Source organism: Paenibacillus sp. GYB004 (assembly GCF_036577605.1).
In the GTDB taxonomy this organism is placed as follows: Bacteria; Bacillota; Bacilli; order Paenibacillales; family NBRC-103111; genus Paenibacillus_AB; species Paenibacillus_AB oceani.
This window is the reverse complement of record NZ_JARBDB010000034.1, coordinates 1-57,671: the sequence shown is the minus strand read 5'-3', so window position 1 is coordinate 57,671 and position 57,671 is coordinate 1. Positions and strand designations below refer to the sequence as shown.

The window sequence follows — 57,671 nt, the reverse complement described above, 5'->3', positions numbered from 1 at the left end:
CCCGGTGCGATTCGAACGTATCGGCAAACTCGCCTTGGACATACCCCGCCATCGCGTCTTCCACCGTCGGGATCAGCAGCCGGTCGAACAGCTGGGTCGTTGTCTTGCATTCGTCGAAGAAACTTTCCACGCCGCCCTCCGAGCCGTTGATCTTGGCGATCCGCTCCCATTCCGTGGCGATAATGTGGTAGTCGTTCTCCAGCACCTGCTTGTATTCCTTAATCGTGGACGGCAGCTTGGCATTCATTCGTTTGGACGCCATCCCCTGGTAGTAGTCGTACATCTCGCCTTTATCCGCGGCCCTCATCTTGCCTGCGCTTTCCCTCACGAACGGAATCCGGTCGATCGCATCGGGGTCCAATGTCGGATAATCGTACACATACCGGTACGAGTCGAGCCCGGTCGCCGTCAAAAACAAACTGACGCACGTGACGGCATACCGGCGCGGCCTGTCGCTTAAAATCCACTCGATCGCCACATGGGCGGGGCCGTTCTCTAGACTTAACGTATCCTTCATCTTCCGTCCGGCGAGGTCGGTATGCGGGAGCACCGCCTGGATCGCCGTCTGGATAAACACCGTTTTGCCCCCGCCGTTCTCCAGCAAAATCGCTCCGTTATGGCCGTCGAAATGAAACAGCTCGTCGTTGTAACGTTTGTTGCCGTCCTCATAGACGACATTCGTAAACCGGATTTTAGAGATCGCCGGCATGCGTGCTCCCCTCCCCCTCGTTCGCGCCGAATTGGTACAGAAATTCCAAAATACCGCGGTTGTACTCCAGTTCCATAAAATAACGCTGGACGATAACCTTCGTTTTCTCGGTCAAGGCGATTTCCTGATTGCCGATATCCGCGGCGAGCTCTTGAGCGATCAAAAATTTGCGCACCGTGTCCATGAAGCTGACCCGGCTGATCGTATTGCCGCTTTGCCGGGAGGCCGTTTCTTTAATGTCGTCCATCGCGCTCCATTTCTCGATCAAAGCCGTCCAGTTGTAGGAAAATTCCTTTTCCATCTCCTTCAACTCGGCCTCGGGATGCGTCTTCAGCAGCGTGATGCGTTCATTCACGAGCTCCGTCCATTCGTCAAGCCCCAGAAAGCTGCGGGTCGGCTCCATCGTCTGATAGCTGTCGTAAAAAGCGCCGATCAGCACAATGATGCTGACATACATCAAATACAAATCGGCGTTAACGGCATTCGCCCGCAAATAAGTCCGTTTAAGCGTCTCATTGCTTATATGAAAAGGCGATAACCTTGTCTCCGGAATCATATACAGCTGTTCACCGGCGATCAGCACCGCGCAATCGACCTCGCGGGCGAATTGATCGACCAGGCCGCGCACCGCATCGTCCGACATGTATTGCTGCAGCCATTCTTTCCCCGCCGTGCTGTCGCGGGCCAGCAGCGTATACAGGCGAAATGCTTTCATTACCGTTTCGTTCTCAAGCCCCATCTGGATCCGTATCTCCCCATACTATCTGCATATTCTGAATCGTAAACCTCTCGTTGACGCGAATCGAATCCGGCAGCTCCGTAACGATCAGACAGCGATTTCCGAGGAGCGCGTACATGGCGTCCAGCCATGCGCCTTGCGTTTCGCCCTGCCCTCCCTCGCTGTCGTCCGCCCGGAGCGGACTGCGCTGATGCAAATAAATCCAGAAGTCGTAAAACGACCGTTCGCGGAGCAGCCTCGAATATTCGGAGGTTTCCAACCGGCCGATAAAGGGCTTCAGCTCGGCCCTCCCGCTCTCTTCCATCGTCAGGAGCAGCTGCTCCATCAGCAGCTTGTACAGCTTCTGCTGAACCGTCTGGTACCGCAGCTCGTCGCTGTCGCCGCCGATCTCCAGAAACTTGTCGTCCCGCTCCTCTCCGGTGCCGTCCTCCATTATATTTTGTTCGGCCCATACCGTCAGCAGCGACCACGTTTTCGTCTCCTCCACGGGAAGGAACGGCGCAAGCACCCCTTTCATCGCTTCCGGCGGCAGCGGCGTACTGAAGAGGAGGGAGCCGATGTCCTGATCGAAATTAAACGAATCAAGCCCCGTGTAATACAGCGATTCTTGAGCGGCGCTTAAGGCGTGGGATTTGAGCACCATGCTTTGGTGGAACAGGATCGAATGATCCCCGTGCACTTTCTCCAGCTCGCCCGAGATGCGCAGAATCAGCTCGTAAGGCCGCTGATCCGCCTGCCGGATCGTCTCGGCGTGCACGCGGTCCTTCGTCTCCTTCACGAACTGCCGCAATTCCTCGAACTCCTCGTTTTCCATCTGCAGCCGCATATAAATATCCTCAAGCAGCTCCTTGTACCGTCCGAACGTTTCTTCCGATACGATGTTTCGCTTCAGCTCGTGCTCCAGCTTGACCATCCGCTCCTGCAGCGCTTCTACGTCGATGCGCATTTCGTTGATCTGCCGCAGCGCGCCTTCGAACTCGCCCTTCTCCAGCTGCTTGCGCAGCACCAGCTGATGGATCGACAGCTGAAATTCCGAATAAAATTCCTTGGTCGCAAAAACAAGCTCGAGCCCGTCTTCGTCGAGCGTGTAGTATTGCGTATTGGTCTTCAGATCGAAGGCGTTGGCTTTCAAAATCGATATGTAAATCCGGTCCGGCTGTCCGCTCTCCCAGTTCATAAAGGCAAAGTCCCGCTTCTTCCCGGTCGTCGGCCGGAACGTCTGGATGATCTGCCGCGCCAAGTCCTCGTAGCCCGCTTCGTCCAGGTCGATGAAGATACCGGTAACTTTCCACAAAAACTGGGCCAAATCTTTGACGCCGGCCTTGTGGTTGCGCATCAGCTTTTGCTCGAAGAAAAACAGCAGCGTCAGCAGGCCGAGCTCCATCAAGTCGATCGGCTTGTTTTGCCGGTCCGTCTGCCGTTTCCGCTGCAGCTCGTATAGCGGATCGAACAACGCCAGCTTGGCCATCCGTTCCCTGAATCCGGATACGATCTGACCGATTTCTACGTATTCCATGAAGCGTTCCTCCATATGGCGCCAAGCTCTTCCGTCCGCACGATTTCTTGGGGGTAGTAGCCGCCTTCCGCAAGCAGAGCTTCGATTCTTGCCTGTTCCTCTGACGTGAAATAATCCCCGAACCGCCGGATGGACTCCTCTTTGCTCCGCTGATTGTCTTTGCCGTACACGAAGCTCTTATCCAGACATGCCCGGTAAAAAGGGAGCGCCGGAACCGCCGGGCAGCCGAACTTCGCCAGCACGCGTTCATTCAGCGTATGCCAGATCGTGATCCCTTCCGGATCGATATCGCCGAAATAGTAAAACCGGTGAGCGACGTCGCCAAGCGGCAGTTGCAGCGGAAGCAGTTCGATGCTTTTGGCGATCCGTTTGCCGCCGCCGAAAATCAGCGTCGTAAACGGGACGTCCGGCAAAGCTTGCAGCAGCGCCTGGTACGTCGTTTTATTTTCAACAATAAGGTGTCTGTGAACGGGACTTGCCGAGCATAAACAGCGGGGATTCACCGCCATCATTAGAGGGTCCTCCACGGGAATAATCCGCAGCCGCTCCCATAACCCGATCCGGGCGAGCAGCTCTTTCCCGCGTTTCTCGGTGATCCATTTCTCGTCGCCGACCAGCTCGAAGCTTCGCTCCGGCGCAGGGACGTCGGTGTCCGGCAAAGCGTTCCGCCTCAGATAACCGTCGATCCGTTCGAGATACGGCCAGTCCCGCTGCCAATCGTCAAGCTCCAGCGCATAGTAGGCATCCAGGCCGATTAAGGGGTGCAGCTTCAGTCTCGCTTGATGAATCTCTTGATGCAGCTCTTCCTTCAGCCGGCTTTTATGTACTTTATATTGATAGGCGAGAGACGGCAGCTTGCCGGTTCTCCCCTGGCGTTGAACCATCTGCAGCATCCCTGCGGCTTCGAGCTCCAGCACCGCACCCGAAAATTGCTCGTACGTGCAGGGCTGTCCCACAAACAACTGTTCCAGTTCCGGAAGGGAAGCATGCTGTTTCTTTAAGGTTTGCAAATATCGCATGATCTGCGTCTTGGGGTCCATGAACATAAGCTCCTGTTAGTAGAAGGATGTGTCTATTATAGCAGAAAACTGCTAAACGAAGCCCGCAACATGGTCGAGAGTATGTCGGCGAGGCGGAGCGGGTTCGCGAAAATGAGACGATTCACGGGACAGAGGCGGTTGAGACGTTCCTCGACTCGGTCCCGGCGATTCAGGTACATGTCGATCCGACGCTTAAGGTGTACTATTTGGAGTAGAAAAAAACCGATTCCCGCGGGAATCGGCTTTATCGTATTAGGCTTCCAAGTTAAACAGCTTGCCCAGCGATATTTGAAAATCCTTGAACACGTTCGACCGCACATTATCTTGCTCCATATATAAGTCGCGTACCTGATACGCGCCATCCTGCAGTGCATATACATGAACCGTGCGATTGCCGGGATCGACGATCCAATATTCCAAAACGCCATATTTCTGATAAAGATTGAACTTCTCATTGAAGTCTTTCAGCGCCGTAGAAGGCGACAATACCTCGATAATCATAGTTGGCGCGCCTTGACAACCGTTCTTGGAGATCTGTTTCTTGGAGCACACCACCGACAGATCCGGTTGTGTCACATGATCAGGCGTATCGTATCGATCGCTTTCGCTAAAGAATACGTCGAACGGAGCGACAAACACAAAACAGCTCTTATTCTGGAAGTGCGTTCGCAGCGCAAAATGTAACTCTCCTACAACAAACTGGTGAAGAGCAGTCGGTGCCGGTGACATGGTATATGCCTTGCCGTTAATTAATTCCCATGCTCCATCCCAAGACAACCAATCTTGATACGTGTGCTGCCGCTTCTCATCCGGATTGGACAATGTGGATCTGCCTCCTTCGGATTTTTTTACTGTTACTGCTTATCTATAACTTACCTTGCTTAATCTGTTCAATGATTTCACCTGTCGTATAGATCTTGCCTTGCTTAAGATCCTCTTCGGATTGTTCGATCATTTGATGAAAGTCCGGGTCAGAATCGAGTACAAAAATGATCCGTCCTAACACGCTCGGTTTATCATCCAATGTCGCAACCTCCTTCGATATACTTGTGAAAATCTGGCTGCGTGTACCAAAATTATAACACATACCGCTAGGATTTCTTAGCGAGAGGGATTTACAATATTTGAGGACATCGAGAAGCGTTGGGATAATCCGTTATCGGTTTTGTTGGTACAATTAGTTATCTTTAAATAGCATATCATTAAATAGAGCCACAATACTTTCTTCGGTTGGATCATTCGTACCTAACTCCCCGCGAAAAGCTCCGGCTATGACAGAACGAGTTAGAGAAATTAAAATATCCTCTTCTTACACAATAAATCGTTTGTATTCATTTGTCTGTATCCCGTCACGGAACATATGTTCGAAAAGTCATAGTCCGTTAGCCTTAGATCAAGATAATGATTCGGCATAAAGCTCTAAAAAACCTTTTTCCCCAACAATTACAACTTTGGCTCAAAGCAAAATAAGCCAATGCCTTGCCACTACACCGTAGGAGCTTTTCGCTGCGATAAGCTCCGCATCTTGTTGGGCTTGCGAAATCATGCTCATACGAGCTGCATCTTCTTCCGACAACACGCCAAGGTTTTGATCAGACGATGCTTGGGTTTACCGTCTTTACCCCTATACGAAGCAACGATTTTATAATAGCTACAGGTTCTTCTGAAGCCTTCTCCACGTTGAGAGCCCCTACGCAAGAAGGCCTCTTTCCGGTTCGGAGTACCGCAGGTCGACGGCTTGAAGGACGAACATGCCGTGTCCGCTTTTCTCTTCCCCGTCCCCGAATCCGAAAAAACAGTCCTCGTCCCATTCACATATCCCCCCGGTCCGTGAATATATTGATAACAAGCTATCTTTTCCAAAGGCAAGCCGCCGTACTGCACTCCATCCATGCGCGAGGAAGCGCGGGAGCGAAACAACCCAACAGGAGGTGCCGCAACATGACCAATCCGCTGTTTATCGTTTCCCGGGAAGACTGGTCACTCCACCGCAAAGGCTACCAGGACCAAACCCGCCACCAGCAAAAAGTACGCGAAGCGATCAAGCAAAATTTGCCCGACCTCGTCACCGAAGAAAATATCGTCACCTCGCACAATAAGCAAATTATTAAAGTGCCGATCCGCAGTCTCGACGAGTATCGGTTCCGCTATAACTACAACAAGAGCAAGCACGTCGGACAGGGCGACGGTGACAGCCAGGTCGGCGATGTGCTCGGCGTCGATCCGTCCGCAGCGAATCCTGGGAAAGGCGAGGGGGCCGGCGACCAGCCGGGCGAAGACTACTTCGAGGCGGAGATCAGCATGGAAGAACTCCAGTCGATGCTATTCGAGGAGCTGGAGCTGCCCTACATGGAACAGAAGCAAAAAGACAATTTGCAGACGCAGGAGATTCAATTTAACGATATCCGCAAAAAGGGGATCATGTCCAACATCGACAAAAAGCGGACCATCCTAGAAAATTTGCGCCGCAACGCAGGCTCCGGCTCGCCGGGCATCCACCACATCTCCCCCGACGACCTGCGGTTTAAAACCTGGGACGAAGTCGTCGTCCCTCACTCGAACGCACTCATTCTCGCGATGATGGACACGTCCGGCTCGATGGGCAGCTTCGAGAAATATATCGCGCGCAGCTTCTTTTTCTGGATGACGCGGTTTTTGCGGACGAAATACGAGAAGGTCGAGATCGTCTTTATCGCCCATCATACCGAAGCGAAGGAAGTCAGCGAGGAAGAGTTTTTCACCAAAGGCGAAAGCGGCGGGACGATCTGCTCGTCCGCTTATCAGAAAGCGCTTGAGATTATCGACCGCCGCTATCCGTCGTCCCACTATAACATTTACCCGTTCCATTTCTCCGACGGAGACAATTTGACGAGCGACAACGAGCGGTGCGTCAAGCTGATCGAGAAGCTGCTCGAGCGGAGCAACATGTTCGGCTACGGGGAGGTCAACCAGTACAACCGGAGCAGCACGCTGATGTCCGCGTACCGGCACATTCAATATCCCCGCTTCCAGCACTGCGTCATTCGCGAGAAGGGCGAAGTGTACAAGGCGCTGAAGACGTTTTTCACGAAAGGCAAAGAGGGGTGAGCGAAAGCGATGCATCCGGACGAAATCAAACAGCTGGAGCGGGCGATCGACGAAATTACTGAAATCGCGCAAGGATTCGGGCTCGACTTTTACCCAATGCGGTACGAAATATGCCCATCCGATATCATTTATACGTTTGGCGCCTACGGCATGCCGACCCGCTTTAGCCACTGGAGTTTTGGAAAAACGTTCAATAAAATGAAGATGCAGTACGACTTCGGGCTTAGTAAAATCTACGAGCTCGTCATCAACTCGAATCCGTGTTACGCCTTTCTGCTCGACGGCAACTCCTTGATCCAGAACAAGCTGATCGTAGCGCACGTCCTCGCCCACTGCGACTTTTTCAAAAATAACGCCCGGTTCTCGAAGACGAACCGCAACATGGTCGAGAGCATGTCGGCGACGGCCGAACGGGTTCGCGAATATGAGATGATTCACGGGACGGAAGCGGTCGAGACGTTCCTCGACTCGGTACTGGCGATCCAGGAGCACGTCGATCCGACGCTCGTCAAGCCGTACTATGGCGACAAAGAGCGGCGCGATGCGGAAGCGAAAGCGAAGCTGAAGCCCCATCAGCCCCGAGGCAAGACGGGCTACGAGGATTTGTGGGAACTGACCGACGATCCCGAGGAGAAAGCGAAGGCGGAGCGCGAACGCCAGGAGCAGCCCAAGAGATTTCCGTCCAAGCCGGAAAAAGATCTGCTTTATTTCCTCGAGGAGCATTCCCCCATCCTGGAAGATTGGCAGCGGGATATCGTGACGATGCTGCGCGATGAGATGTTGTACTTCTGGCCGCAGATGGAGACCAAAATTATGAACGAAGGCTGGGCGTCTTACTGGCACCAGCGCATCGTCCGGGAGCTCGATCTGACGAGCGAGGAGACGATCGAATACGCCAAGCTGAACAGCGGGGTCGTGCAGCCGTCTCGGCACAGCTTGAACCCGTATTATTTGGGACTGAAAATATTCGAGGATATCGAGAAGCGCTGGGAATCCCCCTCCGAGGAAGCACGGGATCGTTACGGCTACAAGCCCGGACGCGGTCGCGAAAAAATATTCGAAGTGCGCGAATTTGACTCCGACACGTCGTTCGTCCGCAACTATTTGACCAAAGAGCTGGTCGACGAGCTGGATCTGTACGTGTTCGAGAAAAAAGGACCGGAGTGGAAAATTACTGAGAAAACGTGGGAATCGGTGCGCGATACGCTCGTCTACTCCCGGATCAACGGCGGCTTCCCCGTCCTGCATGTGGTTGACGGCAACCATACGAACAACGGCGAGCTGTATATGAAACATTCGTACGAGGGCATCGAGTTGGACATCAAATATTTGGAGAAGACGCTGCCTTACGTGCAGAAGCTGTGGGGGCGAACCGTCCACCTGGAGACGATAATCGAAGATAAGAGCGTGCTGTTCACGTATGACGGGAAGAAGCAGCACCGGAAGTTTATGTGAGGGATGAAGGGTGCCTGCTCGGGCTTTGTGCCTGGGCGGGCTTTTTTTGTTTTGGGGTCTTCACTGATGACTGCGGATTCAGTAATTTTTGTGTTTATTTGGAATTAAAACTACTTTATTACTTTCAGAAAACCTATTAAACTGTTACTGAACGAAGCGTTCTTTTAACTATTACTGTTATTTTATCGTGGATTATTCACGCGATTCATTTGGCGGCGATGCGATTATGGAAGCTGAGTGTTCGTCCATCGTTAGTTCAAACGGAGAATTATATGGCAAGCCGTATACGGAATTTATTTTGAAAGGATGCAGTCCGGACCGGGAGACGTATGCGCTTTATAAATTGTTTGGCAGATGATATTTTCAAAATTTTTCAGTTATATAACCTATCCAAAGTTGGTGACCAGACAAAAAAGCCCCGCACCTTAAAGAGCGGGGCTCTTCGCAAGTAAATCCGCCTTACGGCTGAGGATTCACCAAAATTTTGATTTGGCTTTTGTTTTTCGTCAGCGCCTCGAATCCTTCGGTTACGATATCGTCGATGGCGATTTTTTTCGTAACGAGCTCCAGCGCCTGAATTTGTCCGTTCGCGATCAGTTGGATCACTTGCGGGAAAATGTTGCGATACGCGATAATGCTCGTCATCTTCCGTTCCGTCAGAATAAGACCGTTCAGCGGAATGCTGGCCGGCTTCTCCCAAATGCTGATGTTGACGATATTGCCCTCGGAGCGCGTCGATAAAATAGCCGCGTTGATCGTCTGCTCGATCCCCGCAACTTCGTACGCCACGTCAACCCCCAGCCCGCCGGTATGCGAACGGATCGTCTCGACGGTGTCGCATTCCTTCGGGTTGACGATTACGTCCGCGCCTACCTTGCGCGCAAACTCCTGACGCTCCGGAGACACTTCGACGGCGATTATTTGGCTCGCGCCTGCCGCCCGCGCCGCCTGAATCACCAGAAGACCGATCGGACCGGTGCCGAATACGGCTACCGTACCGCCGATCCGCAGATCGCTTTCGCGCACCGCATGCACGGCTACGGCCGCGGGTTCGACCAGCGCCGCCTGCTCCCATGTCATATGGTCGGGAATCCGGTGAATCATGCTTGCCGGAACGACGCTATATTCCGCAAAGCCGCCGTAGCCGCCCGACAGTCCGACAAAACCCAGCTTTTCGCAAACGTTATAATGACCTCTTTTGCAAGAAGCGCACTCCCCGCAATGATAGATCGGCTCGATGCATACGCGGTCACCCGGCTTCACATTCGTGACGCCTTCGCCCACCTCGACCACTTCCCCTGCAAATTCGTGGCCCATCACGACCGGCGCTTTGTCTTTGGAGATCGGATGAGGCTGATCGACCGGAATAAAGATCGGTCCCGCCAAATATTCGTGCAGGTCGGAGCCGCAAATGCCGCAATACGCCACCTTGATTTTCACTTGTCCCGCTTGTACTTGGGGAACCGGAATATCTTGTACTTGAATGTTGCGAACGTTTTGCCACAGTGCTGCTTTCATGGATTACACCTCTCTGGTTGTCAGTTTGGGTTAGGACACCATGGTACTACAGCACTAGTATGCACGGAAGTGATTTTTCTCACAAAGCTAAGCCGAACAAACGGGACATGGGCACCTGCAGCAAAACGTCCGCAAATCAAGCTGTTTGGCCGATGCCGCCGCCGCGTATCAAAACCGCCCGTGTGGATAAAAATAACGGCGCAAGGCAATCATGCCAACCCCTAACTTGGACTAGCAGGAGGAGAGCCGGTTTATGCGTTTGCTCCACAAGCTCAAACGTCTCTTCCATAAATCGCACTCCCCGTCCCGCCAGCAAGCGGAGCCGTCCATGCCCGCCAGCCGTCTGTTTCCGAGGCTCCAGCCGAATCTCCGGCATATCCGGCAAGTTCTCGGAAATAGCGGCGACCTGATCATCCGGGAATTTCCAGTCGGACCGAACGCCCGGCTGAATGCCGCGATTTTATATACGGACGGTCTTGTGGACGCGCCTTCGGTACAAAGCTTTATCCTCGAGTCTCTTATGACCGATCTGGACAAGGCGGAGCTGGAGAAAGCGATTCGCACGGGACGTAACGTGCTGCACTACTTGAAGGATCATGCGCTTACCGTAAGCGGAATTCAACCGCTACTTGACTGCAACAAGCTGTTTAACGCTTTATTGTCCGGCAGTGTCATCTTTTTACTGGACGGCTACGACGAAGGCTTTGCCATCGATTTGAGCAAGCACGAGCATCGGCAAGTTTCCGAACCGGCCGTAGAATCGGTCGTGCGGGGGCCGCGGGAAGGCTTTACGGAAAATTTGCGAATCAACACGGCGCTTGTCCGCCGGAAGATCAAAGACCGGAATTTATGGATGGAGAACCGGACGATCGGCACTGTGACGCAAACCGAGGTCGCCGTCATGTACATCCGCGGAATCGTGAACGGGCAGATCGTGGAAGAGGTTCGGGCAAGGCTGGACCGGATCGATATCGACGGCATTCTGGAGAGCGGATATATCGAGGAGCTGATTCAGGACGAGACGTTTACGCCTTTTCCGACCATCTACAATACGGAAAGGCCTGACGTAATCGCCGCGGAGCTGCTGGAAGGCAAAGTTGCCATCTTCGTCGACGGCACTCCGTTCGTGCTGATCGTCCCCGCCCTGTTCGTCTCGTTTCTTCATTCCGCCGAGGATTACTATCAGCGTGCCGATATTAGCACCTTGCTGCGGATGATCCGGTATGTCGGATTTTTTACCGCTTTGCTCGCCCCGTCGCTTTATATCGCGATTACTACGTTTCATCAGGAGATGCTGCCGACCCAACTGCTGATCAGTCTGGCCGCCCAGCGCGAGGGTATCCCGTTTCCGGCGTTCATCGAAGCGCTGATGATGGAGATTACGTTCGAGATCTTGCGCGAGGCCGGACTGAGAATGCCCCGGGCGATCGGTCAGGCCGTCTCGGTCGTAGGCACGCTGGTCATCGGGCAAGCGGCGGTAGAAGCCGGCATCGTCTCCGCAGCGATGGTTATCGTCGTATCGATAACAGCGATCTCGAGCTTCGTCTTTCCGGCTGTTAATATGTCGATCTCAATTCGGATGCTGCGCTTTCCGCTGATGATTTTGGCCGCTACATTCGGTTTGTTCGGCACGATCTTCGGGCTGCTTGCGCTTGTGCTTCATCTGTGCAGCCTCCGTTCGTTCGGCGTGCCTTACATGTCGCCGTTCGCCCCCTTCCATCTGGAGGAACAAAAAGATACGATATTCCGGCTGCCGCTCTGGATGATGCGCAAACGCCCCCGGTCCATCCGCCCGAGAAACGCCGTCCGGCAGCAACCGGCGCCTGCCCCGAAATCCAGGCCGAAGCCCCAGCATTAACTCGGCGGCCGATGCCGGGAAAGGAGTACCGCGGATGAAGCCTGCTACGGTCATAGCCGTATTGTTGACGGTCGTCCTGCTGTCGGTCACGACTGGCTGCTGGAACCGCAAAGAACTGAACGATCTGGCGATTACGGCCGGACTCGGGATCGATTTGACGGATAACGGGGAATACCGCGTCTCGGCTCAGGTCGTCAAACCCGGCGAAATTACGAAGAGCAAGGGCAGCAGCCTGAGCTCGCCGGTGCTTCTGTACAGCGAAACCGGAAGCACTGTATTTGAAGCGATCCGCAAGATGACGATCTCCAGTCCGCGAAAAATATATTTGGCGCACCTGCGCATACTCGTCATCGGAGAGAAGCTGGCCCGAAAAGGAATCGGAGAAGCGCTGGACCTGGTGTCCAGGGATCAGGAGCTGAGAACCGATTTCTTCATCGTAGTCGCCAAGGGCGGCAAGGCCGAAGATGTGCTGAAGGCGCTGACTCCGCTGGACACCATCCCTTCGGTCAAAATGTTCAATTCCTTGGAAATATCCGAGAAGGTATGGGCCCCTACGGCGAAGGTGACGCTCGACAAGCTGGTTACCGCATTTGCAAGCACAGGCCGGCAGCCGGTTTTAAGCGCGATTCAATTAACAGGCGACAAAGAAATCGGCAACCAAACGGCGAACCTGGAGCGGATCGAGCAGGCGGCCTATCTGAAGTACACGGGTCTGGCCGCGCTGAAGGAGGATAAACTGGTCGGCTGGCTGAACGAAAATGAGAGTAAAGGGCTCAATTACATGCTCGGCAATGTGAAAAGCACGGTCGGATTCGTGAACTGCCCGGGCGGCGGGAAAACGGCGATGGAGGTCATCCGGACCGTCTCGTCAATGAAAGCCCGTATCGTAGACGGAAAGCCGGTCGCGGATGTAGTAGTCAGAATGGAGACCAATGTCGGCGAAGTGATGTGCAAAATCGATTTGACGAAGGAAGAATCGATTCTCGACCTGGAGAGACGCTCCAATCAAATGGTCAAGTCGTTCATTGCGGCCGCTCTTCAACAAGCCCAAAAACAGCTGAAGGTCGATATTTTCGGATTTGGCGAGGCCGTTCACCGCGCCGATCCGAAGGTGTGGAGACAGCTGGAGCCGGATTGGGACCGGCATTTCTCGAACATGCAGATCCACGTGAAAGTTATATCCAAAGTACGGCGCGTCGGCACGACGAACAACTCGTTTCTGAACAAGCTGAAGGAGGACCCCGGATGATTGTTGCTTCCATCATCGCTTCCACCGTCCTGATCGCTTTGCTCGAAGCTCCGGCGTTATGGCGCAAGCAGTCTTGGAAAGAGCTGTGGACCGTCTGCGTTCTGCTGTTGGCCGGAACCTTATTAAGCGTCGCGCAGGCGCTTCATATGCCGATTCCGAACCCGGTCGGCTGGATCACTGTTATATTCAAGCCGGTCAGCGAGGTTGTAACCCGATTATTATCGTGAGCGCAGACAGACCGCAGTCCGAATAACGCTGGCACAGAAGGGAGAGAGCGTATGCCGAACAAAAACGCGATCAGCCTGCGGCAGTTCACCGTGCTTGTCCTGCTTATGACCGTGGGCGACTCCCTTCTCGTACTGCCGGCTATTCCGGCATCCGAAGCGAAGCATGATGCGTGGATATCGGCGCTGGCCGGCCTCGCTTTCAGCTTGCCGATCCTTTGGCTGTTCGGGGTCGCGAACCGGCGTTTTCAAGGACTCAGCCTGATCGAATATGTACATGAACGGTTTGGCCGAACGTTTGGAACAGTGTTAGGGCTTCTGTTCCTCATCTTTCCGCTCACCTGCTCGGCCGTTCAAATCCGCGAAATCGGAGATTTTATGATCACGCATATTTTGCCGGAGACGCCGATTCAAGCGATTCATCTGCTGTTTATAGCCGTCATTTTGTTCGGCGCCGCACAGGGCCTTGAGCCGATCGCACGTACGGCGGAAATATTGTTTCCCTGGTTTCTGCTGCTGTTTACCACATTCGTTCTTTTTCTATTCCCGCAAATCGACTTCAGGAACATTCAGCCGGTTTTGGGGGAAGGAGTCAAGCCTGTGCTGCGCGGAGCTCTCACAGCTGCCGCGTTTCCTTACACGGAGCTTGTGATTCTGCTCATGATCGCCCCCTACGTGACCAACCGCGAGAAGGCAGGCAAAAGCCTGATCGTCGGCGCCGTGCTTGGAGGGTTGGTGCTGATCATGGTCGTCTCGTTATGCATCTGTGTTCTCGGACATTATGTATCCGGCAGCCAGCTGTATCCCACGTATACGCTTGCCAAGAAAATAAGCGTTGGCTTGTTTCTGGAGAGGCTGGAAGCGATTATGGCGATCATGTGGTTTATCAGCGCGTATTTTAAAATTACGATATACGTCTATGCGCTTCATCTGGGGATCGCACAAACGTTCAAGCTGAACGGCTACAAGCCGATTCTGCTGCCCGGGGGCATGCTGCTCGTGTCCCTGTCCATCGCTATCGCCCCGAATATCGTCCATTTCCAGACGTTGATCGTCCGTTACTGGCCGTATCTCGATTTTTTGTACGCGATTGTGTTTCCGTTATTGGTTATAGGCGCCCAAGCGCTGCGAAAAGCCGAAAACAGCGGACCCGGCGGAGCCCAGGCAAGATGAAGCGGAAGCCCGGTAGTGGGGCGGCCTGAAGAAAAGCCGGACAAGGCGCGCGTTACCAGGGGGCCCGATCAAAACGATCGATTGTTCGTTTCTCCCCGTTCCGTCCTCATCCGGCGGTGCTGCACTCCGTATTATGGCAAGAGCGCGATCTTAGCGGTCAAATGTGAACACCGATGTGCAAAGCCCCTCCAGGCTTACCTCGCGCCGTAAACCGGATGATCCGGTATCGGTTACAGTGCAGTTCGAGACGCTGCGGGCTTCATTCGTCACATAAACCCGGGCGCCGGACACCGTCACCGTCAAATGGAACGAATCCGGTAAAGACTCCGGCAGCTCAAGCCGGAAGCGGCTCGCGGCGTAGCCGGCATAGCCGGCCTCGACCGTTCCGGTGCGAACGACATGACCGGCGTCCACGCGTTGTTCCCCTTCGAACAGTTGGACGCTGCTTCCGGCTCGCGCAGCTGTCACTCGATATTCCGTTCGTCGTCCGCTTAAATTGACGAAGATCATGTAGGCATCTGTCTCCGCTACGATGCAATCGTCCATTCGTGCTGACAAAAGGCGGGTGGCGTTAGCCGACTCGCGGGTCAGCTCGGCCGAGGCGTTCGGAAGGGCCAGTACGGCAAATACGGGAAGCTCGGCCGGTCCATCGAAGAGAAGCCCGCTTCTGGTATTCAGCGTCAGAACGTCCTCCACGCCTTTCCACTTCGCATACTGGTGACGATTCCAATACGTAACGTTGTCCGAGCCGATTACGACGTATCCGATCTCCCCGTTAACGTTAATGTAAGGGACCGGTCCGAACGATTCGACGATGTCGGGGTCCTGCCCGTAATAGCCTTCAAACTGCTTCGTGCCGCCGGGAACGGCCAACGTTTTCGAGCCGTCCGCATAGCCGGGAAGCGCGGAGTAACGTTCGTTGCGGATGCCGATCAGGCCCGTCGACAGCCTCTTGATCTTGCAGGGCCGCTGGATGCGAACGCGTTCGGCGTAGAAGCTTCTCCCGTCCGGAAGCGACACGAAGCCGATACGCTGGAGCAGCTTGCCTCCCTTGCCGCGCTGAAGCTCGGCCACAGCCCCGAAGCCGTCGCTGAACCGGTGCAGATGCTGCTCGTCGCATTCGACCGGCGTCGTCTCATTGTACGCCACACCCGATTGTTCCCCTTCGAACTCGACCTCGCCGATGAAGCTCGAATATGCGGGCGTGACGCTCCACACTCCGTTCCGCGGCAGGGTGATCGCCATGACGTGATTGCGCCAGCTGAAGGCGGAAAACGATGCATCCGTCCGGTGAACGATCGAGCTGCCGTACGGGTAGTAGTGAACTCCGTTGACAGCCTCGCTTAAGTCGCTCTCTCCCGACGGCTCCGTCCCCGCTCCGCCGAAACGGTGCAGCAAGTACGCGATCAGCACACTATGCGCGCAACCGAATTCCATCTCCTTGGCCGTCTGATGGCCTTCGGTCACGATGCATGCTTCCCCGTTCTGCTCCAGCAGGCAGCCTCTCGTATTGCTGATCTGCAGGTTCTCGACGAATTCAAGCGCCGTACGTTCAAGGGCGGCGGCGTCCGGGTTGCCGTGCAGGACATGGATAAACGCATGGCACATCATCGAAGCGTGATGAAGGTTGTACCACCAGTCCTGTCCTTGGATCGGCACTGGGATTCCATCCGTGTAGCTCCACAGCTTGATGGTCCGCTCGTACATCGGCACGTTGCCCACGGTCAACTGCTCGGGGACCGGACTTCCCGCCATCATTTCCAGCAGCGCATACAACCCGCGCAGCGAGATTCCCGCCATCATATAGGAAGGATGGACGAATGCATGGTTTTCCGTCGTATAGTCCGGATGGAACGTAATCGTCGACACTCCGCCGGTCCGCTTCACGTTATCGCCCGGTGTCGTCACCGAATTGCGCGCCCAGCGAAGCGCCGCTTGTCTCCACGCTCCGCCGCGCGGATGGTGGGGCAGCAGGGCAGCGGCGGCGCCGATTCCCGACGACGTCCAGCCGTTCTCCTCGCACTGCGTATCGAAGTAGACGCCGGTGCCGGGTTTCATCGCGCTGTAGCAGTCGGCGTAATATTCCAGCACCGACTCCATGAGCCGCTTCGTTTCCTCGTCCAACTCGTCGTGAAGAAGCCAGGCTGCGCAAGCCATCGCGTGTACGACCGTCCCAGTTTGGCTCGCCCGGAAGAACGAATCTCCCCGTCCTCCCCACTTTTTCCGGCTGCAATGCGGATTCGGCCCCTCTACACGGACACACTCCTCCGGACCCGTATCATGCGTAAAGCCTAAATAACGGATGGCCCGGATCGCTTTGCTCCGCACCTCCTGCTGCGGCATGCCGGTAACCGCTTCGTCGTATTCGGGCATCGTGCCGACCGCCGCGAACACCGCCGCCGTGTAAGCGCTCTCGATGCCGTACCAGTAAGACCCTCCGAAGAAATGTCCGCAATTTTCCCGGTCCGGCCAATCGGCGTATTGTTCGTTGGCATACCGGGTCCACTTCAGCAGCACTCGGGACAACCGGCGCGTATATTCGTTCTCCCCCGCCCTTCCCCAATCGATCGGCGTCCACGCCGCCCGCGATACCGTTTCGTCATTCGGCATGATCTCATCTCCCATCCCAACTCTTTTCGCAGCGGTGAAAAAGCCAACAGGCACATTGCTGTATTTTACTTGTTTGCGTACATATAGGTTCGCTCCGCCGAAACGAAGTCCTTCCGGGGTTGGAATTAAATTTGTACGGCAGTATAAGGCTGCGCCTGGACGAAGTATAAAAGGTGGACGCCTCCTAACGTTGATCAGCTTCCCTAGTAAACGGCCCTGCGGTGCTTGTGCCCATTATGAAAGCTTCTAACGAAGTCTTTGCCGCGCCTCGAGGAATGAGTCTGCAAGCAGAGACTTTTCTTAGTGAAGATGTTCACTTCACTGCTTTAATACTTTAGTAAAGCCGAACATTTCATTCCTTGATGATAAAAAACTGCTTGAGCTCGAATGCTCAAGCAGTCTATTCTGTAACAACGTTGCGGTCCTGATTGTGCGAGAAGTACCAGCGGCTTATGTCTACTGCACTACGATCCGGCGCAAAAGTCATGTACCGCCTGCCAATCTACCATCGCCAGCTGCAGCGGTACGTTAGCTGCATTCGACCGGAAAGCGACGGAAGGCAGTTAAGACGAAAACCGGTTAAGGCCTGCCGGTACCGGTACTTGCCCCGGTGCCAGTTGTGCCCGTACCTGTTGCACCTGATCCGGTTCCGCCGCCGCCACCTGCGCCTGTTGAGCCCGTTCCCGTCCCCGTGTTGCTTCCGGTTCCGGAACCGGCGCCGGTGCCGGCGTCAGCTCCACCATTGCTTCCGGTGCCGCTGCCATTGCCGATTGGCGGCTGGCCGCTCAGCGGCGGCACGATGGTCGTGCCTCCCGGCGAAGTGCCGCTGCCGGACGGCGTTCCGCTTCCAGGCTGGCTGCCCGGCGAAGTGCCTGTTGACGCGCCGGTACCCGACTCCGTCCCGGGAGCGGGAGGGCCAAGCAGCGGATCGTTCTGCCCGGTTTCTCCGCCCGGCACCTGCTGCACCGGTTGGACGGGCTGGAACCACGTCTGGTACCCGACGATTCCGATCGTCACCAGCACGGCCACTCCAGCGAATATGCTTCCGAATTGAATGAGCATTTTCCGGTTCCCCTTCATGAACCGGATGAGCGGATTGGCCTGCGCCAGCCGGATATCAGCCAGCACTTTCCGCATGGAGGCGTTCGGGATACTTTTCAGCTTCAGCCAGACGTTTTTCTTATTCAAGGCTCCGCGGTCCGACCTGAGAAAATAACCGCGAAGCGCCGCTTCGTATTCCTTCGTCATCGCCATGTTCGGAAGGTGAAAATAAGCGTATCCAGCCGACCAGTGGATAAAATCATAAATCTCATCGGCGTGGTCCGCCTCCTGCCGGATGTACGCAAGCATCTGCATAAAGGCGAAGGAGCATTCGCCCGGCTCCAGCCCGTTCTCATAGAAGGCGTACGCGATCTTCTCGTAGTTTTCCGGGCGGGCCCGTCCCTTCAACACTCGCTGCAGCAGCGCTTGAAGCTGATCGAGCTCCTTGGGCATAAGCCGGCTCAGCACCATGTAGCTCTCGGCTTCCTTCGAATTGACGTTGCGCAGCAAATAGGAAGCGCATTGCAGCGTATGGAATACGGCCTGATCACTCGGACCCAGATTTTCGGTCAACACGTGAGAATGATTGCCCAGCATATATTTCATGCTTTCCAGCTGCTGCAGCGTGACTTGGTCCAGATCGATCTTGCCGATAATCGTTTTCTGCGCGTGCACGTCCAGATCGTTATAAAAACGCTGCAGCCGCTTCGTGTTGCCGGTATCGCTTTTGTACAGCATATCCAAAAACACGTTCAGACTGCCGCCCGACGCGATCCGTTCGCGGTCCTTCTCGAGCAGCTCCTTCGTTCTGCGCATCAGCTGTTCCTGGAAATAAGCGGAGCCTACCGCATCTTCGATATGTTTGAGCCAAAACGAGATTTCTTCCTGCAAAGCCTGCATCGTGCCCGCCTGCTGAATCCGGTCGAGCATATACGCCTGCAGCACAGGCGCGAACTGCTCGGTGGCAAGCATTTTATGGGCAACGGCCTGAAACAGCTCCTCGTGCTTGAGGACGGCGTCGAATACCCGGTTCGGATAACCGCTGTCTTCGTGGAAGTTCCAGCCGTTATAGAGCAGCTTGATCAGCGAAAACACCAGGTTTTCCCTTAAGCCGCCGATCCGGTAATAGTCGATCATCGCTTCCACGTAACCGAGCGACAAGATATGGCCTTTGCCGAACAACGAGATTTCCCGCTCCGCCAGCTGCCAGAACAGCTCGTCCAGCCGCGGCTTGCTCTCGACATTCCGATCGTTCAGATAGGTCAGGATGCTAGTAACGATCGCTTCCTTCTTCGATTCATAGATATCTTCGCCGCCCTGCTCGATCTGGTACAGCACGCTCAACTGATGATAGGCCGGCAGCGATGCCGCCGTCTGAGCGTCCACGTCTTGAAGCGCCTCTTCGGCGAAATCGAAAAAAGCTTCCAGCTCCGCAGGCTGTCCCCGGTACGCCCAGGCAAAATCCAGATAAGGCATCTCCGGCCCGGGAGGCTCCGTATTGACGAACCTGCGATTCGGAAAATCGAACAAGTAATCCTTGTCGATCTGGCGGTCGCCGGCCCGGATGCTGCCTTTCTCCACTACCATCACGTCGATATACTTCTTGCCCTGCGGCTCGTGCGAATACGTCGTAAAGCCGAACTTGCGGCGCATTCCATACGGCAGGCAATGATACAAAAGCTCAAGCAGCTGATTCGCATACAACGAGCTTCCGGTGACGTCTACGTCCAGCGCGATGTAGACCTTCTTGTTGCTGGAGATGGACATGCATACCGACCAGAGCAGCTGTTTAAACAACGTTTCGTCGATTCCGAGCCGGTCCAGCATATGCTGCTGGCCTGTTACGTAGGATTGCTTGTCGTACTCCAGCTCGTCCAGCTCGGGGAGCTCCTTGATCTCTTCGTTATATTTGCTTGCAAAGCTGGTGATCCGGAAAATCGAGTTCGGCAGCCGATACACCGACTCAGCCAGCTCCTGCGGGACGATGTAATGGTGCAGAAACACGGTATCCCGCTGCCCGGTAAAATCCGCCCCCGCAAATACGCCCCGTCCGATGACGAGCTCCCCGGTTTCCGCCGTAAATACGGTCAGCGATTCGGGATACTTCGACACGTCCTCTTCGCCCCGCTGCCGCAGCTCCTGCGGAGCATGATACAGGCAAAACGGATGAAGCGTCTTCTTAATGAAGTTGTTGTCTAGAGAGGGGGATTTGGCCACCGTATCGAGCCCTTCGTTCGTCCGGAACACGCCTGACCGGCCGCGCGTATAGTATTGCTGCTGGATTTTCCCGCTCTGGCTCAACTGCCTTCGCCCCCTTCTCTCCCCTCGATATAATTCAGCTTGTAGAGCAGCCATACGAAGGGCTCGTCAACGCGCCACGGATTTACGACCCCGGTAATTTTCCGGTCCACCGGGTTGGACCCGAGCGCCGATACGGCAAAGTAGGCGGTATCTGTAAAATAAACGTCCAGCGCGTCTTTGAACGGCCGGTCGACCTTCTCAAGAAACCGGCGTATTTCGCCGTTGATGTTTTCGAATTCGGTCATATTCAAATGCTGCCGATGAACGACGTCGCGGAATACGTTGCTGTTCGAGCGGATGTACTCCCCGTCTTCCTCCTTCAGATGCTGCAGCATATCGCTTTTGGTCAAAACAACGGCAGTCGGGATGTCGGTTTTGGCTTTGTCCTGATGCCCGATAAAATTTTCAAACATTGTAATAGCGACCTCGCGCGGCTCGTCGTAACGGCTTGCGAATTCGCCGGCCTGATTGCCGACGTTCAGCAGCAGCCTGTCGCGGATCGTTTTAATTTGCAGCGGATCGACCATGAACAGAATGCCCGACGAGTTTTTGATATGGGCCGCGTACAGGTCGAGCAAATCGCGGTCGGTCATAATCTCGCCGGCGACATCAAAGAAGACGAGCGTGAGCGGAGCTACGTCTTCCCCTTTGAAGACGAACTGGAAAATAAACGGCTCCTGCTTCTCTTCCTTCTGGGTCATTTCCAGCATCGTGCCCCGTTCGAATATCGGCTCCTCGTAGTTTTGCCGGAACCGGCGGCTGATCTCGGCGTTAAGCGGGATGCAGGCCGCATTGAAATTCGAGGCGGTGGCGTGCTGCAGCGTATGAATGAGCGAGGTCATGTACACCGATTTGCCGACCTGGGAAGCCCCGACGATTGAGATGATGTTGCTGGCGACTTTCCCCGACGTGATCGGAAGCTCGTTATGACAATTGGGGCACAGCCGCTTCCGGGTTACCCGGCCATAACGGTCGTTTACGCCGACCAGCACTTTGCCGGAATAAATTTTGGATTCGTCCGGGATGGAGATCGGATCGATAACCGCTTCGATCTCATCGATCGGAGACAGATTGAACCGCCCGCGGTATTTGTTCAACGCTTCGTCTTCCTGCAGCGCGTAATCCTGATCGTCCTCTACGTGGTGCGCCGCCCGGAACACTACAGCATCGGGATTAAATTTGCTGAAGCAAAACGGGCATACGATCGGATAAAACTCGGGTTTTACTTTCTCCGGCGGCTTCTTCTCAAACATTCCTTTCAAAAACTGCAGCATGCTTCGTCCACTCCTTATTCCGGTATGAGTTCGAACAGCTCGCCGTACTTTTTACCGTCTGTAAAAAACAATTTGATCCGGCTGTTTTTCGGAATTTCGATGTCCGGCAGCACGTTTCGTCCCGGCTGAATATCGTCGATGAACGGATACACCGTTCCGTCCTCCGGATGTAGCGGCATCCCGCCTTCTTTCAGGACGTAACACAACGCTTCCTTCGGAACGGCAACCTCGCTCGTCAGCTCGATCCGGACCGGCTGGTATTTGCGGAACAGAGCCATGCCGGTTTTGATCGAATACCGGATTCTGGCTTTGGCGGCAGCGAACCGGATGAGGTTGTCCCCGTCTTCCTGACGCAGCACGACGATGCCTTCCGGTTTGCGCACACACGGGTAGACGCGATACGCATAATGTCCGATCCCATCGAGGCGTCCACGGTACCCCGCCTTCGCTTTGTACTCCTCGCGCGTATACAGCTTCATCGCAGCCGGCGGCCGCTGTTCCGGAGGTTGCTCCGCCTCGGCCGGGAACAGGTACACATAGACGAAGTCAATACCCGCCGGCCAATTCCACGTCAACACACTCTCGTTGCCTTGTACCCGGTGACGCATCTCGGTGATCCGGCTTGTCCCGGACAGCTCGTCGCTCCATTGCATCCGCGCGTTCCTCCTTCTTGGAGAGATGACTTTATATAACTCCTTTTTAACTAAGTAGGTTCCTCAATACATGCTGCTTATCCATGGAGTACAGTGAGTTCAACTTGTATAGTCAGTCAGCTGTTTATCTGAACCTCTTATTCACGTTCCCTTGCTGCTGCCCGAAAGTGGCGGCTGTGTTTTTCCGGAAGCGGCTGAACGGGCCATTTCCCGATTCTTCGGCTCCCCGGCTCTCCTTGAACGGGATAAGCAGCGTAGCCAGCGACAGCACGGCGGCCAGCATCAGATCGGCGGCAGCCCGTACGGCCCAGAATGGGAAATCGCCGCTCTGCAGCCCTTGCTCGAGAATCAGCCCGGCCAACAGTCCGGCTAACGCCCCGCCGGCGGAGAAGGAACGCGCCAGAAAGCGGTTATCGAATATAATGCCGAGCGACAAGCCGATCAGCAGTCCGATTACAGCCACGATGACGATCCGTTCTATTGCGTACAGGAGGCTGCCCGCGGCCGGTCCGGTCCGTTCGCCGACCAGATGCCAGCTCTGATTCGCCCTGTATATTTGCTCAAATACGTTCGTCAGCTTCTGGACGTCATCGACGCTGTGGTACTCGCCGCCCGTCCTCGATGCGATATTCCTTAACAGTTCGTTGCCTTGGACGTCCTGCGATTTGACGCCAACCGTATTCACGATGATCTGGTTGCTCGTATACGGATGAAGCGCCCGATTCAGATCGACGTCGCTGTAACCGTCCGAGATGAGGATCACCATGCTTCTGCGCTTATCGGTCTGATCGGCTTCGATCTGCTGCATCGCCATGGCCAGCGCTGCTTCGATATTCGTGCCGCCGATCGGCGGACCGTAGCTGTCCAGCTTGCCGATGACCGCATCCTTCGCGGCTTGGCTCGAGACGGACGTAAGCGGCTGAAGCAGCTCGGCCTGATCGCTGAACGTCAGTACGCCGACGCGTTTGCTCGGCTTCATCGTCTGTACAAGCTCTTTGGCTGCGCGAAAACTTTCGCGGTTCGGGTCGGTTTCTTTCATGCTCTCCGACACGTCGATCGCGACGACAATATTTTGTGCGGGCTTGAAGCCGCCCAGATGCAGACCGTACACCAGCTGGAGCAAAGCGCCCGAGACGAGCAGCAGCACTAGCGTCGCGGGAACGAGCAGCTTCCAGCCGTCCTTCGCATACCGCAGCCGCCAGCCTTTGCCGTTCAGCTTCGGAGACACCAGCTCGGCGATCAGGCACATGAGGCCGATCCACAGCGCCAGCTGGCCGAAATAAGCGCCCATCAGCAGCCCGTTTGGAATCCGGCCCTCCCACTCGGCGAGTATGACTTCTCCAACCGCGAATCCGGCCAGCCCGCCGATCAGACTGCATACGAGCAGCAGCATATTCACTTTTCGTTGGTACACCGCCGACTCCCCCCTTTGGCGAAATTTCACAACCCCGGAACACAACTAATTAGTGGACGTTTGCGAGATTCTTATTATGCGAAACCCCGAACACCTGCCAATTAGCGGACATCTGACACTCTTACTATTACGAATCCCCGAACACGAGCTAATTAGCGGATGTTTGTTTGCGACTCTTATTTTAGGCAAAATCCCCCTATCCGGCAGAAACACCCCACAGTAAGAGCTGCTAAAGACTCGTATTCGGGAAGGACGAGTTATTTTACCTAAAATAAGAGCTGCTAGAGACTGTTATCTGCGCACTGGGCTTTTGGCTTTTGGCATAAAGGCTCTTGGCTCTCAGCCCCAGAAACCAGGGTGCAACCGGCGCTGGCGGCTGTCCGCCGAGCCTTCACAGCACGGGCTGCTGGGCGCTTTCCCCAGAGGGTATCGCCGTAAAAGCCGTCCGGCAAGCCGGCTAGTCTCTTCATTTCGGCCGATTCGTTCGCCCTCCAACCGCCAACCGCCAGCCGCACAACCTGTTCTAGTCCAACTGTACGGCGTGGAACTGATACCCGTTCTCGCGGTAGCTGTCATAATACTTCCTGCCGTTCCGGAACACGAGCAGGTCCTCGACCCGGAAGCCGCCCATCAGAATCAGCTTCTCGATGCCGCTGTTGCGGTTCTCGTGCACGCAGCCCAGCTTGTGCGTCCGGCTGTCCCGGTCCACCTCGAATGCATACCGGATAAACTCGCTGTCGGCATCGCCGAAAAAGTAATGCTCCTCGTACCGGTGCTTTTGCGTATAGTTGTATACATCAAGATGAACGGCCGCTCGCTGCCTCAGCGTATCGTACAAATCCCGGAATAGCTGCTCCTTGGACAGCACCTGGTCCCGGTCGTCGAACCTGACGGTGACGTTCGCTCTGCGGATCAGCTCGTCCTCGAACGACTCGCGGAACGGCTCGTACAGAAACACCTCATTGCGGCACAGCTCGATCAGCCTTTCCAGGAAAGGCTCAGCGCCTTCCTTGAACTGAATCGCTTCCCCTCCGATATACCGGTCCTCGAACCAGAACTCTTCGCCGCGTTTGCCTTGCAAATCTTTGATGACGCCCTGGACGACCGAAGCGTAATATTCCGAGATGTTGCGTCCGAGGTAATCGTCGGCTTCCGATACGCTTTGCCGGCTAACCTCGCGGATCCGGCTTTCCAGCTCGTCAAGCTGCTCGATTCTCGGCCTTACCCGCTCATGCAGCCGGACCAGCACCGCCTCGTACCGTCTCAGCAGCGCCAGCTTCATTTCCAGATACAGCAGCTCCAGCCGCTCGCCGTAGACGTGCTCGAACAAGTAACGGCTAAAATGCTTAAGCGTGCTTTTCTTCATAAAAGGCACACGGCGGAACGGCTGCATATCGACCGATTCCCCGAGCAGCGCGTCGAGCCTGAGCCGCCCTTCCTCGAGCTGCTTCGCCGTCTCCTTGACCGTCTGCCGCAGCTCCTGGTACACGGCCGCATCTTCCTTCTCGTTCGTCCAGGCATAGGCGGCGTATACGCCGAAACGCGGGTTGCCGATAATGTTCCGCTCGAGCGCTTCCCAGCCTTCGCGCTCCAGATCGAGCTGCTCCAGCTTCCGCTGCGCCTTGTCCGCGAACTGCTCGCGGAAAAAGTTTCCCGCATGCCGGCCGTACATGGCTTCCTCGGCTTCCGCAAGCGTCATCGACTTCACTTCATCGAAGGAGACCGGCGAAGCCAGCAGCGCATTCATCTCCTCGAGCTTGCCTCGCTCCGGCATAAGCGTCTCCGCTCTCCGCTCCATCGAAGAGGAATCGGCCTGAAGCAGCTCCACGGCCGTCTTGCGGTCGATCTTGCTCCGCTCCTTCAGCAGCCCGGTAACCGATTGCGTCAGGTGATGCAGCACCGTCAGCGCGATCGCCTTGTTCGGACGCTTTACTTTGGAGAAGCCCGCCGTGGAGTAGACGCCGCCTCCCCCGCTGCCGGAACCGATATGCTGCTTGTAATGCTGATTGTTATACGTCTCCAGTCTGCGGTCCGTTTCAGCGGCCGTCTTCCGGTTTTTTAAGAGGCACAGGCTGCAAATGATTTCGTAGTTCGCCTCCATGCTGCCTTCGACGAAGAGGCCTTGTTCGTTTTTGTCGCTGAGCAGATAGACGAGATCGAAGAGCGGCGCCTCCTTGTGCTCAACCTGCAGCCGGATGCCGTCCTCCGTCACCTGCAGCGGCGCGCTGAAGCTGTAACGGCGGTCCTGAATCCGCTCCAGCTCCCGCATAAACGCTACGCTCACCGAAGCGGAGTAAGCAAAATCCCCGTTCGCCTGCTTCTCCCGGATCAATCCGTACAGATCGTTCTGGATTTGCTGGAACGACTCGCCAAGCACCGCCTTAAGCAGCAGCGCGACTTCCGGCAATACGACATTGCACGGATCGTCCGCCATCGTCACGACCGCGATATTCACCTGCTGGAATGAGGTGTAGACGCGGCCGAACTCCGCGAGTCGTGTACCGAGCTGCCGGACGGTGCGGTTTAGCTCCGCCAGCTTAGCCGAATCGTCGTGAAACCGGCGGTGAAGCTCCGGCCTGACCGTCTTGCGGTCCGCGATCGGGGCATCGAGGCGGAAGCCGAACACATTGTCCCGCTCCAGCGTCTTCTCCGTATACAGATGCAAATACACGACGCCTCTGCTGTTGCTCCACTTCGTTTCGTTCCACTCGTACACAGCGGTCAGCGCATCCAGACTCTTGTCCCCGATAAAGGCAAAGACGAGCGGGTGATGAATGCCTCGCTGTCCGTCGTTCTCATACGCCAGCTTGTCGGCCCGGGCGTCGAATTCGCCGGCGAATGCCCATAGTCTCTCCTTCACGCGCGCTACCTCCACTCGCTGTAAGTTGTGCCGCCGTTTACTGCACCGTTCTCAGCATATCGCTCACTTTCGCCGCAACCTGCTTGTAGAACCGGTACATCTCTTCTCCGTTAGCGTAATCGCCCCGGTCGTAGTCAAGCGCCGACTTCGACTCCTGGTACGCGGCCGCCATTTCCTTCAAGGCAGCGACCAGCCAGGAGATGTCGTCCGAAGCCGTCATCTGCTCGCTCCGTTTGGACGCCTTGCGCTGCAAGAGCGCCTGCCGCTTGGCATCAAGCCCCCGCATCTGCTCGAAGATGACGAACTCGTAAAACTTGTTCACCTTCATCAAATTAACGAACGGTTCCCACGTTTCTTCATCCGCGTCGTGATCGTAGACGTACTGGGCGCCCCGCTTCATAATCGTCTTCGTATACATCGCTTCGATAAACCGGTCGAGCAGCTTCTCCTCGTCCTGGTGCGAATTCAGCACCGTCTCCAGCTCGGCGATTTTGGCGCTGATCTGCTCGTACTTCGCCACTTCCTTGCGCAGGCGCTCGATCAGTTCCGGCGAACGGACCAGGTTTTCCTTGGCCATCTCCTCCGAGGTGCTGTTGAAGATGTCCTTCGTCTCCACGCGTTCGATTCCGTTTTGAAGCAGCTCCTTGAGGCCCGCGATGCATCGCTTCAGCTCGCCGAAGTTGATCTTCCCGCCTTCCAGCTGCATCGGGTACTGCGCGGTGAATGCCTGGATGTCGAACGGTTTCGTCATGTAGCATTCGAACCGGCTGCTCGTAGTTGCAGTGTCGGGCTTCTCCGAGATGCAGCCGAACGATACCGCCTTGGCGAACAATGTTCGGACTTGGTGGTTGTATGTTCGGATGCGGGAGTTGACGTACACGTCGCCCCACGACTTCTCCGGGATCGGCGAGGGCAGATATGTCCAGTTCGTCTTCTCCGTCTGCACGAGGTGGCGTCCGACGCCTTCGGGCTCGAGAATCGTCTTCTCGTAGCTTTCCTCCAGCACTTTCAGCGGGGAATAGGCGAACAGCGGAACGCCGTTTTTTGTATTCAGCCAGAAGATCCGGTTTTTGACCCGGCTTTCCTTGATCGTGAATTTCGTCTTGCCGAGCGCCAGCTCCTTGAAGCCGTTCACGCCCTTGAAAATGTTCGGAGCATCGGCCGGCACGGATACGAATCCGCATTCCGGGAAGTGGAAGCTGCCCGCGCTGTTGCTCAAGTGGAAGACCGGAACTGCCTCGTCGTCAAGCCGCTTGGCGATAATCCGCTCGATCACCTTCTCGATCGATTCGTCCTGCCCGTACTTGATCGCCAGGAAATCTTCCATCGAACGGGTAATCAGCTCTCCGAACTGGTCGGTCAAAAATTCCGAGATCGAGCCGACGATGTCGATATCCTGCTCCCGGATCCACTGGTTCGTCTTGCGCAGCAGCTCGCCGGTGAAGTCGCGGATCAGATCGCCCGCATTTTTGTCGTCCATCATCCGCCCGATCAGCTTCTCGATGTCCGGCACGTTAACGACGTTCCAGAAGTACGTTTTATTGCCTTTGTGGTCGACCTGCTCGTCTCCGTTGATCAGAATGTCGCCGTTTTTCTCGAAGATCCGGTTGAGGGCGTTCAAGATTTCCGTAAAGATCGAATAAATCCGCGAGTTCTGGTCGTTCAGCAGGTTGTACAGATCCTCGTAAAACTCGATCATCTGCTCCATCCGCTCGCGGTCCGCGTACAGGAGGTACTCCTGGATTTTCGCCTCGATGTAGGCGTCCTTCTTCTTGTCGCGCGAGATGAAGGCGCTCCGGGCATCGCCCAGCTTCTGGCCGGCGCTCGTCTTGGCCGCCTCGACGTCCTGGGGAATCCGGTACACGTTCTCCTTCAGCGCTTCGATATACGAGCTGATCAGGTTCAGCAGGCTGTATCCTTTATTCGAGAAAATGGCCCGCGACGCGTAAAACGGCCCTTGCTCCGGATTCAAAAACATCCGGTTGATCTGTTCGGTGAACCGTTCGAGACACGCTCCGGGAAGCTGCTTCTTGGACTTGATATACTCTTCCCGCGCGCGGGACAGGAAGCTTTGCTCCAGCTCGGTATCGATACTGACGACCTGCTGCTTGACGACGTTGTTGTAGCTCAGCCGCTCGCTGTTCTGGTAGCCGGGAATCGGCTCCGGCACCCGCTTGTTGAACTCCCGGTGCACGGAGTCCGGATCGATCTCGAGCTTGCGCGCCAGCTTCTCCACGTCTTCCTGGGAAGGAGCGGCGTCGAACATGCTCTCCATCTTTTTGAACAGCCGGTACGCGAGAAACGTCGTCATCTCCTCGATCGGCAGCACGGCCGACGAAGCCCCGATGACGTTGTACTGATAGTTCGCCGCATACTGCTTCGGCATCTGGGCGATGTTCGTATGAATGTTGCTCATATAGTCGTGAATGGCGAATTCTTCGCCCGATTGCTTCTCTTCGCTGGCCATAAAGGTCGTGATCTTCTCCGCCGTCACGTTCATGCAGTAGTCGTAGCCGTTCTCGAGCAGCGTTCCTTCGAGGTTGGTCGCCGAGATCAGATGTGCGAAGTTAAACGGAGCGATCGGAGAATTCACCGACAAAATGCTGCCGTACTGCTGCTTGAACCTTTCGTTGCGCTCGTTGACGTTCATCCAGTAGTCGAGCTCTTTGAGGGCGGCGTAGCCGTTTTTCTTGATGTACTCCCGCGTATGGTCGGAGATGCTCTTGTTCGACAGGTTGACGTCCGGCATGAACAGATAGCCGAACATATTGATCTTGTCCACCCCGGAGTCGCCGTAGTCGCGCTCGATGAGTCCTCTTGTAATGTAGGCGATGTCGAGGAAGCAGCCGCTTCCGGTGCCGCCAGACAGCCCTGTCAGCAGAAAGACGATCAGCTTTTTGTTCGTGCCGACGGATAGCGCCTTGATCTTCTTCTCGATCGCCTGCACGACCTGGACGATCTTCGTAAACAGCAGCAGTCTTCCGGCTTGCCGGATGCCGGACGCTCCGTTGATGCCGTCGGTGATCAGCAGCTCCGGCGACAGCCAGTCTTTGACGTGAGGCTCGAGCAGGCTCCGGTTCTGAAGCAGGCCGCCCACCTCGGGGTTGGACAGCAGCACGTATTCGGTCAGCGGGTCAAGCCCGATGCCGCGGTATTTTTTATTCCGGTCGTGCTCGTTTGTCTCGAACGCGAGAAATTCGACGTTGTCCGGCTTGTCCTGCTTTTTCTTCGAGATCGGATCTTCCGGCAGCTTGAATCTGCGGTTGATCTGGTATTTCAAGCGGAGCAGCGCGTCGATGCCCGTCCCGCCGAGTCCGATGACCAGCATCGGGTTGTCGATCGTGTCGACCCGGATCTTGTCGCTGACGATCCCGCCGCCTTTGGATACGTCCAACTGCTCGATATGCTCTTTGACGACTGCCTTCATAGTAGGTTCCTCCTAATGGGTATCATCCGAATTAATGAATATAGTCGAGCCAAATCGACTTATGAACGTTTTGCAGCGTAATTTTAATCCGGTCGTTGTTTTTGAGCTCTTTCGGCTTCGTGACGTCGAACGCTCTGCCCGACTTCTCGACCAGGCAATCCGTCTGGCTTATTATAAACACCGAGTCGCTGCCCGGGGTGAATACGATTTTGTCCGTCTCCGCGAATTCGGGCGCGAGCTGAAGCAGTTGATGCAGCTTCACTTTGCCCTTGAAGGCGTTCAGCTTCCTGTATTGCGGGCTGGAGCGCTCTCCCGTATCCTCGTCGATAATCTCAATGACCAGCTGGCCGTAAAAGCCTTTGTTCGCCTGCTTCACATTGCTCAGAATGAACAGGACCAGCGCAAGCAGCAGGATCAGGAGAACCGCTCCGCCGATTACCATGACCCATGGAAACGGCTTGGCCGGTTCGGTCGGCTCCGCGGGAGCCGTAGGTGTCGGAGCAGGCTGCTGGCCAGACGCCCCTTTCGCATTGATCGTTACCGGCGCGGTTTCCCGGAAAAAGCTCGAATCCTCTACGCGCACCTTCGCTTCGTAGTTGTGAGCATCAGCGATCGTGAACGATCCGGTAAAATCTTTGCCGCTGTTCGTCAGCGGCACTTCTTTGGTCTGCTTCGTATCCAGATCGGTGAGCTGCAGAACCGATTTCAAGTTTTTGTACAATTCCGCGTCGGCCACCGGCTGTCCGTTCGACTGAAGCAGCGCGTTCACTTGGATCGAATCGCCTTTCTTCGCTGTCTGAGGCAGCCCGTTCGCAACCAGCTCCAGATCGTAGTTGTAGACGAGATTGATGTTGATTTTGTCCTGGCTGACCCCTTTAATTTGCAGCTTCCAGTCGCCTTGCGCCGGTTTCAGCAGCTTCACGAGCGAATAAGCGGCCGACTTGGAATAAACGACGCCGTCCGACGGCACTTTCCGCTCCTGTCCGGAAGGATCGAACAGCTTCACCTCGACCGGCTTGCCCGACATGATCGAGATGTTCGCTTCCATCACATTGGCGTTCGGGATCGTGACGATAACGTCCTGATAGTCCCCGTTTGCGGTAAATCCGGTGAGCGGCACGACTTTCAGCTTCAGATGGTTGGCGAATATTTCGCTTAAAATTTGCGGCAGCATGTCCGCCGTGCTCGTAACGAACGACTTGCCTCCGGTTTCCTTCGAGATGCCCTCCAGCACGTCCTTATTGAGCTGCCCGTCCGCGTTCAGACCGATCGTATAGATCGGGATGCCGAGATCCTTCGCTTTTTTCACGGCGGCCTGAAGCTCCTGATCGGATTGCTGCTGCGTACGTCCCTTGTTCAAGGAGTTGTTCCCGTCCGAGAGCAGCACGATCAGCGGATGACGGCCGGGCTCTTTGCCCCGCTCCAATACTTTGACCGCTTCGGCTACCCCGACGGCGATATCGGTATAAGGACCTCTCGACAGCTGATCGATAAACGACTTGAGCTCCTCTTTATCTTTGGCCGAGTTGATCGTAAGCGGCGCTTTTTCCCTCATGATCTGGTCGGTATAGGACAGCACCCCGATTTTGTCGCCGCTGATCGAGGCCATATCGACGAATAGCTTCATCGCTTCGTTGGCCACTTTGTTCCTGTCGCTGTCGTTCATCGAAGTGCTTGCGTCCATGGCGAGCACGGCGTCCATCTTCTGATCGGCGTCCGCCGCGTATACAGCTGCCGGGCTTGTCCCCAGGATCAGAAGAACGATGAGGATGGAGGCAAGGGCCGACCAGATGCCGTGTTTGGTTAATTTGTTCACGATTCGCACCCCCGTGTAAGTCTTCGCTTAGTTGCAGAGCTGGTTGTAAGGTTTTGAAACTCATTTCTACCTCTATAAATGTATCGCAATCATGGCGGTCCGGCAAAGAAGTGGTCAAACGTGCGGACAGATAGTACAATGAATGTGTGTCGAAATGGGTCGGAATGCTAGAATTGACAAGTTTATGATACCCTCTAGAAGCGACAATTTCCATCGTTTTCTGCCAATTCGCCCCGCTTCGGGCGGGCAATCGCACAATTTGAATGAATGGGAGAGTAGACCGACTATGCTGACTTACATCCTGTTGATCGCCGCAGCGATATACCTTCTAGTAAAATGGGCGTTTTATCACGCCTATAAGAAAAAAGCGATAACCCGCGAGCAGATCGATTCCTCCCTGATCAACCGATTGAAGATGGGGGACAGCGCCCATGCCGACTAAGCTCGCCGTCCAATTCCGCTCGAGCAGGAACACGTCCTGCGCCTTCGAGCGTTTAAAAACTTGCAAAAAATGCGGAGCCTACTCGGTCCTGTTCGACGACCGCTGTAAGGAATGCGGAGCAACCGGGAAGTTCATCCCCGTCGCCCGCTACATCGCCTCCCTGAACCGGGTGCTGCCGATGGCGGAAGCATTCGGCGCGGTCGCTCTTGTGGCGCTGGCCGTCGTTCTGGCGAACGATTGGATGCAGATCGCCGCCGCCGGGATCGGAGGAGCCGCGTTCCTTGCCCTGCTCTTTCTTCTCCGCAAACGTTACAAACCTTACGCCGACCTGTACCGGTTCCATGAGGTGCTCGTCGATCATACCCCGGCTATCCTCAAGGGACTCCGGGCCGACCTGCAGGAAGCCGACGGCGATATGAGCGCTAACCATCCGAAGGAGGCGTATGAGAAGCTCCGGGAGATCGGACATTTGTTGAACAACGAGTCCATCAAACAGCGCAAAATCGCCTGCCTGCGCCGCTTCTACATCCGTAAAGACATGGAGCTGGAGCTCGATCCGCTCGTCCCGAAAAAGTTCGATCCGGAATTCGTCCTGTACATGCGCGATGCAGTCAAAGTGAACAGGCAGCTGGTCCGGCACAGCGCGCTCGATTATGTCGTCGCCTTCCGTCCGCAAATCGAAGCGATGGAGGGCGGCCGGGAATTCCTCGTCTCGATGGCCGGCAGCGCTCTGCGCATGAAAAAATATGTACAGATGTACCCTCGCTTCATCATTGATTACTTAGACGAATTGCCAAAGGAAAGGTTTCATCGGTTATGCAAGCTCCTAGCGGATACGCCGGTCCAGCAGCGCAACGAGCTTTACGCGAAATGCAAAGAAACGGCCCAGACCCGTTACGCCTCCGATCCTGATTTCCAGGGAATGTTTTAGAAAGGAAAAGACGTTATGCAACTTACCCTATCCTATAGGAACGCCTTACGTCTGCGGGTTGCCGCTTTCGTCCTCATGCTCGTTCTGCTCGGCGTTGCGGCCTGCAAGCTGTACAACGGCTACATGAAGGTGAAAGACTATGAGCGGGCGCTCCTGCTGTACGCGGAACAGGACTGGGTGCAGGCGGAATTATACGCAGCCAAAGTCGTGCAGAACCGGTGGATCAGCTACAAAGATACCGATATAACGCAAAAGGCGGACGAGTTGAAGCCCGTGACCGCCATCCGGCACGAGCTCAGCCAGTTGGCCGGCCGAATCCAAAGCGCGGATCGCAACGGCGAGCTTCAGGCGCTGATCGGCGTCTATGCCGAATACGGGGAGAGGAAAAAGGCGGCGCTCGCCGAGGAAGGTCTCATTGCCGAAAGCTTCGCGGAATTTGCCGCAGCGGACGGCATCGAGGACGAGCTGGCGAATGCGCTGGCGCGCGCCGCGGAGAAGGCGGAGAACGAGATCCGCACCGGGATCGCGGGCAAGTCGTTTTCGGACGAGCCGGCCATCGCCCTGATGCTGCTGCCCGCGGATTTTTACGGCGGAGAACGGCAAAAAAACGAGAAGATCCGTACCCTGCTGACGCCTTACGATTCGGCCCGCATCGACGCGTGGAGCGCCCAGAAAGGAATCGCCGATCTATTCAACGAAGGCGGACGGCTGAAGAAGCTGTATGAGCAATACGGCAAAAAAGCGGATTGGCTGCTCCCGAAGGTCGAGCAGGTCGTGTTTGCCCGGTTGTCCGCCCAACTGGCGGCCAAAGATTGGGCTACCTTTTTCCAGACGGCCAAACAATTCGAAGCGGCCAAGGATTGGGCCGTATCCGGCTCCAAATCGTTAAAGCTGATTCAGGACAGCTACAAAAGTCAGCTTGCGGCCGCCGATCAGCTCGTTAGCGCCGGCAAATTTGCCGGCGCTGTGGCTCTGTACGAGACGCTCGGCACTTACCGCGATACGTCCGCAAAGCTGAAGGACGCCGAGCTCGCTTGGGCGACGGCCGATCCGAAGCATCTGCTGCAAAAGGCGATGCCGGACGCCGCATTCTCGAGCGTCGTAACGGGCCAGTCCCAGTTCGGCGCGCTTGTGTACGCCGCCGGGATTACCGCCGATAACAAGCTCGTGCTCGTCCAAATGAAGGGCGATAAAACCGTGGACACGCTGGAAGCGTCCTTGGACAAAAACGCGAAGATCAAGGAGCTGCGAGCGGCGGAGAGCCCCGCTCAGCAAGGAGCGCAGGCACTGCTGCTGCAAGCGGCCTCGGCGGACCGCGCCTCCCGGTACATCGCCTACGACTACACGTCGTCCGGGCTGCGCAAGCTGTTCGATTTCGAAGCGGACGGCTACCGGGAGGAGCGCCCGGGCGTCCTGGCCGTCGACAACGATACCGGCAAAGGAGCGGGACGGATATCGCTGTACGAATACCGCAGCGGCCAATTCGCGTTCAGCCGGGTCAAGCCCGACTTTACGGACATTAACTTGGCCGAGCTGAGCAGCTACAAAAACGTGAAGGTTCGTTTCCGCTGCACGATCTCCACGGTCGACAACGATAAAGCGTTCGTCGTGCAGGGCGGGCAAACGATCGTGCTCACCGGGATGAAGCTGAAGCCCGGTCAGGCGACGATTACCGGCATCTGGACGGGCAGCGAGGACATCAAGCGCGGAGAATGGACGGTCAGCGCGATGATCGTAGCCGTGTCGGAGGCGCAGCAATAGATGCCGGAGCATCAATCGGACCGCCCTGCTCTCTTTGACTGAACGATCGTGGTGGAAGTTTCATTTCCTTTATCGCTAGGGCTACATGCATAAATAAGGGATAGCGGAAGCTTTACTTCCCCTATCCCTCCCTACCGGGCCTCATTCGGCCGCATTTTCAAGAAATAACGGCAGTTTTTCTTCCGCTTTGCCCTACTTTGCAGCTGTACGAATCGATTAGAGGAAGTAAGTCTTCCGCTGACGTTCCAGATCGCCTGCTCCTAGTGCGGATGGGCGGTCCCGGCGGTCGAGCCTTTTTTCCGTCTCCAATCATACGTATCTGTTCTGACATCGAGCTTATGACCATTTATTGTAACGGTGTGGTCGTCTAACCAAGTTACATTGGTTTGCTCTTCACGATAGCCCCAGTACATATTCTTCTTCGATCCTTTTTTATTGTCTACCAACTCGCCTCGAATCGAATAGCCTGTTGTAGCTCCTCCATTTACCAGGTACATATTGATCGTATAGCTTTTGTTGGCGGAATCTATCTGTTTTACTAACTCACCCTCAGGTAAGTGACTTAATGAGAAAAAAAAGGAATAAATGAGATAGCCAGTAATGATGCTAATAATCGACAATAAAACTGCTATACCAATTAGCACTTTTCTCATATTTTATCCTCTATAACCGTAATTATGAATACCATCAACCATTAGATGTTATTATATAGTAAATTTCAGAGGAGTTGTTTTATTTATCAAGGAGGAATCTATCTATGTATTTAGCTGATAGATGGGTCGAGGCATATTTCGAAAAAGTAGGATACGTCGGAATCGTAGCTATTATTTTCTATACACTTTTGATACTTTTTATTGACATCCACTGGAACCTCAAGCGCGATCCGTTTAGCCTCCATCGTACCTGAACGTCTGGCTCCTCTCGATGTCCAAACACTTTACAGAAGGAAGTTATACTTAGTACATCAGCTATAAACAACCTTGGTACTAGAGGGATTTATATAATACTATGAAGAGCGTGAAGTGCATCCTGTTTATCTTTTAAAAAGAATACCTGCTTGCCATTGTTACACTCATAAATAAAATCCTTCAAGCTTTTGCTGTTATACTCATCGAAATCTCCAACAATAGCGAGCTTAACCTTGTAGTTCGCATATTTCTGCAGTACATCACCTGCAAGACCGGTTTTTAGCTCAAAGAAATCTTCCGTTATGTTCGATTTGTTGATCAATATTTTATAGCATCCATTGTTGTTATAACTAATAGAAGCCATTAAATCCAATGCATCTTGAACATCGTGTATGATGACGTCAGTGCTATCTGCAATTGCGACCTTTGAATCACCATTTTGGTCGATATATATATTCATTTTTATTCCACCTTTCGTTGAGAAATTGCTATTCACATTGTCGGCCCAACTCCCGTTAGCGCAACGAGGCAGCCCCACATTTTGGCTGGCTGCCGTCGTGTAACGATTGAGCTATCGCTCCTTGGTTGAATAAATATCGGTATGCAGCAGCAGAAACCATTAGGAAAACGGCTAGCCACACCATGATTATTAAGCCCCCTGCAAGCCAATTTTTTGGTTTCCCAGCCTCTATCCGTTCTTCCGCTTTTAAAATGCACTCCTGCATCACAGCACTTGGTATCATCTTCAATGCTAACGCAACACCTAACGGAATCAGTATCAGATCATCCAGATATCCTAGAATAGGTATGAAATCTGGAATCAAATCTATCGGACTAAAAGCATAAGCGACAACACACATGGCGAAAACTTTTGCATACCACGGTGTTTGTTTATCCTTGTATGCAAAGTAAAGAACATAAACTTTTCTTTTTAGCTGTTTGGCCCATACCTTTAATTTATCAAACATACCCGTTCACCTTGACGTTTTCCACTATCATACCACACACTGCTGCTCGATAGCGCAACGATTGAACGATCGTATTCCGTCCTACTGGTAAGGACCGGGATCTTGACTGTTGCTTGTCCTGTTTCCCATTTCGATACGGCTTGAGCAGTAATCCCCAATAAGTCTCCCAACTCCTGCTGAGTAAGTTTACGTTCGATCCGGAGCCGTCAACCGTGAATGGGATGAGCGAATCATCCGCAACGACCAAGTCCTTGATGCCGTGCACGTGCCCCCGACGATCGACGACACCGCCCCGGTTCAGCGGAGCCATGCGAAGCGAGCCCTGCTGATGGTGATTATGGCCGAAATTTTCCTTAATAAATTCCTCGAGCTTGTCGTCGCTATCGATAATATCCAATGAAGGATCGGATCCGGCAGGAAAGCGCCGCCTGTAAATAAGGCATTCGGGTCGGTATTCGCCGGGATATCGTTCTTATTGACGCTAAATACGGCGGAATTAAGCGTATGATTACGGAGATGCTGTCCAACGTTCGGATTGTCGACTACAACCGGAATGCCCGCCTTCCGAAGAAGCGATGAGGGGCCTATGCCGGAAAGCATCAATAGCTGAGCGCTGTTGATTCCTGCGGACACAATGACTTTTTTGCGGCAGTAGGCGCGGACGCATTTCCCTTCCTTAAGAAACTCTACGCCGACAGCACGTCTTTTCGAAAACAGTACGCGAAGCGTAAAAAAACGTTCTTCAAGCTCAAGTGCGTCGGGGCATCGTTATCTTTATTTTCACCTGCTTCCAATACAAGGACCGATGTTTTGCGATCGTCCGACAGCGTTTTGGCAATGACTGCCCCAGCTGGACCGGTTCCGATTACAACGTAGTCGAATGTCCATTTTTCGTTTTCCTGTGCACGCTTCATTCCCGCTAATCTCCCTCGGTTTTTTATTCTGTATTAGGCTAATGCAGTGTATTGCTGTTGGAGATCAGTTGTGCCGGGCTTACCATAAAAAAAGAGCGGACTTCCCTCCCGGGAAGTTCACTCTTTGAATGTTTCGAAAGGCCTTAACCCAAGAAGGCTATCGACCGTTTCGTTTTCCTTGCAAAAGCGATGGGATTATCGATGGACTCCCAGTGAATGTACATTAATCGGGGATTCTCATTCAACCAGTGGTTGTGAAGAGCCGTTACTTTAATGCCGTTTCTTTGAAGGTTGCGGATCAGCCGGTTGGCCTGATTCTGAAACAGCTGTTTCGCCTAAACAAAGCGCTCGTCCCGATCTATCCAGGGATTCGAAGGAAAACAGCTGGTACCGAACCAAAGGCGAAGTCGTTCGTCTTCCCAAAATGGTCGCGTTCAGTCTTCTAGACCGGCTGACAAAACAAACGGGCCCTGGGTCGATTTCATGTTCCCCACCTAATATTCTCGAGAATTGGTTGCATAATCTGATGAATTGCGGACTTGCTTTCACATTTGCCATAATTAACCTCCTCACGGGTTTGAAACATCGTATTACCGTCCCGAGGAGTTTGGCTATGCGAAAACCCAAATTATCAGCATTTTTTAGTCATAGCTTGTAATCCTACAACGGCCCTTTTTGTTTTTTTTGAAATCTTCTTACTTTCCCGCTTTACAGAAGCCCTTAATATTTCAGTTTTGGAATATAGGCGATTGCCGTTTCGTGACAAATCTGATTCCCCGTAGATTGATCCTGAACGTACCTCAATCCAAAAGGAGCTTAATGATGGAAATTCCTGTTTCCGGGTTCATAATGGGATCGGGGGGCATGACGATCAACATTCTCACCAGCTGTATATGAAAGTTCGCCAAAGCAATGAGCCTCTCGACCCAAATGATCTCAAACTTGGCATTGGAGGAGCCCGCGTTTTGCTTTATAATGAAAGGGATTTCACTTCGCTGCACAACATGGACAGGAGGAGGAGCGAGCAGATGGGGAAAACGATGCTCTCTGGCCTGCATCCGCGTGTGAAACTCAGCATCTACTGGCTTGAGAAAGAACGTTTTTTGCTATATGAGGATACATACGACATTTGGGTCATGTTCGCGATCGAGTCGGGCTCGTTTTATTATGAGATCGGCGACCAAAAAGGCTCCGCGACGTTCGGCGATCTGGTGCTTTGTCCGCCAGGCGTCCCCTTTCGCCGGGTGATCAATACGCCCCTTACGTTCTACTACTTCGAACTGACCTGGCGTCCCTCAGACGAAGGGCCGCCCCATGATGAAAGCATGCTGCCGATCGGAAAAGTTAGCCTGTTTGACACGAGCCGCCTTACCCATAACTACAATTTGATGCGCAAGTGGCAATCTTGGCCTTCCGATATCAGCTTGCCGCAGTACTCGCACTATTGTCTGGATATATGGCTGCTTTACTGCGATGAGCTCGGAGAAGGCTTTATGCAGAGCATTTCGTCCAAAAGCATCCAAACTGACCCGCTGATGCAGGAAGCGCAGTCGCTGATTCAGCAGCATGCGTTCTCGCAATTGAACCTGAGAACGGTCGCGGCCGATCTCGGTATTTCTCCGGCGCAGCTGACCAAGCGGTTCAGCGCTTGCTACGGGATAACGCCGCTCCGTTACTTGACCTCGCTGCGTCTGGAAAAAGCGAAAACGCTGTTGCTCGAAACGCGCATGACGATCGACAGCATCTCCGAATGCTGCGGCTACCAAAACGGCTTTTACTTGAACCGCGTTTTCGTCAAAAATGAGAAAACGACCCCGTCGCAGTATCGAAAAGCGAGCCGCCTGTAGGCGCACGCAACGAACAAGGCCCCCGAACTCCTTCGCAATCGCGGAGAATCGGGGGCTTCTTCTGTTCGCTTACTCCGAGCCTCCGCCAGCAGTCACCATCGGCGCAATCGTACCTCCGGCGATGCTGCGGATACCGGTCGCGGTTGTCGCCTCCAGCCGGTACGTGAAGCTCTTCGAGCTGTCAGGCACTTCGATAATGGCCTCGTACGGATACACGTTCGTCGTCTCTACCTGCTCCGGTCCGTCGCCGATCCGGTAGTAGAAAGATACGCTCTGCGTCTGATCCGGCTTATCCGTCATATACACATAGGCATAATACGATTCCGGGCTCATCTGGAGCACCATCGCTTTGCCGTACGCGTGCTCGGATACGGTCTGCCCGAGGTCGGGGTTTCCGTCCAGCACATAGCTCATCCGGGCAAAGGCAGGCTCCTGGACGCCAGGGATGCGCAATATCGCCGCGCGCAGGCTCTTGCCCGGGATCGTCACTGCAAAGCTGCCCTGAACCACATCCACTTCCGTCATGCCGCCGTTCGGCTCATACAGCTCCGCCTTGCCGGAATAGCTGCCGCCTCCGGGCACTTTGCTGCCCAGATACACCTGGGCTGTGACGCTGTCCGCGCTTTCGTTGAGCAGCGCGACGCCGAGCACGCCATTTTTGCGCGCCGCCAGCCAGTCGAACTGGATGCTGTCCGTCGTGACAATGCCCTCGTCCAGCCAGGGCCACATGCCCTGCTCTCCGAAAAACTGCCCCGGTTCATGACCGTACTGATTCGAATTAAAGTAGGCGTATCCCTGCTGGCGCAGCGAAGGGAAGGCGATACGTCCTTCCGACCAGAGAAGGGTCTGATTGAACAGGAAGTCCTCCAGCATCGCCAGGAACGGCGGCAAATGATGCCAGTAGATGCCCGTGTAGTCCGGCCCAAGCAGCGGGTAATCCGCCTGCTGCTGGAACGTGGAGAACGTATTCTGGTAGTAGCCGGAATAGTTGGCGAACCGGCCGACAATCGCGTTGCGCGCCGTATCGGCAAAATACGTATCGCCCGTATATTCGGACAGCCGCAGCAAATCGCCGACCCAGCTCGACATAATAATGTTGGAGCTGCGGCCGAAGGTAGACGCCTGCTCCAGACCAAGTCCGACGCGCGACGGAATCCATGCCGGCTCCTGCGTCATCTGCTGCTCGATCCGCACATTGCTTGCCAAATTGCCGGGATCTCCCGTCGGCCGGCCGATCCGCTCCTGCTGATCGCCATGCCACCAGAAATTCGGATTGCCTTCATTGCCATAATGGAAAACGCTTTTCAACTGATTGATATCATTGACCGTAACCGGCTGGTTCAGCTTCGCGCCGTCGATTCCCGGCACCCACAGCGTCGTTACCAGCCAGCGGGCTACCTGCTCCGCCACCGCCAGATCCTGCAGATCGCCGGTTGTTTCATACAAATCCAGCAAGGACGCGAGGTTCGGGTAGTAGGAGATATAGATAAAGCTGGACCAGTTCACCGGCTCGGTTTGCGGCTGGTAGACGACATTGGTCACATACTGCTGCGCCTGCTGACGGGCCTGCGTCAAATACGCCGGATCGCCGGTATATTTGTACAGCGCCAAATTGTTGGCGAAGGCAGGGATCGAGCCGTACGAGTTCGTGACCGACGACATCCCCTTCTGCAGACCGTATTCGTACAAATACGGCACGGCACCGCGCGTCATTTCGTACAAGCCGCCGACGACATTCAGATTGTACCCGCTGATCGGATCGCCGATCGGCTTCGGCACATCGCCGACCTGATGAACCCCGCCCTCATCGTTCGTCCGGTTGAAGTGCAGCCCTTTGCGGGTCAGCAAATTCGCCAGAGTCGGAATCGCCCGGCGGGTCAGCATCTCCTTGTCCTCGGTCAGCAAATAGTCCTGAAGCGCCTGCATCGGGTTCGCTGACGAAGTCGTATTTTTGCCTTCCATATTATAGTGGGCTTTGTCGTACGGGTCCCAGCCGCCGAAATGATCGTCCAGCATCAGTTGCCGGGTATTAAAGATCGCGTCGTTCAGCGTGCTCGTTACGTTTTGACGGTAATCGTGGACGCCGAACAGATCCTGGGCCACGAATTTGTACGTATCGTACCAGTCCGCCACCTGGCTGATCACGCGATACTGAAGCGTGTAGCTTTGCTCAGCGGCAAAGTTCGCTTCCGGCGAGCCGAGCACCGGTGCGAAGATCGACCCGCGCGGGCTGTAGCCGGTGCCGCGCATCGTGATCCCGAACGCGCCGTTATTGCCGTATACCCAGCGCAGCGGAATCCAGGACGGCTCGGCGGCGATCCCCTTCGTTACCGCTCGGCCAGGCGCATAGCTGTTGTCCGGGCCGAGGGTAATCGTGCCCATCGGCGTAAACAAATGCTGCTCGGTCATCAGCCCCGCCTCGGGCGCAATACGCTTGCCGAGCACCCGGTAAGGCGCCAGGGCGAACGAATAGCGGTCATCTGTAAATTCCCGGCCTTCCCACGCGCCGATCGAATAACTTCCCGCCTCGTGGAAAGTCGCGCCCACCGTTACTTTCGGCGCCGGATGGTTGCCCTCCAATTGCCAACTCGCGCTGAAATCCGCCAAAGGCTGGTCGAACAGCAGCTCTACTCCGCCCTCCGGCGTCGTCGCGTAATCGACCGGAATGAACCAGTTTATCCGGCCGGACTTATACAGATCGGTGCCCGCATACCCTTTTTGCTGAGCGGCAGCCGTGCTGAAGCGGCTTCTGAACATATACATGTCCTGCGATGTGGAGACTGTCGAAGTCGCATCGGCCGCCAGCACGACATAACCCAGCTCCTCCGAGCGGTCCTTCGTCTTGATCCACACGCCCTCCGACTTGGCATACACTTCATTTTGCACCACTTGGCCGTTTGCCGACGGCACCTTGTAGAAGACGACCTTGGTATGGTCGTTTTGTATCGTCGTACTGGCGGTCGGCGCTGCATCGCTCAGCGCCCAGGCCGGAAAACGCTCTGCTTCCCCTCCGAGCGGTACAGCCAGCTGCAGCAAGGAATTGTACGATTCAGGCGGAGTCGCCTGCAAATCCGCCGTCAGCAGCACCGCGTCCGCGCGGGCAAAAAAGCCGGACGTATCGTACAGCTCCAGCGTATGCGCCCCGGCCGCAAGCGCCACCGTTCCACCTGACGCCCATCTGAAGCCTTCGTAACCATGGGTACCGAACGTTTGAGGCAGCATCTGCCCGTCAAGCCCGACATGGAAGGAGCGCGTTCCCGGCTGGTTGGTCGCGAAATCCCGCGAGCGCACCCATACGTTGTACGTCCCGGCCTGATGGACCTGAAACGAAGCGACAGCCGGCTCCGTCGATTCCGGATCGCCGTCCTCCGGCGTAGATCCCGCGCCGCTCGGGTTGACGCCCCGCAGCAGCATGCCTTCGAAAGCGCCGTCCACGCCGCTTTCCATCGTCCACGTACCCAACTCGTCAAAGCTGCCCGGCCGGAACAAATACGCGTTCGCCGGTATATTCGCCACAATCACGGCCGTTTGCCCCCCTTCGTCCCAAGCCGTTAGCGCCCCGAAATAGCGGCGCACAAATTCCAGCGGCGCAAACGCCGCTCCTTGCTCCCGGATAACCGGATGCGCGAGCGAGACGTTTCTCCCGTTCACGCTGGCCATATCTTCCCCGGGCCGCACCTGAAAGCGCTGGCCGTTGCGCAGTGCCGTCTCCTGGTACGTCGCCGCGTCCACCGACACATCCGCGCCCAAAGCGGCGAACACTTCGCCGAACGGCACCATCACCGTTCCCTGCCGAATCACCGGCTCCTCGTTCAAGGTGACATAGCTGCCGTTCAGACGCAGCGCAATATCGACAGGCGGGCGATTCGGATCGGGTTCGCCGTTCGATACGCTGCCGGGCACATACCTGTGATTAGCGGCCAGCCATTGCAGTGCGGACGCGCTTTCTTCGGCGGTAAAGTCCAGATCATCGGTCAGGACGACCATATCGAAGCGGGCGTAGTTGCCGCGAAAATCGAGCGCCTCCAGATCGTATTCCCCGCGAATCATCGCCAGCGGTCCGCTGGACTCCCAATACCATCCGTTATTGCCGTGCGCGCCGTATACGGCCGGTTCCCTCGAGTCCAGCTTCAGGTGAAACGGCCTTACGCCTGGACTGACCGCAAAGTCACGGGAGTGAACCATCATTTTGTAAAAGCCGTCCGCGGGAATGCCGTATTTGGCCAGCGCCGGCGTGGAGCTGTGGTTCTGACCGTCCGTCTTGCCCATCATAATAGCGGAAAGCGGGCTGCCGCTCCGATCCGCCGGGTGCGTCCAGCTGCCCATCCGGTCCGCAAAGCTTTCCGCCGTCAGCACGATATAATGTTTGCCCGGCTTGATGTCGGGCAGCGGTCCGGAATCCGCCCGCGCCGAGTCTGGGCCTAAGCCCATCCCCGTCATCAGCAGCGCTGCCGACAGCACCAGGGCCGCCGTCTTCTTCAAGCGCATCTTCATCATTACACTCCCTCCTTATGGACGCCCGCGTCTGCTTCCCCTATTTCCGGGCGCATCTATCCGCTGTCTGCTCCTTCCCCTTACGCATCTCGTGAAGCCTATTGGACTTGTATCCGGCCGCTAATAGCCGCCTATGCTTCAACGCTGCTCGTTCAGGATGCCGATCGCTGCGGCTGCCTGTGCCCGCCGGGTCGCATCCCCTCCTTTCCCGCTTTCAATCTCTATACGCAGACGACCTCGAGGAGGCAGACAGAACCTGCTGCCAGCCTCCACGGTTTTTATCCAGGACAATCAGTTGCTGCCTGTCGAGGCAGCGTGGTTCGGTCGTCCGTCCGTACTCGGGACGCGCCTGCGCGGCGGCCGGTCTGCTTTGCCCCTTACTTGCCGGCTTCCGCAGCCACCTTCGCGTTAATCGTCTCTTCCGTCTCGCGAATAAGCGTGTTGATGTCCTTCGCATTGGTAAACAATTGGACGCCTGCGGCATTAAGCGCACTGTCGGCAATGGCGTCGTATTTCGTCGGGTTGTTATGATACGGAACCGGACGGTGTTTGAAAATCGCCTGCACATTTTTGCCTTTCAGCACTTCGGATTGTATGCCGAATTGGTCGGTAATTTCCTTTTTGCTGAGCGGCGGTACGCTTGCGCCCTTTTTGGCGGAATCGAGCTGCGCGCTTTCGTCCAGCACGGCGCCGATCAGCTGGAACGCCTCTTTCTTATGCTTGCTCGTCGGCGAAATCATCAGGAAGTACCCGTCTGCCTCGCCGTACAATCCCTTTTTGTCCGGATACTGCGGATAGGTCGCCAGATCCCAGTCCAGGCCGCCCTTGGCCGCTTCGGCCATCCGGTGGAACAGCCCGATAAACGGATACATCGCAATCGTTTTTTCGTACAGGAACGCGTTCAGCTCATCCGAGTTTTTCTTCGCCGTCGTATTGCCTGGAATCGACAAGATCGCCTGGTATGTCTGGAACGCCCGCTTCCATGCCTCCGTGTTGATGCTCGCCTTCCCGGTGGCCGGATCAAACCGGTTCAGGGAAAAGGGAGACGCGACGCGCACGATGTTGCTGGAAGCAAGGCCCCGGTATTGGACGCCCGCGTCGGTGCGGCTCACTTTCCGGCCCAGCTCAATCACTTCATCCCATGTCATTCCGTCCTTCGGATAAGCGACGCCGAACCGGTCGAACAGCGTTTTGTTGTAATACAGCGCATTGTAGTTCATCCCGTAAGGCAGCGCGACGATTTCTCCGTTTTTGCCAAAACTTTTGACCGTCTGTAAAATGCTCGGGTCCAGCCGGTTCAGGTCGAAGTTTTGCAGCTTGATCTGCTCGCGCAGGTCAAGCGCTACCCCAAGATCGAGCAGGCTCTGCATCCCTTCGACGCCGGTAATGAGCAGGTCGGGTACATCGCCGGCGGCGACCATGTTGCGAATATTAATGTCGCCGGACGCAGTGATCGTCTCCACCTTGATATGCGGATATTTCGCCCGCAGCGGCTTGAAAAAGATTTGCTCGTAATCCTCATCCGTGATTTTCCACCCCGCATACAGCTTGAGCGTTACCGGCTGCGGCGGCGCTTCTTCCTTGACTGACGGCTTTTCATCCACCGGACTGCCGCTTCCTCCGCCTTGTCCGCAAGCCGCGGTCACGATGGCGAGCGTAGCCAGCGCAGCCGGCCAAATGATCGGTTTACGTTTCATTCGAAATCCCCCCTGTAATGTTGTTACCTTGAATGAAAAGGATAAAGTTCTTAATTTTTAAAATTATTCAAAAGTAAGCGCATTCAAATTGATGGCGTATCCTAAGCACAAGCGCTTTCCCCTTCGGTATGACATCTGCCGCAGAGGCGGACCTCCTTTCCCGAAAAACTGACGGCTCGTTCAAGCTTGCGGGTCAATCTATCCATAATTGCCCCTTACTATTAAGATAAAGAATTCTCCCGGCAAGCAACATACACATTTTTATAACAAAATTTATCCGAAATTTCCTTTATCCGCCTACCCGTTCATGAGCGGTCACAAACCGGCGCATCGCCGTTTCATCCATCGTCACGCCGAGACCTGGAGCATCCGGTACGGTTAGGTGCCCGTTCTCCAGTCGGAATTGCACCTGGGCATAATCTGCGCTGACCCGCAGTGCATTCGGCTGGTATTCATAGATCATAAAATTGGACAGCGCGGCGGATACGTGAATGGAGGCCGCATGGCCGATGCCCTGATGTGCGCTTAAGTGCGGGGCGAACGGAAGGTGAAACGCCTCCGCCAGATGGCCGATGCGCATCATCTCCGTTATGCCGTTGCGCCCCATATCCGGCTGCACCACCTCGATCGCGCCCGAGGCGATCCATTCCTTGAACGTATAAATCGTCCGCAGCGGTTCTCCGACGGCCACGGCGGTATCGATCGCTTCCGCCAGCCTGCTGTGCCCGTCCCGGTCCTCGAACGTAAGCGGCGATTCGAAAAACAGCGCATCCAGTTCCCCCAGCGCCCGGCCGATCCCGTACGCCTCAGAATGGGTGCATTTGCCGTGAGCGTCGTACATCAGATCCAGCTCATCCGGGCCGTACCGCTCGCGAATCGCCTGGAGCAGCTTCAGATCGGACGCTTTGCCTCTGCCGAACGTATGGATCTTGACGCCCTGGAAGCCTTCCTCCCGCAGCCGCGCGATATGCTCCAGCTTCTCCTCGACCGACCCTCCCGGCACGCTGGAGCAGTAGCAGCGCAGCTTATCCCGGTACCGGCCTCCGAGCAGCGCATACACCGGCAGCCCGAGCGCCTTGCCCTTCAGATCCCAGCAGGCAATATCCAGTCCGGCCATCGCATCGACCAGATAGCCGCCGGTATAACCGCGCTCGCGCAGCGTATCCAGCATGCGGTCCCACAGCACCTGCTGGTCGAGCGGCCGAGCGCCGAGCAATAGCGGAGCCAAATGAGTCTTGAGCACCGTAGCGGCAATCTCCGGGTGCGTCGGCGCCAGCAGTTCGCCCCAGCCGTTCACGCCCTCGTCGGTAGACAGCTTGACGAACACCGTCTCCGCATTGACCGAGTAGACGCAAGAACGGCGGTTGCTGTCGCTGACGTAATAGTCGGCGCCAAGGAAACGCTTGCCGCCCGGCTGGACCGGACGGGCCGGCGGTATTTTCACGATGTAGATATCAACGGCTGTAATCTTCACTGTCCTTCTCCTCCTCGTCTATCAGCTTGTAGCTCCCGCTCTTCCAGCGACGGCGCAATTCGGGCCGAACCAGCGCACTGACCGACTGGATCGACATGCCGCCGTCCACCGCCAGATCGACGCCATTGACAAAGGCGGCCATGTCGGAGGCCAGAAACAGCACGGCATCAGCCACGTCCTCCGGCTTGCCGAGCCGGCCGAGCGGGTAGCAATCCGTATCGATTCGAAAGCGGGCTTGGGCCGCCAGCTGCTTCTGCTTCTCCTCGCTCACCGTAAGCCCCGGCGAGACACAGTTCGCCCGGATACGGCTCGCCGCCCCCTCAAGAGCAGTCTGTCGCGTAAACGCCGCAATAGCGCATTTCGCCGAAGCGTAAGCGGACAGACCCGGATTGGCGCGATTCGCATTCACCGACGACATATTGACGATCGCCGGCGTCTGCGACTGTACGAGCAGCGGCCATGCGTACCTTGTGCAGAGGAATACGGAGGTCAAGTTAACGTCGATCAATCGTCTCCATTCCTCCAGCGTGCCGGCGGCGATCAGACCGCTTCCCGTCCGGCCTGCATTGTTGACCAAAATGTCGAGTCGATCGAGCCCGGCAAACACTTGACGCACCGCGCCTTCATCCGAGACATCCATCCGATGCGCCGTCGCATCCGCCCCTGCGCGGCGAAGCGCCTCCGTCACAGCCTCGACACGCTCTTCATGCACATCTGTCAGCTGCAGTCTGCATCCCTCGGCTGCAAAGCGCCTCGCAATCGCCGCGCCGATCGAACCCGCAGCTCCCGTAATGAGCGCCGTTCTGCCGCTTAGCAGCATGTTAGCGCACCTCCGCTCCTCACTCCCTGCCGGCCAGCGACAGGGGAGTCTGATATGAAGCTGTGGTCAAGCCCGCACATCTTGCCCTTGCCAGCGCAGCGCCAGCAAATCCAGCCCTTCCAGCGTCTCCATCACCTCGCGGCGAAGCGCTTCGTCGATCGGCGCATTCGGATTGCGTACACGGGCTGAAGCGATTACCCCGCCCGCCTTCAGCACTTCCTTATGCACGGCTGTAGCGAAGCCCGCAATCGTACCGATCCGGATAAACGGCAAGTAGCGGTAAAACAGCGCCCGGGCTCCCGAATGCTTCCCCTCCCGCCATAGACGGTAAATGCGAACGCACACCTCGGGGAACTCGCACGCCGGCATCGTGCCGATCGCGCCGCGGTTCAGCTCTTCACAGTAATAAATGCCATTCAGCCCTCCGAACACCGCGAGGCGTCCTTCCGTCTGCTCCAGCACCTCGGTGATTTTCACCGTCGTCGGCGGCGCCTCCACCTTGACATAGCAAATGTTGTCGCAGTCCTTGGCCAATCTGGCCATGATCGGGACGGAAATCGCGACGCCGCTGGCGATCGGCGCATCCTGCAGCATGATCGGGATGTCTACCGCTTTGGCGATCGTGGTAAAGTATTCGACCATGCGCTGGCCGTCCGGCTTAACCATATGCGGCGGCATCACCATCAGCGCGTCGGCCCCCGCCTGCTGCGCCCATCGGCTCAGGCTGACAGCGCCTTCCAGCCCCGTATGGCCGCTGCCGAATACGAGTGGAACCCGACCCCTCACTTCCTCCTTGACAATATCGGCGATCCGCTCACGCTCCCGGTCCAGCAGCGTATAAGCCTCGCTTGCATTCCCGAACAGCGCGATCCCGTTCACCTGAGCCGCCAGTTGAAACCGAACCAGCTCGCGCAGGCTTTGTTCATCGACCTCGCCCGCTTCGGTAAACGGCGTAGCGAGAATCGGGTACACGCCCTCCAGAACAGTATTGCGCTTCCCCATCTGCGTTCCCCCTTTTTCCGGATTGATTGATTCCCTTTCATCATAAAAAAAGCGCATTCAGGAAAACATGCACATTCTTGTGCCGCATTCTATCCATAATTTCCTTGAGGGGTCAATGGGCTGTCTCTAGCTGCTGCCGCTTCGCTTTTCCAGATTCAAATGCGAACAGCAAAAAGCCTTCAAAACCACTGCTGCAGTGAGCAGGAAGGCTTCTTGCTTGCCGGGAGGTTGTCCGATGAACCATTTGGGCTCGTGAATCCGCCTTATTGAGCATACGGATGAATGTACGGATTTTGACGGCTGCAGTACCATAACCAAAATACTGGGTGGGACACCTTCAAACAACCAATAAAAATAACCCGCAAACCGTTAACCTGAGCGGGTTATTTTCGTTTAGGCGTAAAATCGCTTCGAAGGCGACCTTCTTCCTGGATCGAAGCTTCGGCATTCACGTATGCAGCCTGAGTCCTTCGGATTGCATCTCGAAAAATTTGTACATATCCTCCGGCGTCACATTTTTATGATTTTTAATCCACTGAAGCAGTACGCGAATGACCGCCCCCGATCGAAAGGCGAGAAAATAGTCCAGGTTGGGAGAGCGATTCATCATGGCGGGAGGCAGCATTCGCACGAGCTTTTTCATGGTGTCCTCGAATGCGGCAAAGATGACGTCCAACCGGTTGGCTTCGACCAATAATTCAATGATTTCCGAATCGGCGTGCCAATACCGAAAAAAAGGCAGTATAAACGGAAATTTTCCCGTACCGGTCTGATCCGTCTGTGGCGAGATCGACTGAAGAATGCTGTGGTACAGATCATCGAAGGTATCGTCGCATTTCCATACCAACACATCCTCCAAATTATCAAAGTTGCGGTAAAAGGTAGACCTCCCCACCTGGGCGCTATCGACCACCTCCTTAATGGTGACCGATTGAAAAGTTTTTTCTCGCATTTTTTTCGACAAGGCATCATATAACCTGATCTTGGACTCGACTGACCGTTGATCTTGTTTAATGTGGTACATATTCCCCCCAAATGTCCTTTATCTCCGGATTCGCTTGACTTCCCAACCGTATCCAATGAAAATTCAATATGTATCCTAACTATACCATTTTAATGCGCTTTCAAACATACAGTAATCTACCAAGGACAGGTATCCATAATCAAATCAATGGCGGTATACATCAGGTACCGGCCGAAAGCGTCGGGCGAATGACGTGAGGTTTATTGCCGCATCGTTGCTGTGCGGTGACGTTTTTTTCAACGAAATGGGCGTTCCGGCATTCCAAGCACAGCCAATGACATGAGATGAAAGGATGTCTCCGTTGTGAATGACGAAATATTTCGATATCCGATCATTGGGAAGCTGAACGATGAGGATTTGCGCTCGGTCCGTCCTTATTTGACAGTCCATTCCTTTGAAAATGGAACCGTCATTCTTCGTCAAAATCAAGAAACGGCCCATTTCCATATTCTATTAGACGGGATATTGAACGTTTACGTAGAGCACGAAACCAAGGTACATGTAGCGAAGCTGGAAACGGGGCAATTTGTCGGAGAGATGTCGTGCTTGACGGGCGGCGCCGTGAGCGCGACGGTTCAGGCGCAAGGGCAGGTTCGGACGGTATCGATGCCGCGTGAGGGCATGCTTCAATTAATGGACAGAAGCCCAGAGTTCCGCAATCACATGATCGAAGCGATGATTCAACGGGTTACGAACACCAACCACCGGGTATTGGAGGAATATACGCGAAGCTCCGTAGTTTTGCGCCAATTGCAGGAGGAGCGGCAATCCCACTACGGGCCGTTGATCGGGGACGGCCGAGTCATGCGGCAGATTCGAAAGAAGATTACCGAGCTGTCTCAAAAGAATGAACCGTTGTGCATCATCGGCGATAGAGGTGTCGGAAAATCCCATGTTGCCTGGGAGATCCATGCTCGGTCGGGACGGTCCGAGTATCCCTTTTTCGTAGTGGAAGGGGGGAGCTTCGACTCAGAGGAATGGGAAATGAAGGTTCGGGCCGCCAAGGGAGGCACGATTGTATTGGAGCAGGCCGACAGTATGCCGTCCGATCTTGTACGCCGCCTGGTTCATGCGCCGCATGAAACCCGCTTCATCATGACCGCAGGCCGCCGGCTTCACGTGGACGCGGAGCACCTGGAGATCCCGCCGCTGAGAGAACGGCATGAAGATCTTCCGGCGCTTGTTTACGCCTTTATTGCCGAAGCGGGCTTCCAGAACCCCGAATCCTTGATTTCGCAAGAAGCGATGAACCGGTTAAGCGACTTTCCTTTTCTCGGCGGAAATATTAAAGAACTGAAGCGCGTGGTGCACGATGCAATGATACGGAGCAGCGGGAAAGAGATCCGCAATTCGCACCTCAGGTTCGGAAGTATGCGCGAACCCGGAGCCCGTCCGAAAATCGGTCTGGCCTTAGGAAGCGGCTCCGTGCGGGGGGCGGCACACGTCGGCGTGATCAAAGTGTTGGAGCAGGCCGGTATTCCGATCGATCTGATCGCCGGCACGAGTGTGGGCGCTTTTATCGGAGCACTTTACGCAGGCGGGCAGCCTGTTTCGGCTTTTGAAAAGGTGCTGCCCACGGTACGTTGGGGTCAGCTTGTACTCCCGACACTGCCGCTGAATGGAATTGTCGACAACTCCCCTATGGTCCGATTCGTGGAAAAATATATCGGTCCCGTCGATTTCAAGGATTTGTCCATTCCTTTTGCCGCAGTTGCATCCGATGCGGTGAACGGGGAGGCCTGCATCCTCAATCAAGGCAAAGTGTCTCGCGCCATCTGCGCTTCCACCGCAATTCCCGGCGTGATGAGACCGGTCAAATATGGGGATAAACTGCTTCTGGATGGCGCTGTCGCTCATCCGGTGCCTGTGGCCCTGGCCAAAAGCATGGGGGCGGATATCGTGATTGCGGTGGATGTCAGCACGCCGGATGACATGAAGAAAGAACCGAAAAACTTCGTGGCAACGATCCTCAACACGATGGATATCATGAGCAAGCGCATGATTCAGGACGAATTGCAGCTGGCCGACGTCGTATTATCCCCACGGCTGAAAAACAACCAAATCACATTCAAAGCATCCGCATCTTACATTCAAGCGGGTGAACACGTCACTCGCGGGTCTCTCGAAGCCATCAAACAGAAAATGGAGACGTTCGTTTGCAGGTAAAGGGTGGGCATCGCCCTCCCCTTTATGTGTTGGTACCGGACACTCGTCGCGTAGAATGCGAAGTATTGCCGACTATTTCCACTCCCTACTGATATAATCCCAACGCGAAATATTCGTTGATCATTGCAGCAGGCGGATCAGATCCGCGCTGAGTGTTTCAGCATCGAGCGGCTCCCATACAAATTATAGTTGATAATAGCCCCATCGAGCAGCTTATATATCGATTTCGATGCACGCAAGGAGTCGATGTCGTCGGAGAGATAGATGCCTTGATCATTTGCCGGTACCGGTCGCCCGTTCATCGTAACCACAACCGAAGCGCCCTCATCCGCTACAACTGCACGCAGAGCAACAGCTGCTGCCGTATGATCCGCCGATGCGCTATACGTCTTAATTTCCGGGACAAAGTCACTGCCCAAGCGGATTGGCGCCATCGTCGTCATGTCGCGAAGGGTGAGTGACTGCAGTTCGGCATTATCGCCGGCATCGGCCTGCAGCAGGAATGCGCGCTGCACCGTCAGTCGGTACAGTTTCTTACTCTCCCCGTCAGCCGCCGTAACGAGCAGCTTCACCAGGTTCGCGCCCGGTTGAAGATCGATAACATAGTTACCGCCAGCGGAAGCTTCCACCGGCTTTTCGTTCAGCAGCACCTGCACGCTGGCCTGACTGTCCACTGCGGTCGGTGTCAGCTGGATCGACTTCACATCATACGCTGTTTCCGCCTCATAGCTCAATCGCTCCGGTTGGAAATCCAGCGTAAGCGGGTTGGCATGTATTCCCGATAAGTTGGCATTCCGGGATGCCGATCTCCGGACCTGAACGGTATATGTTTTGACGCTTACCCCGTTCTCCGCCGTCACCCGAAGCTGCCGGTTAGCGCAAGCGAGGCCGCCGATCCGGCAGCCTCGTCTTAATCATTATTGAACTATCGTTCTTCCGTTAGCGTAACCGATTCCCGTTCATTAAAGTTTTAACTCCAAGCGTCTATGCTTGTCTTTCATGCCCATTGATTCATATAATCCGACAGCTTCTTTGTTACCTGCATACACGTCTAGTTCAACTGCATCTACCTTCATTTGGTTTGCGTAATCTATAATAAACTGAAACATAACACGTCCAATCCCTTTTCCTCTATACGCTTCGCTAACACAAAGATCGTTTACATAAATCATGGATCTTTGTCTAAATATCGATCTTTCAATAGTTCTCTCTGTATTTAATACTGCATAAGCTATTACTTCGTCCGTTTGCGGAAGAACGCCAACAACCACCCTGGATTTTTCAGCCTCATAATAGGACTTTACGGACTGTTCATTGTACAGATCTGCACTAATAAATTGTTCAGGTCTCAAACATGCATGGTAGTCATCGACTTGCCTTCTTAACATGATGATGTCACCAATATCCGTCTCGACAGCATCCCGTATCCTTATGTTCAATTTGCACACCTCCCATACCACACCAATCGTAGTTATCCAGTTGGAAAATCCGTTGGTACAGCAAATTGTATCATTAATGATAAAGATAAATAAGGCGACTTTATTTAAAACTAATCTGCCCGTTAGCCTTCCAGGCCCTGTCGGGCACCACAGATAATGAAAATTGGGTCTGGGGCGTTTTATAATTATATTACGGCTGGCGAGGGGGGGCGATGCGCTATGGTGTCGCGAACCCAACCGTTAGTCTGACCCCAGCGACCTCGGTGCACCACGGAATGTCGCTCCTTTTAAGGAAGCACGCAGGGTAGATTAATCCTTTTTGGTTGTTGCACCAGCCCTCAATTTCTATTTGCCGTAGAAATCAACGTAAATTGGGTATTGCGTTATAAAGTAAATATTATTACTATATGAAGTAAGGGTATTCCATAATGTGGATAAGTGGTTACGTCTTAACGTTCTGCTATTGCGCTGAGGTATACCTTTCTACAGCGGCATGGGAAGCCGGTAGGGCAGCGCCTGTTTTTGGCATCACGTTTCGGCAACCATGTTCACAACAAAAGAAGAAATTTATCAAAACATTGTAAATCTTCGTGAAGAAAAGAATGTCTTGTTTGGCGTCGATCGCAGCATGGTAGTAATCGGCAGATTATATTGGCGCTAGGCCGAGTATCTTTAGAGGTTAGGAAAAATTTTTTTAAAAGACCCTTGTAAATCAAACAAAAATGGTAATTCATATTCTCGTATAACTTTAATTGGAGGGATTATTATGACAATTCATGTAGTAAAACCCAACCGTCTATCAATTCGAGGATCATTTTCTCGTGAATATTCCCCTATTATGACCATTCAATCTGGTGACACAGTTCGGTTTAGTACTTTAGACTCTGGATGGGGGATAGGACCTTACACTTCTTTTTGGGAAAGAGAAAAGTTTCCACGACGTCAGGAAGGTGATGGAGGACATGCTCTCTGCGGACCAATAGCTCTCCATGGGGCTAAAGCTGGAATGACGCTTGAGGTTAGAATTAATGATATTGTTACGGGCTCATGGGGATGGAGCAGCGCCGGTGGTTTCTCCCATGATATAAACAATTGGCTGGGTCTTGCGGATGGAGAGCAGTTTATTTTAAACTGGGAACTTGATACAAAGGCAATGACAGGAGTAAGTCACCTAGGGCACAAGGTAGGTTTGAGACCCTTTATGGGTGTTATGGGTGTTGCTCCAGATGAACCTGGCTTTCATTCAACCTGGCAACCACACTTTTGGGGTGGAAATATTGATTGTAAAGAATTAATCGCAGGCAGTACATTGTTTTTGCCGATCTCAGTTACAGGAGCACTTTTTTCTGTTGGAGATGGGCATGCCGTCCAAGGAGATGGCGAGGTTGGAGTACCGGCGCTTGAATGTCCGATGGAACTGGTTGATGTAACTTTTTTTGTTCGCGATGATATTAAAATCACGTATCCTCGTGCAAAAACACCAAATGGTTGGATTACGTTTGGGTTTCATGAGAGCGTAAATGAAGCCATGATGATCGCTCTTAAGGGGATGTTGGACTTAATGGAAGAACTCTATGGGTATAATCGTAAAGAAGCACTCGCTTTAGCAAGTCTTGTTGTTGATTTGCGTATTACTCAGATTGCTAATAAAATACTGGGTGTACACGCAATACTTCCTTATGGAGCGATCAGGTAGTATTATCCATGAAATATTATTTACTTGGTTAGAAGGGGCGTCCCAAAAGTCATCAATGACTTCTGGGACTTTATTATATTCTCTTATTATTTATCCCGCCAGCCATGGCCATCCATCGCGCAGCCGCAGCTCACCAAATGATCGATTCGCCTGGCTCCAGCGGCAGATCAAAAGCACGCCTTACTTTAAACACAGAAAAGCGATTAATCGTTCCATCGCTGTATTATCGTGCCCGTTATCCTTCCAGGCCCTGTCGGGCAAAAGGAGATTCGGACGTTCCACACCCACACCGTCTATCTTCTCGAGCTGATTGACTGGATCAAGGAACACCGCTGCACCCACGTGGCCATGGAGAGCATCGGAGTGTTCCTGGAAGCCAATCGTGACTTGCTCGAAGCGGAAGACATTCAATACCTCGTCGTAAACGCCCAACACATGAAGGCTGTCCCTGGTCGAAAGACTAATGTAAAGGAACCCCAGTCTTCCCTCGACTTGCAAGCCTTGGTCTAACAAAGAAAAAGCCATGATTTACGCGGCAACGAGCGGGGTCAATGTTCATCTTGAAACGCTTGCAGCGGCCCGGCATATGGCGCATGTTCGAATCGGCATGGGTTCTCCGTTACCCGCGGGTCCTGCTGCTTGTGCAGCACCTCCATCAGCTCCACGTTCAGCTTCTTCTTGATGTCCGAATATTCCGGTCTGTCAGCCACATTCTCCATATAAAAAGGATCCTTCCGCAAATCGTACAGTTCCTCATACGGGCGTTTACCGAAGCCCAAACGGAACAGCGGCCTGATCTCCTCTTCATTTCGGTGATGAATCATCCATGCTTTAGTTGGGCTAGCATCCATTTCGGCGTAGGCGACTCCGGTTTTCCAATGCAAGTCCTCGTAGGAGGGAGGCACGGTATTCGGATTGTCCAGACCGCGGGGAGCGCCCATTGGCCAGCGGTCCGGCTCAAAATTGATGATGTACAGATATTCCTCAGTCCGAATGGCCCGCTGCGGATAAGGCAACTCGCCTTTGCGAGCGGAGGGGACATGCCTCTCCCGGCCGGTCACGACAAAGGTGCGCCCCGGGTCCACCTGACCGCTTATCTCGCTCAGCAGAACCGGCAGCAGACTGCGTCCCGTCATCGATTGTGGAACCGGCATCCCCGCCGCCTCCAGGAAGGTCGGCGCCAGATCCATCAAGTTCACGAAGTCGTCGATGATCCGTCCCGGCTGGATATGACCCGGCCAACGCATAGCGAGTGCGACCTCGCAGCCGATATTGTACAGATTGCATTTGCCTCGCGGCATTCCGGGAATCCCGTGGTCCCCGCTCACGACGATCAGCGTCTCGTCGAGCTCGCCTAACTCCTCCAGCCGCTGCAGAATAATGCCTAGTCCGGTATCCAGCGCTTGGCATTCGCCCAAATAATCGCAAACATCCTCTCGAACCTCCGGAACGTCCGGCAAAAATGCGGGCAGCCGGCCCATGAGATCGTCTGGATTCAGTCCCCACAGAGCCTTGCCGGATCCCTGTTCCCACGTACGATGGGTATTGGTCGGGCCCCACCAATAGCAAAACGGCTTTCCCTCCGGCCGGGATTCCATGAAAGAGTCAAAATTCATTCGAACTTCGTCTAGAAGCTCTCGCTTGGCTGCTTCTATCCCGATCTCCTGCGCGCGCTTGGTGGCATGGTGAGAAAACTTGCCGTAGTTGGCGCCACCCGTTACATAAGCGGTTCGCTTCCCGCCATACGGAGCATTGGCGGTTTTCCCGGGAGACCACACTTTGTAAGTGTGGCCGATGTGGTAGCCGTTTTTCTCCAGCTCAAGCGGATAGGTCGGAATCGTTTCGTCCCAGACGGCCCCGAGCAGAATGGCGCCGAGACCAGTCTGCCAAAAATATTGGCCGGACAGCAAGGAACTGCGGCAAGGTGTGCAGCTCGGCGCCGGAACGGAGGCATTCATAAAGAGCGCGCCTTCTCGGGCGATCCGATCGAAACTCGGAGTGGAGATAAGCTTATTGATGGAATCAGGTCCTTCGTGCTCGGCATAAATGCTGGCATAGCGTCCCCAGTCGTCGGCGAAAGCAAACAAGATATTCAAATCGAAATCACCTTTCCTTAGAAAGATT

The 57,671-nt window shown here is 54.7% G+C and carries 41 protein-coding genes and 3 pseudogenes (1 of these 44 running past the window's edge); 13 read left to right on the top strand and 31 right to left on the bottom strand.

Annotation, left to right across the window (positions count from 1 at the left end):
- The 6 genes from PV433_RS14730 to PV433_RS14700 all read right to left on the bottom strand — a co-directional run.
- On the bottom strand, positions 1-709 hold the beginning of the coding sequence (locus PV433_RS14730) for a chromosome segregation ATPase (RefSeq protein WP_332072842.1). The gene continues 3,722 nt to the left of window position 1, outside the view; only the first 709 of its 4,431 coding nucleotides appear in the window; its start codon is at positions 707-709; the stop codon falls past the left edge of the window.
- The gene (locus PV433_RS14725; RefSeq protein WP_332072841.1) at positions 693-1,448 is read right to left on the bottom strand and encodes a DUF6063 family protein; all 756 of its coding nucleotides are present in this window, start codon (positions 1,446-1,448) and stop codon (positions 693-695) included. Before PV433_RS14725 ends, PV433_RS14730 begins: the two co-directional genes overlap by 17 nt.
- Positions 1,438-2,964 carry a replicative DNA helicase gene (locus PV433_RS14720; RefSeq protein WP_332072840.1) on the bottom strand — a complete coding sequence of 509 codons (1,527 nt, stop codon included), beginning with the start codon at positions 2,962-2,964 and terminating at the stop codon, positions 1,438-1,440. The genes PV433_RS14725 and PV433_RS14720 overlap by 11 nt, the downstream gene beginning before the upstream one ends.
- Positions 2,952-4,004 (bottom strand): Wadjet anti-phage system protein JetD domain-containing protein, encoded by a 1,053-nt coding sequence (locus tag PV433_RS14715; RefSeq protein WP_332072839.1) that lies wholly within the window; start codon positions 4,002-4,004, stop codon positions 2,952-2,954. Before PV433_RS14715 ends, PV433_RS14720 begins: the two co-directional genes overlap by 13 nt.
- A 252-nt stretch (positions 4,005-4,256) precedes the next feature.
- Entirely contained in the window at positions 4,257-4,826 is a 570-nt protein-coding gene (locus PV433_RS14705; protein ID WP_332072838.1) for a Uma2 family endonuclease, read from the bottom strand.
- 43 nt (positions 4,827-4,869) lie between these two features.
- Positions 4,870-5,028: a hypothetical protein gene (locus PV433_RS14700; RefSeq protein ID WP_332072837.1), complete on the bottom strand. Its 159-nt coding sequence runs from the start codon at positions 5,026-5,028 to the stop codon at positions 4,870-4,872.
- Positions 5,029-5,945: 917 nt separating this feature from the next.
- On the opposite strand from PV433_RS14700, the gene yhbH reads away from it, so the two are divergent.
- Together yhbH and PV433_RS14690 are read left to right on the top strand one after the other, a co-directional pair.
- Entirely contained in the window at positions 5,946-7,091 is a 1,146-nt protein-coding gene (gene yhbH / locus PV433_RS14695; RefSeq protein ID WP_332072836.1) for a sporulation protein YhbH, read from the top strand.
- A gap of 9 nt (positions 7,092-7,100) precedes the next feature.
- A complete protein-coding gene (locus tag PV433_RS14690; protein WP_332072835.1) occupies positions 7,101-8,546 on the top strand; it encodes a SpoVR family protein in 1,446 nt (481 codons plus the stop codon).
- A 459-nt stretch (positions 8,547-9,005) separates the two neighbouring features.
- On the opposite strand, the gene PV433_RS14685 is transcribed toward PV433_RS14690, so the two are convergent.
- On the bottom strand, positions 9,006-10,064 hold the full coding sequence (locus PV433_RS14685) for a 2,3-butanediol dehydrogenase (RefSeq protein ID WP_332072834.1): 1,059 nt from the start codon (positions 10,062-10,064) through the stop codon (positions 9,006-9,008).
- Positions 10,065-10,317: 253 nt separating this feature from the next.
- On the opposite strand from PV433_RS14685, the gene PV433_RS14680 reads away from it, so the two are divergent.
- Genes PV433_RS14680 through PV433_RS14665 form a run of 4 tightly spaced genes read left to right on the top strand, consistent with a single transcriptional unit; the run spans position 10,318 to position 14,568 of the window.
- Positions 10,318-11,922 (top strand): spore germination protein, encoded by a 1,605-nt coding sequence (locus tag PV433_RS14680; protein ID WP_442951527.1) that lies wholly within the window; start codon positions 10,318-10,320, stop codon positions 11,920-11,922.
- 34 nt (positions 11,923-11,956) lie between these two features.
- The gene (locus PV433_RS14675; protein WP_332072833.1) at positions 11,957-13,171 is read left to right on the top strand and encodes a Ger(x)C family spore germination protein; all 1,215 of its coding nucleotides are present in this window, start codon (positions 11,957-11,959) and stop codon (positions 13,169-13,171) included.
- Positions 13,168-13,398 carry a hypothetical protein gene (locus PV433_RS14670; protein ID WP_332072832.1) on the top strand — a complete coding sequence of 77 codons (231 nt, stop codon included), beginning with the start codon at positions 13,168-13,170 and terminating at the stop codon, positions 13,396-13,398. Before PV433_RS14675 ends, PV433_RS14670 begins: the two co-directional genes overlap by 4 nt.
- Before the next feature lie 51 nt (positions 13,399-13,449).
- Complete coding sequence (locus PV433_RS14665) at positions 13,450-14,568, top strand: GerAB/ArcD/ProY family transporter (RefSeq protein ID WP_332072831.1); 1,119 nt, start codon at positions 13,450-13,452, stop codon at positions 14,566-14,568.
- Positions 14,569-14,718: 150 nt separating this feature from the next.
- Here the strand turns inward: PV433_RS14665 and PV433_RS14660 are convergent, their stop codons facing one another.
- The 8 genes from PV433_RS14660 to PV433_RS14625 all read right to left on the bottom strand — a co-directional run bounded on the left by PV433_RS14660 (position 14,719) and on the right by PV433_RS14625 (position 31,964).
- Complete coding sequence (locus tag PV433_RS14660; protein WP_332072830.1) at positions 14,719-17,178, bottom strand: hypothetical protein; 2,460 nt, start codon at positions 17,176-17,178, stop codon at positions 14,719-14,721.
- Between the two features lie 579 nt (positions 17,179-17,757).
- Positions 17,758-20,520, bottom strand: coding sequence for a GAP1-N2 domain-containing protein (locus PV433_RS14655; RefSeq protein WP_332072829.1), 2,763 nt, complete (start codon positions 20,518-20,520; stop codon positions 17,758-17,760).
- On the bottom strand, positions 20,517-21,794 hold the full coding sequence (locus PV433_RS14650; protein WP_332072828.1) for a TRAFAC clade GTPase domain-containing protein: 1,278 nt from the start codon (positions 21,792-21,794) through the stop codon (positions 20,517-20,519). Before PV433_RS14650 ends, PV433_RS14655 begins: the two co-directional genes overlap by 4 nt.
- A 14-nt stretch (positions 21,795-21,808) precedes the next feature.
- Complete coding sequence (locus PV433_RS14645) at positions 21,809-22,447, bottom strand: hypothetical protein (protein ID WP_332072827.1); 639 nt, start codon at positions 22,445-22,447, stop codon at positions 21,809-21,811.
- A gap of 124 nt (positions 22,448-22,571) precedes the next feature.
- Positions 22,572-23,861, bottom strand: coding sequence for a vWA domain-containing protein (locus PV433_RS14640; protein WP_332072826.1), 1,290 nt, complete (start codon positions 23,859-23,861; stop codon positions 22,572-22,574).
- A gap of 523 nt (positions 23,862-24,384) precedes the next feature.
- The gene (locus PV433_RS14635; protein ID WP_332072825.1) at positions 24,385-26,721 is read right to left on the bottom strand and encodes a hypothetical protein; all 2,337 of its coding nucleotides are present in this window, start codon (positions 26,719-26,721) and stop codon (positions 24,385-24,387) included.
- A 37-nt stretch (positions 26,722-26,758) separates the two neighbouring features.
- Positions 26,759-30,148, bottom strand: a complete 3,390-nt coding sequence (locus PV433_RS14630) for a tubulin-like doman-containing protein (RefSeq protein WP_332072824.1) — start codon at positions 30,146-30,148, stop codon at positions 26,759-26,761.
- Positions 30,149-30,179: 31 nt separating this feature from the next.
- A complete protein-coding gene (locus PV433_RS14625) occupies positions 30,180-31,964 on the bottom strand; it encodes a vWA domain-containing protein (protein ID WP_442951526.1) in 1,785 nt (594 codons plus the stop codon).
- Between the two features lie 286 nt (positions 31,965-32,250).
- Here PV433_RS14625 and PV433_RS14620 point away from each other — a divergent pair, with 286 nt between their 5' ends.
- From PV433_RS14620 to PV433_RS14610, 3 genes are read left to right on the top strand one after another with little or no spacing between them, the layout of a single operon-like run.
- Positions 32,251-32,406: a hypothetical protein gene (locus PV433_RS14620; RefSeq protein ID WP_190932071.1), complete on the top strand. Its 156-nt coding sequence runs from the start codon at positions 32,251-32,253 to the stop codon at positions 32,404-32,406.
- Positions 32,396-33,337: a hypothetical protein gene (locus tag PV433_RS14615; protein WP_332072823.1), complete on the top strand. Its 942-nt coding sequence runs from the start codon at positions 32,396-32,398 to the stop codon at positions 33,335-33,337. Before PV433_RS14620 ends, PV433_RS14615 begins: the two co-directional genes overlap by 11 nt.
- Positions 33,338-33,352: 15 nt before the next feature.
- Positions 33,353-35,098, top strand: coding sequence for a hypothetical protein (locus PV433_RS14610; protein WP_332072822.1), 1,746 nt, complete (start codon positions 33,353-33,355; stop codon positions 35,096-35,098).
- 260 nt (positions 35,099-35,358) lie between these two features.
- Here PV433_RS14610 and PV433_RS14605 read toward each other — a convergent pair whose 3' ends face one another.
- From PV433_RS14605 to PV433_RS14580, 7 genes and pseudogenes are all read right to left on the bottom strand, one after another.
- Positions 35,359-35,751 carry a DUF5412 domain-containing protein gene (locus PV433_RS14605; RefSeq protein WP_332072821.1) on the bottom strand — a complete coding sequence of 131 codons (393 nt, stop codon included), beginning with the start codon at positions 35,749-35,751 and terminating at the stop codon, positions 35,359-35,361.
- A 343-nt stretch (positions 35,752-36,094) separates the two neighbouring features.
- Entirely contained in the window at positions 36,095-36,466 is a 372-nt protein-coding gene (locus PV433_RS14600) for a DUF4180 domain-containing protein (RefSeq protein WP_332072820.1), read from the bottom strand.
- A gap of 55 nt (positions 36,467-36,521) precedes the next feature.
- Positions 36,522-36,974, bottom strand: coding sequence for a YkvA family protein (locus PV433_RS14595; RefSeq protein WP_332072819.1), 453 nt, complete (start codon positions 36,972-36,974; stop codon positions 36,522-36,524).
- On the bottom strand, positions 36,959-37,132 hold the full coding sequence (locus PV433_RS14590; protein WP_332072818.1) for a hypothetical protein: 174 nt from the start codon (positions 37,130-37,132) through the stop codon (positions 36,959-36,961). The genes PV433_RS14595 and PV433_RS14590 overlap by 16 nt, the downstream gene beginning before the upstream one ends.
- 35 nt (positions 37,133-37,167) lie before the next feature.
- Positions 37,168-37,700 (bottom strand): annotated as a pseudogene (locus tag PV433_RS14585) (GMC oxidoreductase); the annotation flags it as partial.
- Positions 37,661-37,888: an NAD(P)-binding protein gene (locus tag PV433_RS34095; RefSeq protein ID WP_442951525.1), complete on the bottom strand. Its 228-nt coding sequence runs from the start codon at positions 37,886-37,888 to the stop codon at positions 37,661-37,663. The pseudogene PV433_RS14585 and the gene PV433_RS34095, both read right to left, overlap by 40 nt.
- 143 nt (positions 37,889-38,031) lie before the next feature.
- Positions 38,032-38,446 (bottom strand): annotated as a pseudogene (locus PV433_RS14580) (DUF1259 domain-containing protein).
- A 470-nt stretch (positions 38,447-38,916) separates the two neighbouring features.
- On the opposite strand from PV433_RS14580, the gene PV433_RS14575 reads away from it, so the two are divergent.
- Positions 38,917-39,735 (top strand): helix-turn-helix domain-containing protein, encoded by an 819-nt coding sequence (locus PV433_RS14575; protein ID WP_332072817.1) that lies wholly within the window; start codon positions 38,917-38,919, stop codon positions 39,733-39,735.
- Between the two features lie 69 nt (positions 39,736-39,804).
- Here the strand turns inward: PV433_RS14575 and PV433_RS14570 are convergent, their stop codons facing one another.
- The 6 genes from PV433_RS14570 to PV433_RS14545 all read right to left on the bottom strand — a co-directional run bounded on the left by PV433_RS14570 (position 39,805) and on the right by PV433_RS14545 (position 50,072).
- The gene (locus PV433_RS14570; protein ID WP_332072816.1) at positions 39,805-44,232 is read right to left on the bottom strand and encodes a stalk domain-containing protein; all 4,428 of its coding nucleotides are present in this window, start codon (positions 44,230-44,232) and stop codon (positions 39,805-39,807) included.
- A gap of 374 nt (positions 44,233-44,606) precedes the next feature.
- Entirely contained in the window at positions 44,607-45,926 is a 1,320-nt protein-coding gene (locus PV433_RS14565; RefSeq protein WP_332072815.1) for an ABC transporter substrate-binding protein, read from the bottom strand.
- A gap of 289 nt (positions 45,927-46,215) precedes the next feature.
- Positions 46,216-47,400, bottom strand: a complete 1,185-nt coding sequence (locus tag PV433_RS14560) for a mandelate racemase/muconate lactonizing enzyme family protein (RefSeq protein WP_332072814.1) — start codon at positions 47,398-47,400, stop codon at positions 46,216-46,218.
- Positions 47,381-48,220, bottom strand: coding sequence for an SDR family NAD(P)-dependent oxidoreductase (locus PV433_RS14555; RefSeq protein WP_332072813.1), 840 nt, complete (start codon positions 48,218-48,220; stop codon positions 47,381-47,383). The genes PV433_RS14560 and PV433_RS14555 overlap by 20 nt, the downstream gene beginning before the upstream one ends.
- Positions 48,221-48,286: 66 nt before the next feature.
- The gene (locus PV433_RS14550; RefSeq protein ID WP_332072812.1) at positions 48,287-49,222 is read right to left on the bottom strand and encodes a dihydrodipicolinate synthase family protein; all 936 of its coding nucleotides are present in this window, start codon (positions 49,220-49,222) and stop codon (positions 48,287-48,289) included.
- A gap of 448 nt (positions 49,223-49,670) precedes the next feature.
- Positions 49,671-50,072 carry a TetR-like C-terminal domain-containing protein gene (locus tag PV433_RS14545; protein WP_332072811.1) on the bottom strand — a complete coding sequence of 134 codons (402 nt, stop codon included), beginning with the start codon at positions 50,070-50,072 and terminating at the stop codon, positions 49,671-49,673.
- Positions 50,073-50,549: 477 nt separating this feature from the next.
- Between PV433_RS14545 and PV433_RS14540 the strand changes: the two genes are divergently transcribed.
- Positions 50,550-52,412 carry a patatin-like phospholipase family protein gene (locus tag PV433_RS14540; RefSeq protein ID WP_332072810.1) on the top strand — a complete coding sequence of 621 codons (1,863 nt, stop codon included), beginning with the start codon at positions 50,550-50,552 and terminating at the stop codon, positions 52,410-52,412.
- 137 nt (positions 52,413-52,549) lie between these two features.
- Here the strand turns inward: PV433_RS14540 and PV433_RS14535 are convergent, their stop codons facing one another.
- Positions 52,550-53,272: a cadherin-like beta sandwich domain-containing protein gene (locus PV433_RS14535; protein WP_332072809.1), complete on the bottom strand. Its 723-nt coding sequence runs from the start codon at positions 53,270-53,272 to the stop codon at positions 52,550-52,552.
- 102 nt (positions 53,273-53,374) lie between these two features.
- Complete coding sequence (locus PV433_RS14530) at positions 53,375-53,851, bottom strand: GNAT family N-acetyltransferase (protein ID WP_332072808.1); 477 nt, start codon at positions 53,849-53,851, stop codon at positions 53,375-53,377.
- 766 nt (positions 53,852-54,617) lie between these two features.
- Between PV433_RS14530 and PV433_RS14525 the strand changes: the two genes are divergently transcribed.
- Positions 54,618-55,547: an acetamidase/formamidase family protein gene (locus PV433_RS14525; RefSeq protein WP_332072807.1), complete on the top strand. Its 930-nt coding sequence runs from the start codon at positions 54,618-54,620 to the stop codon at positions 55,545-55,547.
- 222 nt (positions 55,548-55,769) lie between these two features.
- Positions 55,770-56,042, top strand: a pseudogene (locus PV433_RS14520) (IS110 family transposase); the annotation flags it as partial.
- Positions 56,043-56,095: 53 nt separating this feature from the next.
- Here the strand turns inward: PV433_RS14520 and PV433_RS14515 are convergent.
- A partial coding sequence (locus PV433_RS14515; RefSeq protein ID WP_332072806.1) for a sulfatase family protein occupies positions 56,096-57,671 on the bottom strand: 1,576 nt, incomplete at its 5' end.

Coding starts and splice junctions, on each gene's coding strand:
- PV433_RS14685 (WP_332072834.1), bottom strand. CDS start 10,064: ATGAAAGCAGCACTGTGGCAAAACGTTCGCAACATTCAAGTACAAGAT.
- PV433_RS14690 (WP_332072835.1), top strand. CDS start 7,101: ATGCATCCGGACGAAATCAAACAGCTGGAGCGGGCGATCGACGAAATT.
- PV433_RS14525 (WP_332072807.1), top strand. CDS start 54,618: ATGACAATTCATGTAGTAAAACCCAACCGTCTATCAATTCGAGGATCA.
- PV433_RS14600 (WP_332072820.1), bottom strand. CDS start 36,466: ATGAATATATATATCGACCAAAATGGTGATTCAAAGGTCGCAATTGCA.
- PV433_RS14675 (WP_332072833.1), top strand. CDS start 11,957: ATGAAGCCTGCTACGGTCATAGCCGTATTGTTGACGGTCGTCCTGCTG.
- PV433_RS34095 (WP_442951525.1), bottom strand. CDS start 37,888: ATGAAGCGTGCACAGGAAAACGAAAAATGGACATTCGACTACGTTGTA.
- PV433_RS14645 (WP_332072827.1), bottom strand. CDS start 22,447: ATGCAATGGAGCGACGAGCTGTCCGGGACAAGCCGGATCACCGAGATG.
- PV433_RS14680 (WP_442951527.1), top strand. CDS start 10,318: ATGCGTTTGCTCCACAAGCTCAAACGTCTCTTCCATAAATCGCACTCC.
- PV433_RS14720 (WP_332072840.1), bottom strand. CDS start 2,964: ATGGAATACGTAGAAATCGGTCAGATCGTATCCGGATTCAGGGAACGG.
- PV433_RS14550 (WP_332072812.1), bottom strand. CDS start 49,222: ATGGGGAAGCGCAATACTGTTCTGGAGGGCGTGTACCCGATTCTCGCT.
- yhbH (WP_332072836.1), top strand. CDS start 5,946: ATGACCAATCCGCTGTTTATCGTTTCCCGGGAAGACTGGTCACTCCAC.
- PV433_RS14595 (WP_332072819.1), bottom strand. CDS start 36,974: ATGTTTGATAAATTAAAGGTATGGGCCAAACAGCTAAAAAGAAAAGTT.
- PV433_RS14570 (WP_332072816.1), bottom strand. CDS start 44,232: ATGATGAAGATGCGCTTGAAGAAGACGGCGGCCCTGGTGCTGTCGGCA.
- PV433_RS14565 (WP_332072815.1), bottom strand. CDS start 45,926: ATGAAACGTAAACCGATCATTTGGCCGGCTGCGCTGGCTACGCTCGCC.
- PV433_RS14715 (WP_332072839.1), bottom strand. CDS start 4,004: ATGGACCCCAAGACGCAGATCATGCGATATTTGCAAACCTTAAAGAAA.
- PV433_RS14575 (WP_332072817.1), top strand. CDS start 38,917: ATGGGGAAAACGATGCTCTCTGGCCTGCATCCGCGTGTGAAACTCAGC.
- PV433_RS14620 (WP_190932071.1), top strand. CDS start 32,251: ATGCTGACTTACATCCTGTTGATCGCCGCAGCGATATACCTTCTAGTA.
- PV433_RS14630 (WP_332072824.1), bottom strand. CDS start 30,148: ATGAAGGCAGTCGTCAAAGAGCATATCGAGCAGTTGGACGTATCCAAA.
- PV433_RS14725 (WP_332072841.1), bottom strand. CDS start 1,448: ATGGGGCTTGAGAACGAAACGGTAATGAAAGCATTTCGCCTGTATACG.
- PV433_RS14660 (WP_332072830.1), bottom strand. CDS start 17,178: ATGCCGAATGACGAAACGGTATCGCGGGCGGCGTGGACGCCGATCGAT.
- PV433_RS14555 (WP_332072813.1), bottom strand. CDS start 48,220: ATGCTGCTAAGCGGCAGAACGGCGCTCATTACGGGAGCTGCGGGTTCG.
- PV433_RS14605 (WP_332072821.1), bottom strand. CDS start 35,751: ATGAGAAAAGTGCTAATTGGTATAGCAGTTTTATTGTCGATTATTAGC.
- PV433_RS14650 (WP_332072828.1), bottom strand. CDS start 21,794: ATGCTGCAGTTTTTGAAAGGAATGTTTGAGAAGAAGCCGCCGGAGAAA.
- PV433_RS14665 (WP_332072831.1), top strand. CDS start 13,450: ATGCCGAACAAAAACGCGATCAGCCTGCGGCAGTTCACCGTGCTTGTC.
- PV433_RS14610 (WP_332072822.1), top strand. CDS start 33,353: ATGCAACTTACCCTATCCTATAGGAACGCCTTACGTCTGCGGGTTGCC.
- PV433_RS14615 (WP_332072823.1), top strand. CDS start 32,396: ATGCCGACTAAGCTCGCCGTCCAATTCCGCTCGAGCAGGAACACGTCC.
- PV433_RS14670 (WP_332072832.1), top strand. CDS start 13,168: ATGATTGTTGCTTCCATCATCGCTTCCACCGTCCTGATCGCTTTGCTC.